Annotated in this window: 46 protein-coding genes and 1 riboswitch; of the genes, 34 read left to right on the forward strand and 12 right to left on the reverse strand. The window is 71.5% G+C overall.

What is annotated here, in order from left to right; genetic code table 11:
* Nucleotides 1-107: 107 nt before the first annotated feature.
* Together C7C45_RS24545 and C7C45_RS24550 are read right to left on the reverse strand one after the other, a co-directional pair.
* Nucleotides 108-998 carry a septum formation family protein gene (locus tag C7C45_RS24545; RefSeq protein ID WP_110566067.1) on the reverse strand — a complete coding sequence of 297 codons (891 nt, stop codon included), beginning with the start codon at nt 996-998 and terminating at the stop codon, nt 108-110.
* An 81-nt stretch (nt 999-1,079) separates the two neighbouring features.
* On the reverse strand, nt 1,080-1,970 hold the full coding sequence (locus C7C45_RS24550) for a septum formation family protein (protein WP_110566068.1): 891 nt from the start codon (nt 1,968-1,970) through the stop codon (nt 1,080-1,082).
* Between the two features lie 254 nt (nt 1,971-2,224).
* On the opposite strand from C7C45_RS24550, the gene rpe reads away from it, so the two are divergent.
* From rpe to ribH, 7 genes are all read left to right on the forward strand, one after another.
* A complete protein-coding gene (rpe, locus tag C7C45_RS24555) occupies nt 2,225-2,905 on the forward strand; it encodes a ribulose-phosphate 3-epimerase (protein WP_110566069.1) in 681 nt (226 codons plus the stop codon).
* Between the two features lies 1 nt (nt 2,906).
* On the forward strand, nt 2,907-3,863 hold the full coding sequence (locus C7C45_RS24560) for a response regulator (RefSeq protein WP_110566070.1): 957 nt from the start codon (nt 2,907-2,909) through the stop codon (nt 3,861-3,863).
* A gap of 77 nt (nt 3,864-3,940) precedes the next feature.
* Nucleotides 3,941-4,111, forward strand: a riboswitch (FMN riboswitch).
* 166 nt (nt 4,112-4,277) lie between these two features.
* A complete protein-coding gene (ribD, locus tag C7C45_RS24565; protein ID WP_110566071.1) occupies nt 4,278-5,339 on the forward strand; it encodes a bifunctional diaminohydroxyphosphoribosylaminopyrimidine deaminase/5-amino-6-(5-phosphoribosylamino)uracil reductase RibD in 1,062 nt (353 codons plus the stop codon).
* A gap of 1 nt (nt 5,340) precedes the next feature.
* Nucleotides 5,341-5,979: a riboflavin synthase gene (locus C7C45_RS24570; protein WP_110566072.1), complete on the forward strand. Its 639-nt coding sequence runs from the start codon at nt 5,341-5,343 to the stop codon at nt 5,977-5,979.
* On the forward strand, nt 5,979-6,665 hold the full coding sequence (gene pnuC / locus C7C45_RS24575; protein WP_110566073.1) for a nicotinamide riboside transporter PnuC: 687 nt from the start codon (nt 5,979-5,981) through the stop codon (nt 6,663-6,665). The genes C7C45_RS24570 and pnuC overlap by 1 nt, the downstream gene beginning before the upstream one ends.
* Nucleotides 6,662-7,945, forward strand: coding sequence for a bifunctional 3,4-dihydroxy-2-butanone-4-phosphate synthase/GTP cyclohydrolase II (locus C7C45_RS24580; protein ID WP_110566074.1), 1,284 nt, complete (start codon nt 6,662-6,664; stop codon nt 7,943-7,945). The genes pnuC and C7C45_RS24580 overlap by 4 nt, the downstream gene beginning before the upstream one ends.
* A gap of 2 nt (nt 7,946-7,947) precedes the next feature.
* Entirely contained in the window at nt 7,948-8,448 is a 501-nt protein-coding gene (gene ribH / locus C7C45_RS24585) for a 6,7-dimethyl-8-ribityllumazine synthase (RefSeq protein ID WP_110566075.1), read from the forward strand.
* A gap of 60 nt (nt 8,449-8,508) precedes the next feature.
* On the opposite strand, the gene C7C45_RS24590 is transcribed toward ribH, so the two are convergent.
* The 3 genes from C7C45_RS24590 to C7C45_RS24600 are packed head-to-tail and all read right to left on the reverse strand — an operon-like array spanning nt 8,509 to nt 10,960.
* On the reverse strand, nt 8,509-9,252 hold the full coding sequence (locus tag C7C45_RS24590; RefSeq protein ID WP_110566076.1) for an amino acid ABC transporter ATP-binding protein: 744 nt from the start codon (nt 9,250-9,252) through the stop codon (nt 8,509-8,511).
* A gap of 2 nt (nt 9,253-9,254) precedes the next feature.
* Nucleotides 9,255-10,100, reverse strand: coding sequence for an amino acid ABC transporter permease (locus C7C45_RS24595; protein ID WP_110566110.1), 846 nt, complete (start codon nt 10,098-10,100; stop codon nt 9,255-9,257).
* A complete protein-coding gene (locus C7C45_RS24600) occupies nt 10,097-10,960 on the reverse strand; it encodes an ABC transporter substrate-binding protein (RefSeq protein ID WP_110566077.1) in 864 nt (287 codons plus the stop codon). Before C7C45_RS24600 ends, C7C45_RS24595 begins: the two co-directional genes overlap by 4 nt.
* 135 nt (nt 10,961-11,095) lie before the next feature.
* Here C7C45_RS24600 and C7C45_RS24605 point away from each other — a divergent pair, with 135 nt between their 5' ends.
* From C7C45_RS24605 to argH, 17 genes are all read left to right on the forward strand, one after another.
* On the forward strand, nt 11,096-11,359 hold the full coding sequence (locus tag C7C45_RS24605) for a phosphoribosyl-ATP diphosphatase (RefSeq protein ID WP_110566078.1): 264 nt from the start codon (nt 11,096-11,098) through the stop codon (nt 11,357-11,359).
* A 50-nt stretch (nt 11,360-11,409) separates the two neighbouring features.
* Complete coding sequence (gene hisG, locus C7C45_RS24610; protein WP_110566079.1) at nt 11,410-12,255, forward strand: ATP phosphoribosyltransferase; 846 nt, start codon at nt 11,410-11,412, stop codon at nt 12,253-12,255.
* Nucleotides 12,256-12,909: 654 nt separating this feature from the next.
* Nucleotides 12,910-13,383, forward strand: a complete 474-nt coding sequence (locus C7C45_RS24615) for a PH domain-containing protein (protein WP_110566080.1) — start codon at nt 12,910-12,912, stop codon at nt 13,381-13,383.
* A gap of 803 nt (nt 13,384-14,186) precedes the next feature.
* Entirely contained in the window at nt 14,187-14,837 is a 651-nt protein-coding gene (gene infC / locus C7C45_RS24620; protein WP_110566081.1) for a translation initiation factor IF-3, read from the forward strand.
* Nucleotides 14,838-14,857: 20 nt separating this feature from the next.
* Complete coding sequence (rpmI, locus tag C7C45_RS24625; RefSeq protein ID WP_110566082.1) at nt 14,858-15,052, forward strand: 50S ribosomal protein L35; 195 nt, start codon at nt 14,858-14,860, stop codon at nt 15,050-15,052.
* Between the two features lie 32 nt (nt 15,053-15,084).
* Nucleotides 15,085-15,477 carry a 50S ribosomal protein L20 gene (rplT, locus tag C7C45_RS24630; RefSeq protein ID WP_007458417.1) on the forward strand — a complete coding sequence of 131 codons (393 nt, stop codon included), beginning with the start codon at nt 15,085-15,087 and terminating at the stop codon, nt 15,475-15,477.
* Nucleotides 15,478-15,560: 83 nt separating this feature from the next.
* Entirely contained in the window at nt 15,561-16,358 is a 798-nt protein-coding gene (locus C7C45_RS24635; RefSeq protein WP_110566083.1) for a TrmH family RNA methyltransferase, read from the forward strand.
* Nucleotides 16,359-16,576: 218 nt separating this feature from the next.
* Nucleotides 16,577-17,644, forward strand: coding sequence for a phenylalanine--tRNA ligase subunit alpha (gene pheS, locus C7C45_RS24640; protein WP_110566084.1), 1,068 nt, complete (start codon nt 16,577-16,579; stop codon nt 17,642-17,644).
* A 40-nt stretch (nt 17,645-17,684) separates the two neighbouring features.
* Entirely contained in the window at nt 17,685-20,252 is a 2,568-nt protein-coding gene (gene pheT / locus C7C45_RS24645) for a phenylalanine--tRNA ligase subunit beta (RefSeq protein ID WP_110566085.1), read from the forward strand.
* Between the two features lie 192 nt (nt 20,253-20,444).
* Nucleotides 20,445-21,446, forward strand: coding sequence for an N-acetyl-gamma-glutamyl-phosphate reductase (gene argC, locus C7C45_RS24650; protein WP_110566086.1), 1,002 nt, complete (start codon nt 20,445-20,447; stop codon nt 21,444-21,446).
* Nucleotides 21,443-22,615 (forward strand): bifunctional glutamate N-acetyltransferase/amino-acid acetyltransferase ArgJ, encoded by a 1,173-nt coding sequence (gene argJ, locus C7C45_RS24655; protein ID WP_110566087.1) that lies wholly within the window; start codon nt 21,443-21,445, stop codon nt 22,613-22,615. The genes argC and argJ overlap by 4 nt, the downstream gene beginning before the upstream one ends.
* 55 nt (nt 22,616-22,670) lie before the next feature.
* A complete protein-coding gene (gene argB / locus C7C45_RS24660) occupies nt 22,671-23,576 on the forward strand; it encodes an acetylglutamate kinase (protein ID WP_110566088.1) in 906 nt (301 codons plus the stop codon).
* The gene (locus C7C45_RS24665; protein WP_110566089.1) at nt 23,573-24,808 is read left to right on the forward strand and encodes an acetylornithine transaminase; all 1,236 of its coding nucleotides are present in this window, start codon (nt 23,573-23,575) and stop codon (nt 24,806-24,808) included. Before argB ends, C7C45_RS24665 begins: the two co-directional genes overlap by 4 nt.
* Nucleotides 24,805-25,788: an ornithine carbamoyltransferase gene (gene argF / locus C7C45_RS24670; RefSeq protein ID WP_110566090.1), complete on the forward strand. Its 984-nt coding sequence runs from the start codon at nt 24,805-24,807 to the stop codon at nt 25,786-25,788. Before C7C45_RS24665 ends, argF begins: the two co-directional genes overlap by 4 nt.
* On the forward strand, nt 25,785-26,297 hold the full coding sequence (locus C7C45_RS24675) for an arginine repressor (protein ID WP_110566091.1): 513 nt from the start codon (nt 25,785-25,787) through the stop codon (nt 26,295-26,297). The genes argF and C7C45_RS24675 overlap by 4 nt, the downstream gene beginning before the upstream one ends.
* Nucleotides 26,294-27,499: an argininosuccinate synthase gene (locus C7C45_RS24680; RefSeq protein ID WP_110566092.1), complete on the forward strand. Its 1,206-nt coding sequence runs from the start codon at nt 26,294-26,296 to the stop codon at nt 27,497-27,499. Before C7C45_RS24675 ends, C7C45_RS24680 begins: the two co-directional genes overlap by 4 nt.
* 14 nt (nt 27,500-27,513) lie before the next feature.
* Entirely contained in the window at nt 27,514-28,977 is a 1,464-nt protein-coding gene (gene argH / locus C7C45_RS24685; protein ID WP_110566093.1) for an argininosuccinate lyase, read from the forward strand.
* A 43-nt stretch (nt 28,978-29,020) separates the two neighbouring features.
* On the opposite strand, the gene C7C45_RS24690 is transcribed toward argH, so the two are convergent.
* Entirely contained in the window at nt 29,021-29,374 is a 354-nt protein-coding gene (locus C7C45_RS24690; RefSeq protein ID WP_110566094.1) for an MmcQ/YjbR family DNA-binding protein, read from the reverse strand.
* A gap of 421 nt (nt 29,375-29,795) precedes the next feature.
* Entirely contained in the window at nt 29,796-30,221 is a 426-nt protein-coding gene (locus C7C45_RS24695) for a DNA-binding protein (RefSeq protein WP_110566095.1), read from the reverse strand.
* A gap of 108 nt (nt 30,222-30,329) precedes the next feature.
* Between C7C45_RS24695 and C7C45_RS24700 the strand changes: the two genes are divergently transcribed.
* Entirely contained in the window at nt 30,330-30,953 is a 624-nt protein-coding gene (locus tag C7C45_RS24700; RefSeq protein WP_110566096.1) for a DNA-3-methyladenine glycosylase, read from the forward strand.
* 57 nt (nt 30,954-31,010) lie between these two features.
* Here C7C45_RS24700 and C7C45_RS24705 read toward each other — a convergent pair whose 3' ends face one another.
* Together C7C45_RS24705 and C7C45_RS24710 are read right to left on the reverse strand one after the other, a co-directional pair.
* Complete coding sequence (locus C7C45_RS24705) at nt 31,011-31,616, reverse strand: short chain dehydrogenase (RefSeq protein WP_110566097.1); 606 nt, start codon at nt 31,614-31,616, stop codon at nt 31,011-31,013.
* A gap of 79 nt (nt 31,617-31,695) precedes the next feature.
* On the reverse strand, nt 31,696-32,124 hold the full coding sequence (locus C7C45_RS24710) for a nuclear transport factor 2 family protein (protein ID WP_167454821.1): 429 nt from the start codon (nt 32,122-32,124) through the stop codon (nt 31,696-31,698).
* A gap of 94 nt (nt 32,125-32,218) precedes the next feature.
* Between C7C45_RS24710 and C7C45_RS24715 the strand changes: the two genes are divergently transcribed.
* A complete protein-coding gene (locus C7C45_RS24715; protein WP_110566099.1) occupies nt 32,219-33,130 on the forward strand; it encodes a LysR family transcriptional regulator in 912 nt (303 codons plus the stop codon).
* A gap of 42 nt (nt 33,131-33,172) precedes the next feature.
* On the opposite strand, the gene C7C45_RS24720 is transcribed toward C7C45_RS24715, so the two are convergent.
* Nucleotides 33,173-34,054: a fructosamine kinase family protein gene (locus C7C45_RS24720; protein WP_110566100.1), complete on the reverse strand. Its 882-nt coding sequence runs from the start codon at nt 34,052-34,054 to the stop codon at nt 33,173-33,175.
* 126 nt (nt 34,055-34,180) lie between these two features.
* On the opposite strand from C7C45_RS24720, the gene C7C45_RS24725 reads away from it, so the two are divergent.
* The 4 genes from C7C45_RS24725 to C7C45_RS24740 all read left to right on the forward strand — a co-directional run bounded on the left by C7C45_RS24725 (nt 34,181) and on the right by C7C45_RS24740 (nt 37,694).
* Nucleotides 34,181-35,266, forward strand: a complete 1,086-nt coding sequence (locus C7C45_RS24725) for a WD40/YVTN/BNR-like repeat-containing protein (RefSeq protein ID WP_110566101.1) — start codon at nt 34,181-34,183, stop codon at nt 35,264-35,266.
* A gap of 2 nt (nt 35,267-35,268) precedes the next feature.
* A complete protein-coding gene (locus C7C45_RS24730; RefSeq protein ID WP_110566102.1) occupies nt 35,269-35,544 on the forward strand; it encodes a ubiquitin-like small modifier protein 1 in 276 nt (91 codons plus the stop codon).
* A gap of 378 nt (nt 35,545-35,922) precedes the next feature.
* Complete coding sequence (locus C7C45_RS24735) at nt 35,923-37,062, forward strand: LLM class flavin-dependent oxidoreductase (RefSeq protein ID WP_110566103.1); 1,140 nt, start codon at nt 35,923-35,925, stop codon at nt 37,060-37,062.
* Nucleotides 37,059-37,694 carry an FMN reductase gene (locus C7C45_RS24740; RefSeq protein WP_110566104.1) on the forward strand — a complete coding sequence of 212 codons (636 nt, stop codon included), beginning with the start codon at nt 37,059-37,061 and terminating at the stop codon, nt 37,692-37,694. Before C7C45_RS24735 ends, C7C45_RS24740 begins: the two co-directional genes overlap by 4 nt.
* On the opposite strand, the gene C7C45_RS24745 is transcribed toward C7C45_RS24740, so the two are convergent.
* Complete coding sequence (locus tag C7C45_RS24745) at nt 37,687-38,571, reverse strand: universal stress protein (RefSeq protein ID WP_208641310.1); 885 nt, start codon at nt 38,569-38,571, stop codon at nt 37,687-37,689. The genes C7C45_RS24740 and C7C45_RS24745 overlap by 8 nt on opposite strands.
* Nucleotides 38,572-38,701: 130 nt before the next feature.
* On the opposite strand from C7C45_RS24745, the gene C7C45_RS24750 reads away from it, so the two are divergent.
* The 3 genes from C7C45_RS24750 to C7C45_RS24760 all read left to right on the forward strand — a co-directional run bounded on the left by C7C45_RS24750 (nt 38,702) and on the right by C7C45_RS24760 (nt 41,487).
* The gene (locus tag C7C45_RS24750) at nt 38,702-39,202 is read left to right on the forward strand and encodes a GNAT family N-acetyltransferase (protein ID WP_110566105.1); all 501 of its coding nucleotides are present in this window, start codon (nt 38,702-38,704) and stop codon (nt 39,200-39,202) included.
* Between the two features lie 9 nt (nt 39,203-39,211).
* A complete protein-coding gene (locus tag C7C45_RS24755; protein WP_110566106.1) occupies nt 39,212-39,853 on the forward strand; it encodes a hypothetical protein in 642 nt (213 codons plus the stop codon).
* A gap of 308 nt (nt 39,854-40,161) precedes the next feature.
* Entirely contained in the window at nt 40,162-41,487 is a 1,326-nt protein-coding gene (locus C7C45_RS24760) for a hemolysin family protein (protein WP_110566107.1), read from the forward strand.
* A 22-nt stretch (nt 41,488-41,509) separates the two neighbouring features.
* Here the strand turns inward: C7C45_RS24760 and C7C45_RS24765 are convergent, their stop codons facing one another.
* Nucleotides 41,510-41,917 (reverse strand): PaaI family thioesterase, encoded by a 408-nt coding sequence (locus tag C7C45_RS24765; RefSeq protein ID WP_110566112.1) that lies wholly within the window; start codon nt 41,915-41,917, stop codon nt 41,510-41,512.
* An 82-nt stretch (nt 41,918-41,999) separates the two neighbouring features.
* Between C7C45_RS24765 and tyrS the strand changes: the two genes are divergently transcribed.
* Nucleotides 42,000-43,292, forward strand: coding sequence for a tyrosine--tRNA ligase (tyrS, locus tag C7C45_RS24770; RefSeq protein WP_110566113.1), 1,293 nt, complete (start codon nt 42,000-42,002; stop codon nt 43,290-43,292).
* Nucleotides 43,293-43,759: the final 467 nt, after the last annotated feature.

Raw genomic sequence — 43,759 nt, forward strand, 5'->3', positions numbered from 1 at the left:
GGGTGGAAGCAGAGCAAAGGACGTCGAGACATGGTGTTCCCATCCGTCATCCGTCAGGCGTTAGCCCCGCCCGGTCAGCCGATGGCGCGGCTCTTTGTTCAGCTCGGTCAGGTGACCGGGAGCCCCTTGGTGCCGGCGTTCCTCATCGAACGGGTCAGGTCCCGGTCGGAGATCCAGAGGAAGCACTGCACGCCACGGTTGCCGTTCTTCCACTCGTCCTCGTACGGCTGGTAGTAGATCGTGCCGGCGCGAAAGTCGAGCTGCGAGTTGTCCGGAACCTTGGCGAACTTGGCGATCATCGACTGGCAGGCCCGATGGGTCCGCTTGACGGTGCGGGTGAACTCGGCGTAGCTGACCTCCGGCGCCTGCCAGACCCCGACGAACTCGGCGTGGTGCTTGGCGGTGCAGGAGACCGGCACCATCTCGTCGATGTCGTCCTTGACCAGCTTCGGGTTGAAGCAGCGGTACGCCAGCGGCGCCGCGCCGGACAGCGCACCTCGGAGGCTGCCGGTGCGTGCGCCGACGGTGGTGTCGTCGATGCTGGCGATCTCGGTGACGTCGCAGCGGTACCAGCGGGCCCCGCCCGCCCAGGCCTGCGGCGATGGCAGGACGACGGTCAGGCCGAGTCGCCCGGAACGCCAGTCGGCGCCCACCGCCTTGTTGACCTCCGTGTCGCACGCGGTCTGTGCGGCCCGCAGGCCCACCGACCCGGGCTGCGGGGGTGTGCCGGACTGGGCGCTCGGCCCGGTGAGCGTGCCGACGTGCATGGTCTCCACCAGGTGCGACTCGGTGCACGCCGTCGGGTTGTAACCGGTCAGGAAGCCGACCTGCTGGGGGGTTTGGTGGCAGACGTCGGCGGCGGGAACGAACTGCTGCGCCGCGACGGGCGCCGGCCAGTCGTCGGTGAGGTCACGGTCGATCCCGGCCGGTGCGCCGCACCCGCTCAGCACCAGGGCCAGAGCCGCACCGCCGGCGAACGCCGCCAACCACCGTCGCATTCCTGACCTCCCGCTGCGGTGGCCTCCAGCCGGACCCCGCCGGTAGGAGCGCCACGGCGCAGCAGCATACGGCACCGATGCTCAGATCGCGGGCAGTCCCTTGGGGCCGGCGCCGCGCATCGAACGGGTGAGTTTGCGGTCGTCGCTCCACAGGAAACAGCGCACCCCCCGGTCACCGTCCTCCCACTCCCGTTGCGACGGTGGGTAGTAGATGGACCCGGCCCGGTACGGCAGGTCGACGTCGTTCGGCACCGCCGCGTACGTGGCGATCAACTCCATGCAGCGTTTGTGTGCCTGCTCGGCGGAGCGGGAGAACTCCGCCCAGCTCACGTCCCGTTCCTCGTAGACGCCCACGAACTCGGCGCGGTGCGGCTCGGTGCAGAGCACCGGCTGCATGTAGTTGAGGTTGTCGCCGATCAGCTTGGGGTCGAAGCAACGGTGGGTCAGCGGGGCGTCGCCGATCAACGCGCCGCGCAGGCTGCCGGTGCGGTTCACCGGGCGGGTGTTGTCGATGCTGCCGGTCTCGCTGAGGTCGCAACGGAACCAGCGCGCCCCGCCGGACCAGGCGGGTCCCGAGGGCAGCGCGAGGGACAGGGCGAGGCGGGCCGCGTGCCAGTCGCCACCGAGCATCTCCCGGGCCCGCTGGTCGCACTCGGCGCGGGCCCTGCGCAGCGCCGACGAGCCCGGTTCGGGCCGGGTCTCGGCCAACGCGTCGGGCCCGACGAAGGTGCCGACGTGGATGGCCTCGGCCACGTGGTTGCGCGCGCAGTCCACCGTCTCGTACGTGCTGGCCTGCACGATGGCGGTGACCCGGGGCAGGCAGGTGTCGGTGGCGGGGGCGAACGGCGTCGGGTCCCGCAGCGCCGGCCAGTCGTCGGTGAGATCACCGTCCGCGCCGCGAGTCGGCGCGCAGCCGGCCAGCAGTATCGTCGTGACGCCGGCCAGCACCAGCGCTGGAAGCCACCGTCGCATCGTCCGCCCTTCCGGGAGCTGGCGGCCGGTCACCGCGCCCCGCGGCGAAACCCCGGCGGGCGTGCAGCCTACGGCACCGTCCCGCATGGAGTGTCGCCGTGTTTCCGTCGATCGGCCAGCCACTCGTGTCTGTTCGTCCGGATTCGGCGGTCCGGACCGACTAATTCTGCACCACTGGTCACTGTCGGGTCACAGCGCGTCGGAGTTGGTGCCGCCATGCGGGATGGGGGTGACCGCGTTCGTACACTGGCCCCGTGACCGTACCGCCGCCGATCGTCGCGCCGAGCATCCTGGCCGCCGATTTCGCCCGCCTCGCCGAAGAGGTCCGTGCCGTCGAGGACGCCGCGGACTGGTTGCACGTCGACGTGATGGACAACCATTTCGTACCGAACCTGACCATTGGGCTGCCCGTGGTGCAGAGTCTGCGGGCTGTCACCGCCATGCCGTTCGACGTGCACCTGATGATCGAGGATCCGCGCCGCTGGGCCCCCGGTTACGCCGACGCCGGGGCGTACAACGTCACCTTCCACGCGGAGGCGTCCGACGATCCGGTGGCGCTGGCCAAGGATCTGCGGTCGGCCGGCGCGAAGGCCGGCCTGGCCATCGACCGGGACACCCCGATCGAGCCGTACCTGGACCTGCTGCCCAGCTTCGACACCTTGCTGATCATGACGATCAAGGCCGGCTTCGGCGGGCAGCGGTTCATCCCGCAACTGCTGGACAAGGTGCGTACCGCCCGCCGGCACGTCTCGGCCGGGCACCTGGAGCTCCGCATCGAGGTGGACGGCGGGATCGCCGCCGACACCATCGAGCAGGCGTCCGCCGCCGGCGCCGACGCGTTCGTGGCGGGCACCGCCGTGTACGGCGCCGCCGACCCGGCGGAGGCGGTACGGCACCTGCGGGCACTGGCGGAACGCGCGGCTCCCGAGGCCTGAGATGGACCCCGACGGCGACCGCAAGGACATCATTCTCGTCGTCGACGACGACGAGGACATCGCTCGTTTCGTCGAGTTCAACCTGCGGCTGCACGGCTTCGAGGTGATCCACGCCAGCGACGGTCAGGAGGCCCTCGAGGTCATCGAGCGGCAGCGGCCGGACCTGGCGGTGGTCGACCTCATGATGCCCCGCATCGACGGGCTGGAGCTGACCCGGCGGCTACGCGCCGACCCGATGACCTCCGCCCTGCCGGTGATCATGCTGACGGCGAAGGGGATGACCGTCGACAAGGTGCACGGGCTCAGCGCCGGCGCCGACGACTACCTGGTCAAGCCGTTCGACACCGCCGAGTTGGTGGCCCGGGTCTCGTCGACCCTGCGCCGCAACAAGGAGTTCCGGGAGGTGTCCCCGCTGACCGGGCTGCCCGGCAACAGCCGGATCCGTCGGGAGATCAGTGACCGGGTCCGGCAGGGCGTGGACTACGCGGTCGGCTACATCGACATCGACCGGTTCAAGAGCGTCAACGACCGGTACGGCTTCGTCCGTGGCGACGACTTCATCTCCGCGCTGGCCCGCAGTTTGCACCGGGCGGTGGTGGCGGTGGGGTTGCCGCCGGCCTTCCTCGGCCACGTCGGCGGCGACGACTTCGTCATCGTCTGCGCCCCCGACCAGGTCCGGCCCCTGACGTCCCGCGCGGTGGTCGACTTCGAGAAGTCCGCCGACACGCTCTACGACGCGACCGACCGTGAGCGCGGCTTCGTCGAGTTGAAGGACCGGCGTGGCAACATCCGTCGCGCCGCCCTGGTCACGCTCTCCATCGGGGTGTCCCTCTCCGACGCCGGCAAGCGGTTCACCGACCCGCTCGAGGCGATCGCGGTGGCCTCGGAGATGAAGACGGTGGCCAAGAGCCAACCGGGTTCGTACGTGGCCGTGGACCGGCGTCGCGGCGTCACCTGAGCGTGATTCCGCTGTGAAGTAGCTCGCCTAGGTGGCGACGCGGCCGGATCGGCGTGTAAGACTTCGGGGTACCCACCACGCGCTGGCGGGACTCGGTGAAATTCCGAACCGGCGGTGATCCACGGTCCAACCGTGGTCAGCCCGCGACCCGGACGGCTCTGCTGTCCGGTGGACCTGGTGAAAATCCGGGGCCGACGGTTGGGAGCGGTTCGTCCGCCCCCAGACAGTCCGGATGGGAGACAGCGCGCGGGACGGACGGGTCCGAGCCGGCCGCTGGCTTCAGCGTGCCGTGCCGACCCCTCCGGGGCGGCTGTGCCGTTCCCGGAATCCGCCACCGCCTGCCCGTGGCCCCATGGCCGCAGCCTCCCTGACCGCCCGCGCGCGGACCGGCGAGTGAGAGGGCAGGGCAGGGCGATGGTCAGCGTCTCCGTCGATGAGGCGATGCGGCGTGCGATCGAACTGGCGGCACGGGGGCTCGGCACCACCAGTCCCAACCCGGTCGTCGGTTGCGTGCTGCTCGACGAGGACGGCCAGGTCGTGGGTGAGGGTTTCCACGCGTACGCCGGCGGACCGCACGCCGAGATCGTCGCCCTGGCGCAGGCCGGGCGACGCGCCAAGGGCGGCACCGCGGTCGTCACTCTGGAGCCCTGCGACCACACCGGTCGCACGGGCCCCTGCAGTTCCGCGCTCGTCCAGGCCGGGGTGGGTCGGGTGGTCATCGCCGTGCCCGACCCCAACCCGGTCGCGTCCGGCGGCGCCGCCACCCTGCGCGCCGCCGGGGTCCGGGTCGACCTGGGGGTACGCGGCGAGGAGGCCGAGGCCGGCAACGTCGCGTGGCTGACCTCGATGCGCCGGGGCTGGCCGTACGTGATCTGGAAGTACGCCGCCACGCTCGACGGGCGCTCCGCCGCGGACGACGGCACCAGCATGTGGATCACCTCGGAGGCTGCCCGGATCGACGTGCACGCACTGCGCGGCACGGTCGACGCGGTGCTCGCCGGGGTGGGCACCGTGCTCGCCGACGACCCCCGGCTGACCGCCCGTAACCTGCGCGACGGCAGCCTGGCGATCCGGCAGCCGCTGCGGGTGGTGGTGGACAGCTCGGGGCGTACCCCGGCTGATGCCCGGGTCCGCGACGGCGCCGCGCGCACCTGGATCGCGACCGCCGACGAGGTCGGCGCCGGCCCGGACGGCCGGGTCGACCTGCCGGCGCTGCTCGCGGCGCTGCACCAGCGCGGGGTCCGCGCGGTGCTGCTGGAGGGCGGCCCCCGACTGGCCGGCGCGTTCCTGGCCGCCGGCCTGGTCGACAAGATCGTCGGGTACGTCGCGCCGCGGTTGCTCGGCGCCGGCCCGACCGCCCTGGTCGACGCCGGAGTGACCACCATCGCCGAGGCCATCGATCTGGAGTTCGTCGACGTTACGCAGATCGGTCCGGATCTTCGGATCACCGCTTTGCCCCGAAAAAGGGAGGGCTGACATGTTCACCGGCATTATCGAGGAGTTGGGCGAGATCGTCCGGGTGACGCCGACAGCGGGCGATTCGGCGCTGGTCGCCGTACGCGGTCCGCTTGTCACGTCCGACGCCCGGCACGGCGACTCCATCGCGGTCAACGGCGTCTGCCTGACCGTCGTGGAGGTGGCCGACGGGACCTTCACCGCCGACGTGATGGGGGAGACGCTGCGCCGCTCCGCGCTGGGCGCGCTGCGCCCCGGCGACCCGGTCAACCTGGAGCGGGCCGCCGCCCTCGGCAGCCGGCTCGGCGGGCACCTGGTGCAGGGCCACGTGGACGGGGTCGGTGAACTGATCTCCCGAGAGCCGGCCGAGCAGTGGGAGACCGTCCGGTTCCGGCTGCCGACCGCCCTGTCCCGGTACGTGGTGGAGAAGGGCTCCATCACCATCGACGGCGTCTCGCTGACCGTGGCCGAGGTGGGCGCGGACCAGTTCGCCGTCGGGTTGATCCCGACCACGCTCAAGCTGACCACGCTCGGTGCGAAGGCCGCCGGCGACCCGGTCAACCTGGAGGTCGACGTGTTGGCCAAGTACGTCGAGCGGCTGCTCGGCAGCCGGGCCACCGACGCGCACCCGCTGGCATCGAGCACGGGCGAGGTGGCCTGATGGGTCCGCTCAGTTGGCTGCTCGACGCCCAGGTGCAGGTGGCCGGTTCGCCGGTGCTGGTCCGGGAGATCGTCGGCAACGGGTTCGGGCTGGTCTCCGCGCTGCTCGGGCTGCGCCGGCTGGTCTGGGCGTGGCCGGTCGGGATGATCGGTAACGCGCTGCTGCTCACCGTGTTCCTCGGCGGGGTGTTCGCCACCCCACAGGAGCACGACCTGTACGGCCAGGCCGGCCGGCAGGTCTTCTTCTTCACGGTCAGCGTCTACGGCTGGTGGCGCTGGCGGCGAAACCGTCGCGCCGACGCCACGCAGGCGGCGGTCGTCCCGCGCTGGGCCACCGGGCGGGAACGTCTGGTGCTGCTGCTGGCCGCCGTGGTCGGCACCGCCGCCGCGTACCCGGTGCTCAAGGCGCTGGGCTCGTGGGGTCCGCTGCCCGACGCCTGGATCCTCACCGGCAGCCTGCTGGCCACGTACGGGATGGCCCGCGGCTGGGTGGAGTTCTGGCTGCTCTGGATCGCGGTCGACGCGGTCGGTGTGCCGCTGCTGCTGCGCGGCGGGTTCTACCCGTCGGCGGTCATGTACCTGATCTACGGCGGCATCTGCGCCTGGGGCTTCGCCGCCTGGTGGCGCACCTCGCGGGCCACCCGGCCGGCACCCGTCCGTCCCATTTACACGGAGGCCGTCGCATGAGCGAGCGCAGCGAGCGAACCAGCTTCGGGGATATCGAGCAGGCGATCGCGGACATCGCGGCCGGTCGGCCGGTCGTCGTGGTCGACGACGCGGACCGGGAGAACGAGGGCGATCTGATCTTCGCGGCCGAGCTGGCGACGCCGGAGCTGATGGCGTTCATGGTGCGCTACACCTCCGGGTACGTCTGCGTGGCGTTGACCGAGAGCGAGGCCGACCGGCTCGACCTGCCGCCGATGCACCACACCAACCAGGATCGGCGCGGCACCGCGTACACGGTGACCGTGGACGCCCGGGAGGGGATCAGCACCGGCATCTCGGCGGCCGACCGCGCGCACACCAGCCGGCTGCTCGCCGCCGCCACCACCGACCCGACCGACCTGGCCCGGCCCGGGCACGTCGTGCCGCTGCGCGCCCGCGAGGGCGGGGTGCTGCGCCGGCCGGGGCACACCGAGGCGGGGATCGACCTGACCCGGCTGGCCGGGCTGCGTCCGGCCGGCGTGCTCTGCGAGCTGATCAACGACGACGGCACCATGATGCGGGTGCCGGACCTGGAGAAGTTCTGCGCCGAGCACGGCCTCACGCTGATCACCATCGCCGACCTGATCGCCTACCGGCGGCGTACCGAGAAGCAGGTCGAGCTGGTCGCGGACGCCCGGATGCCGACGCGGCACGGGGTGTTCCGGGCGCTGGGCTACCGCGCCGAGCACGATCCCGCCGAACACATCGCGATGGTGCTGGGCGACCTCGGTGACGGCCAGGACGTGCTGGTCCGAGTGCACTCGGAGTGCCTGACCGGGGACGTCTTCGGGTCGCTGCGCTGCGACTGCGGACCGCAGTTGGACGCCGCGCTGGCCCGGGTCGCGCGGGAGGGCCGGGGCGTCGTGCTCTACGTACGCGGACACGAGGGGCGCGGCATCGGGCTGCTGCACAAGCTGCAGGCGTACCAGTTGCAGGACCTGGGCCGCGACACCGTCGACGCCAACCTCGACCTGGGTCTGCCGGCCGACGCGCGGGACTACGGCACCGGCGCGCAGATCCTCTACGACCTGGGCGTGCGCTCGATGCGCCTGTTGACCAACAACCCGGCCAAGCGGGCCGGGCTGGAGGGGTACGGGTTGACCATCACCGGCCGGGAGGGGTTGCCGGCCGGCGCGCACCCGGAGAACCTGCGCTACCTGCGCACCAAGCGGGACCGGATGGGTCACCTGCTGGACGAGTTGGACGAGGTGTCCGAGGCGCCGCTGGGGCGTCCGGTCGCCAACGACGAGATCGGAGCATGACGATGGCGGGTTTCGGTGAGCCGGGAGTCGACGCGGTGGACGCCGCAGGGCTGACCGTCGGGGTCGTCGCCGCCCGGTGGCACGGCGAGCTGACCGACCACATGCTGGAGCGTGCGGTGGCTGCCGCCGAGGCGTGCGGGGCTCGTGCCGTCGTCGCCCGGGTCGCCGGCTCGGTCGAGCTGCCGGTGGTCGCCCAGGCCCTCGCGCGGCGCTGCGACGTGGTGGTCGCTCTCGGCGTGGTGGTCCGCGGCAGCACCGCCCACTTCGACTACGTCTGCCGTTCGGTCACCGACGGGCTGACCCGGGTGGCGTTGGACGAGGGCAAGCCGGTGGCGCACGGGGTGCTCACCGTGGAGAACATCGAGCAGGCCCGGGACCGGGCCGGTCTGCCCGGCTCGGCGGAGGACAAGGGTTGGGCGGCCACCGTGGCGGCGCTCGACGCGGCGCTGGCCGTTCGGACCGTCGCGGCGGGCAACGCCCAGCGGGTCGGCTTCGGCGGCTGACCCGTCCTTGACGGCGGCCGGCTTCGGTGTGCGGCGGCTTCGGTGCGCGGCGGGCCGGCTTCAGAGGCGGCCGGCCTGGATGATGCGGTGCAGGAACTGTTGGGTGCGGGGTTGGGTCGGCTCGCGGAGCACCTGCTCCGGTGGGCCGCTCTCGATGACCCGCCCCGCGTCGAGGAAGCAGACCTCGTCGGCGACCTCGCGGGCGAAGCCCATCTCGTGGGTGGCCAGCACCATGGTCATGCCGTCGGCCTTGAGGTCCCGGATCATCGCCAGCACCTCACCGACGAGTTCCGGGTCCAGCGCCGAGGTGACCTCGTCGAGCAGCATCAGTCGAGGTGAGTTCGCCAGCGCCCGGACGATCGCCACCCGCTGCTGCTGACCGCCGGAGAGCCGGTCCGGGTAGGCGTCCGCCTTGGCGCCGAGCCCGACCCGGTCGAGCAGCTCCCGCGCCTGCGCCTCCGCCTCCACCCGGGCCCGCCGGTGTACGCGGCGCGGCGCGAGGGTGATGTTCTCCAACACGCTCAGGTGCGGGAAGAGGTTGTACGCCTGAAACACCATGCCGATCCGACGGCGGACCCGGTCCGGGTCCACGCGCGGATCGGAGATGTCCTCCCCGTCCAGCTCGATGGTGCCGTCGTCGAGTTCCTCCAGCAGGTTCACACACCGCAGCAGGGTCGACTTGCCGGACCCGGAGGCGCCGATCAGGGCCACCACCCGGTGCTCGGCGACGGTCAGATCGAGTTGGTCGAGCACGACGTGGCCGGCGAACTCCTTGCGCAGGCCCCGACAGTGCAGCAGTGCCATGGTCAGCCTCCCGACTGTCGGCGGGCGGCGCGCAGCGTCACCCAGTCGGTGACCGCGATCAGCGGGATCGCGAGCAGCACGAAGAGCACCCCCGCCACGACGTACGGCGTGTAGTTGAACGTCTGGGCGGTGGCGATCTGGGCGGCGCGGACCGCGTCGATCGGCCCCGCGAGGGAGACCAGCCCGACGTCCTTCTGCAACGCCACCACGTCGTTGAGCAGAGGTGGTGCCACCCGGCGGACGGCCTGCGGCAGGACGACGTGCCGCATCGTCTGCCGGTACGTCAGGCCCAACGAGCGGGCCGCCGCGAGCTGGCTGGGATGCACCGACTCGATGCCGGCCCGGAACACCTCGGCGAGGTAGCCGCCGTAGGTGAGGATCAACGCGATCCCACCGAGCACCAGCACCGGCGGCATGCCCTGCAGGCGTAGTCCCGGCACGCCGAGGGTGAGCAGGTAGAGCACGATGATCAGCGGCAGGCCGCGGAAGGTGTACGTGTAGCCGGTGGCCAGCGCCCGGACCGGGAAGAAGATCGGGCCGCGCAGCGTCCGCAGCACGGCGATCACCAGCCCGAGCACCAGCGCGCCGGCCGCACAGCAGACCAGCAGTCGTACGTTCAGCCAGAGCCCGCTCAACACCGCCGGCAGCGCGTCCCGGGCGATCGCCGGATCCAGGAACGACTGCCGGACCCGGTCCCAGCCGGGCGCACCGGTCACCGCGATGACCAACAGCGTGCCGAGCGCCGCCGTCGAGGAGGCCGCGACCAGCACGCTGTAGACGGTCTGCCGACGCCGGTACGCCGAACGCCGCACCTGCGCCTCGGAGGGGACGTGCTCCAGGAGCGTCACCGCAGCTCGGCCGCCCCCGCCACCTGCGCGAGCCACTTCTGCTCCAACTGCTTCAGCGTGCCCGCCTCGGTGAGCTGACCGACCGCCCCGGTCACACAGGAGGTCAGCGGCGAATTCTTGTCCAGCAGCAACCCGAACGCCTCGGGAGTGCCGACCTGCGGCACCTGCCCGACGATTGTCGCATCGGTGATCTCCGCCCCGGTGATGTAGAAAGCCGTCGGCAGGTCCACCACCAGGCCGTCGATCTGCCCGTTCTGCAGGGCCTTCTTGGCGTCGTCATTGCTGTTGTAGACCTGCGGCTTCGCGGCCGGCTTGAGCACCTCGGTGATCGCCTGGTAGCTGGTCGTGCCGACCTGGGCGCCGAGCCGGGCGTCGCGGAAGTCGGCCAACGACTTCTTTCCGGCGATCTTCGAGGACTTCAAGGCGATGACGGTCTGCCGGACCAGGTAGTACGGCGCGGAGAAGTCGACCGCCTGCTTACGTTCCTCGGTGATGGAGAACTGGTTGATGTCGAAGTCGAAGTTCTTCGGCCCCGGGGCGATCGCGGTGTCGAACTTGACCCGGGTCCAGGTCACGTCGGCACGGGCGTAGCCGAGCTTCTCGGCTACCGCGTACGCGACAGCGGACTCGAAGCCCTCGCCGCTGTCCGGCTTGTCCTTGGAGAACCACGGCTCGTACGCGGGCTGGTCGGTGGCGATGGTGAGCTTGCCCGGCGTACGGGTGGGCAGGCTGTCCTTGGCGCAGGACGGCGACGCGATGACAGTGGGCATAGGTTTCTCGACCTGTGGCGCGCACCCGGCGGTGGCTACGACGACGGCACCGGCGAGGGTGAGCGTGAAAAGACGTGAGCTGCTGGCCATGGCCGACAGCGTAGAGGTATCGACCAGTCTGCTTGGGGCTTTGTCCCACCATGTTGATAGGGAATTGTCCGCTTGCTGGATTCCGGCGGACCCGGACGCGGGGCGCCGCCCCGGCGGCTGGAAGAATCGTTCCCCGTGAAGACGTTCGAGGAGTTGTTCGCCGAGCTGCAGGCCAAGGCCGCCGCCGGCACCCCGGGCTCGGGCACCGTCGCCGCCCTGGACAAGGGCGTGCACTTCATCGGCAAGAAGGTCGTCGAGGAGGCCGCCGAGTCGTGGATGGCCGCCGAGCACGAGGGGCCGGAGCGCACCGCCGAGGAGATCTCCCAGCTGCTCTACCAGGTTCAGGTGCTGATGCTCGCCAGCGGTCTCGACCTCAAGGACGTCTACCGACATCTGTGAGTGCCCCCAACCCCGTTGATCGCCATCCGGATCGAAGGAGCACTCCCGTCATGCTGCGTGTCGCCATCCCCAACAAAGGCACCCTGGCCGAGCCGGCCGCCCAGATGCTGCGCGAGGCGGGCTACCGCCAGCGCACCGACCCCAAGGACCTCGTCTGCCGCGACGAGGCCAACGACGTCGAATTCTTCTACCTGCGCCCCAAGGACATCGCCACCTACGTCGGATCCGGTGACCTCGACCTCGGGATCACCGGCCGGGACCTGCTGATCGACTCGGCCGCGCCGGCCGAAGAGGTCGTCGACCTCGCCTTCGGTCAGGCCACCTTCCGCTTCGCCGGTCGCCCCGACGACATCGCCTCCGTGCAGGACCTCGGCGGGCACCGCATCGCCACCGCGTACCCGGGCCTGGTCGAGCGGCACCTCAGCGAGGCGGGCGTCAAGGCCGACGTGATCCGCCTCGACGGTGCGGTGGAGAACGCCGTACGCCTCGGCGTCGCCGACGTGATCGCGGACGTCGTGGAGACCGGCGCGACCCTGCGCCAGGCGGGCCTGGTGGTCTTCGGTGAGCCGTTGCTGCGCTCGTCGGCGGTCCTGGTCCGGCGTGCCGACGCCCCGGCCCAACCGCAGGCCGAGCAGTTGCTGCGCCGGCTGCACGGTGTGCTGGTGGCCCGCCGCTACGTGATGCTCGCCTACGACGTGCCGGCCGGTCTGCTGGACCGGGCCAGCGGGCTCACCCCGGGCATCGAGTCGCCCACCGTGTCGCCGCTGCACCGCGAGGGCTGGGTGGCGGTGCAGGCGATGGTGCTCCGCGACGACGTCCACCGCATCATGGACGAGCTGTACGAGCTGGGCGCCCGCGCCATCCTGGTCACCAACATCCACGCCTGCCGGCTCTGACCACCAATCAACCGGTACGTCCCGTAGTCGCCTCGTCGCGTTGTCGCGTCGTCGGCTCGTCGGCTCGTCGGCGTTCGAGGCGGTTGTTCGAGGTGGCCGTTCGAGGCGGTTGTTCGAGGCGGTTGTTCGAGGCGGTTGTTCGAGGTGGCCGTTCGAGGTGGCCGTTTCTTGATCGACTCCGGGTCGCCGATGTGGCGGTGTCCGCCCGCAGCGACACCCCCACATCGCCGATCTTGAGTTGATCTACCAACCGGCGGGGCCTGCGATGGGGTGACGCGCCCGACGATCGCGCTCGCAGCGGGAAGATCGTGCTCGTTCCTGGATGTAGTGGCCTCACGCGCGGCGGACACCACTACATCCAGGATCGAGCGCGATCTTGCAGGGTCGGACCCCGTGCGCCCCGAGCGCCCTACGCGCTGTGTGCCCGGCCTCGCCCCGTGCGCTGTGTGCCCGGCCTCGCCCCGCGCGCTGTGTGCCCGGCCTCGCCCCGCGCGCTGTGTGCCCGGCCTCGCCCCGCGCGGGTTTCGTCCCGTCCCGGCGCGGCTGCAGTGGGGCCGAGGGGCGCGTTGGTGCGACGGGTCAGGTCGTGTCGGATGGGTGGTGGCTCGGCGGGTGGTGCGTTCGACGGGCGGGTGGGGGTGGCAGACTGGTGGGGTGAGTGAAACCGAGCTGATCCGCCTGAAGCCCCGCCGTATCCGGCTGGTCTGCTGGTCTGCGGCGATCGCGCTGGTAGTGGTGTTCGGCTTGGTCGCGACCTCGTTGAGTGGGCCGACCGGCGACGGTTACGGCAGCTTCCAGCGCGGTGATCAGCTCGCCATGATCGGCTTGGGCATCTTCGGTGCCCTGGGTTTCCTGCTGTTCACCCGGCCGCGGGTCGAGGCTGACACGCGCGGCGTCCGGGTGCGTAACGTCATCAGCTCGTACGAGCTGCCGTGGGAGGTCGTCCGGGCTGTCCGCTTCGACCGGAGCGCGCCCTGGGCAAGCCTGGAGTTGCACGATGACGACCTGCTGCCGATGATCGCCCTGCAGGCCGCCGACAAGGAGTTGGCCGTCGAGGGGGTCCGCGCGCTGCGCCGACTGCACGAGGCACACCAGGCCCGCCTCGCCGAGCGCGCCAGCGGCCGCTAAGCCGAGCTACCCCACCTTGCCCCGGTCGAGCGGCCGGGCGCGACCACCGCACCTCCCAGCGGTCCAAGATCCGAGCAACATCACCGAAACTGCTGCTTCGGCCCGCCCGGAGGCAGCACTTTCGGTGTAACTGCGCGGATCTTGATTCGCTGTCGTCCGTCACGCCGTTGTCCGTCACCGCCCGCAAGCCCGCCACGGCGCCGCCCGCCGCCCCAGCGGCAACCGCGGCGGCAGGCTCCGCGCTCGCGGCAGCGGCAACCGCGGCGGCAGGCTCCCGCGCTCGCGGCAGCGGCAACTGCGGCGGCAGGCTCCCGCGCTCGCGGCAGCGGCAACCGCGGCGGCAGGCTCCCGCGCTCGCGGCAGCGGCAACCGCGGCGGCAGACCCCGCACTCGCGGCAACGGCAACCACGGCGGCAGACCCCGCACTCGCGGCAACGGCAACCACGGCGGGTGACTGGACCCAGCGTGGCGCGGGTGGTCTGGTGTGCCCGGTTTGGGGGTGGCCGGGGCGCGGGTGTAGTGTTGTCGAGTCGACCAGGCTGTCTCCGCGTGCGAGCAGGCAGCCTTTGAAAGTGGAGCGCCTGCTCCCACCCGAGTCGCCTCTTCGGTGGCCGGGTCCGGTCACCGGTTCCGGGCACGTCCCGGCGTCGGATGCGCGATCCTGTGATCGTGCTGACCGGTCGAGCGGGCCCTGGCATGCGCCGGGGCCTTCTGCTTTCCAGGTCGGTTCCCACCTGGGGGCCGCGGGGGTCGGCACCTGAGCAGAAACGACTCGAGGAGGCCCCATCAGCGTCGAACCACGCGTGAACGAGCAGATCCGGGCACGTGAGGTCCGACTGGTCGGCCCCGAGGGTGAGCAGGTGGGCATCGTCCCGCTGGAGCGCGCCCTTCAGCTGGCCGCGGACGTCGATCTGGACCTGGTCGAGGTTGCGCCGATGGCGCGCCCGCCGGTGTGCAAGCTCATGGACTTCGGCAAGTTCAAGTATGAGAGCGCACTGAAGGCGCGCGAAGCGCGGCGTAACCAGCAGCAGACCGTCATCAAGGAAATGAAGCTTCGGCCGAAGATCGACCCGCACGACTACGAGACCAAGAAGGGTCACGTGGTGCGGTTCCTCAAGGCGGGCGACAAGGTCAAGGTGACGATCATGTTCCGCGGTCGCGAGCAGAGTCGCCCGGAGCTGGGTTACCGGCTTCTGCGCCGGCTCGAATCCGAGATCACGGACTTGGGATACGTCGAGGCCGCCCCCAAGCAGGACGGCCGAAACATGATCATGGTTCTCGCCCCGCATCGGGCCGTGAAGGCCTCCGCGGTCGCCGCTACGGCGTCCCGCGGTGCACCTCGGGACCGGGCAGCGGACGAGTCCGCCGAGCCGGCAGCCGATGAGACCGCGGCGGTCGGCGAGACCGCAGCAGCCGGCAACACCGGCCTCGCCGCCGACACCAGCGGCGAGTAACAGGGGAGAAGACGTTCCACATGCCGAAGATGAAGAGCCACACGGGTATGGGCAAGCGGGTCAAGGTGACCGGCCGTGGCAAGATCGTGGCCGAGCAGGCCGGCAAGCGCCACCTGTTGGAAGGCAAGTCTTCCACCCGTACCCGCCGGTTGACCGGCACGGTCGAGGTGGCCAAGGCTGACGTCAAGCGCATCAAGAAGTTGCTCGGCCGCTGACGCGCGCCACCTTTACCTAATAAGGAGTTGAGATGGCACGCGTCAAGCGGGCTGTAAACGCCCAGAAGAAGCGTCGTACCCTGCTGGAGACCGCGAGTGGTTACCGCGGTCAGCGCTCCCGCCTGTACCGCAAGGCCAAGGAGCAGGTGCTGCACTCGATGCAGTACGCCTACCGGGACCGTCGCGACCGCAAGGGCGACTTCCGGCAGCTGTGGATCCAGCGGATCAACGCGGGCGCCCGGGCGAACGGGATGACCTACAACCGCCTGATCCAGGGCCTGCGTCTGGCCGGTATCGAGGTCGACCGCAAGATCCTGGCCGACATGGCTGTCAACGACGCCGCCTCTTTCGCGGCGATCGTCGAGCTGGCCCGGGCTGCGGTCACGGCCGAGGGCACCGGCGGCGCGGCGGCTCAGGCCGCCTGATCCCCACGCACCAGAGCGAGGCGTCTCCCGGGTCGGCACCGCCGTCCGGGGGGCGCCTCAATCGTGCCGGAGGAGCGCACACCATGGCTTTCACCCCGCGTACCCCCAGGGTTGTCGCCGCCCGCCGGTTGCAGCGCCGCCGGGACCGCGACGCCACCGGCCGTTTCCTGGCCGAGGGCCCACAGGCGGTCCGCGAGGCCCTCGCGCGGCCGGGGGTGGTCACCGAGCTTTTCGGTACGCCCACAGCCCTCGACCGGCACCCGGAGTTGGCCGCCGCGGCGGCCCACGCCGACGTGCCGGTCTCCGAGGTGACCGACGACGGCCTCGCGGCGCTGGCCGAGACCGTCGCCCCGCAGGGGCTGGTCGCGGTCTGCCGGCACCTCGACGTGTCGCTGGAGCAGGCCCTCTCGGGTGCGCCCCGGCTGGTGGCGGTCCTCGCCGAGATTCGCGACCCCGGTAACGCCGGCACGGTGCTGCGCACCGCCGACGCGGCCGGGGCCGGTGCGGTGATCTTCGCCGGTGACGCCGTCGACCCGTACAACGGCAAGTGTGTGCGGGCCTCGGCCGGCAGCCTCTTCCACGTCGACGTGGTCCGCGCGCCGGACCCGGTCACGGTGGTCGACGCGCTGCGCGCCGCCGGGCTGTCGATCTTCGCCACCACCGGGTACGGCGACAGCGACCTGGACGATATGACCGACTACGGTCGGCTCGTCGGGCCCACCGCCTGGTTGTTCGGCTCGGAGGCGCACGGGCTGCCCGAGGAGTTGACCGCCGCCGCCGACGCCCGGGTGCGGGTGCCGTTGTACGGGCGCGCGGAGAGCCTCAACCTGGCTGCCGCAGCGGCGGTCTGCCTGTACGCTTCAGCGAGAGCACAGCGCTGACGGCGACCGAGCCCGGCGCGACTGACAGCAGGGGAGAGCGTCCGCCCATGAACGCGTCACGGCGTTCGTTTAGCCAGCCCGCCGGTGTCGGCGGGCGGCGGGCCTGACCTGCTCCCTGCACAACTCCTACCGGCGGGCTGCGGCGAAGCCGCGCGTCCGTAGACTCGCCTAGCCGCCCGTGGAGGGCTGGCGCCGCCGTGAGGGAGTGCCCGTACGCCATGAGCTACCGCAACGATCCGTACGACCCGAAGCAGGTCGCCCTGCTCGACCCCGCCGCCCTGGACGAGGCTGTCGCGGACGCCACGAAGGCGTTCACGGAGGCCACCGACCCGGACGCGCTGACCGCGCTGCGCTCGGTGCACCTTGGTGACCGTTCGCCGGTGTCGCTGGCCCGCCGGGAGATCGGCGCGTTGCCGCCGGCCGCCAAGTCCGACGCCGGCAAGCGGGTCAACGAGGCCCGCCGGGCGATCGAGACCGCGTACGCCGACCGCGCCGAGGTGCTGGAGCGCGAGCAGGCCGAGCGGGTGCTGGTCGAGGAGCGGGTGGACGTCACCCTGCCCTACGACCGGCGTCCGCGGGGTGCCCGGCACCCGTTGAGCACCCTGATGGAGTCGATCAGTGATCTCTTCGTCGGGATGGGCTACGAGGTGGCCGAGGGGCCCGAGGTCGACCTGGAGTGGGTCAACTTCGACGCGCTGAACATTCCCGCCGACCACCCGGCGCGGGGGTTGATGGACACCTTCCACATCGCACCGGAGGGTTCCGGCCTGGTGCTGCGCACGCACACCTCCACGGTGCAGACCCGCACGATGCTCAGTCGTAAGCCGCCGATCTACGTGATCGTGCCTGGCCGCGTCTACCGCACCGACGAGATCGACGCCACCCACAGCCCGGTGTTCCACCAGGCCGAGGGCCTGGTGGTCGACAAGGGCATCACGATGGCGCACCTGCGGGGCACGCTCGACCACTTCGCCCGGGCGATGTTCGGCCCGGAGGCGAAGACCCGGTGGCGGCCGCACTACTTCCCGTTCACCGAGCCGTCGGCGGAGTTCGACGTGTGGTTCCCGGAGCACCGCGACGGCCCGCAGTGGGTCGAGTGGGGCGGCTGCGGGATGGTCAACCCGCGGGTGCTGCGCGCCTGCGGCGTCGACCCGGAGGTCTACTCCGGCTTCGCGTTCGGGATGGGCATCGACCGGACCCTGATGGTCCGGCACGGGGTCAGCGACATCCGCCATCTCTTCGAGGGCGACGTGCGGTTCAGCCGCGCGCTCGGGACCGGGGCATAGGCGATGCGGGTACGAGACACGGGAACGGTGGTCTGAAGTCATGCGAGTTTCTGTCAGTTGGCTGCGGGAGTACGTCGACCTCCCCGCCGACCTGCCCGTCGGTGACCTGGAGCAGGCGCTGGTCGACCTCGGTATCGAGGTCGAGTCCGCCGTGGACCTCGCCGAGACCGTCACCGGCCGACTCGTCGTCGGTGAGGTGCGCGAGATCGAGGAGCTGACCGGCTTCAAGAAGCCGATCCGGTTCTGCCGGGTCGACGTGGGTGACGCGAACGGCACCGGCGAGCCGCAGGAGATCGTCTGCGGGGCCCGGAACTTCGCCGTGGGTGACCGGGTGGTGGTGATCCTGCCCGGCGGTGTGCTGCCCGGGGGCTTCGCGATCGGGGCCCGTAAGACGTACGGGCACAACTCCGCGGGCATGATCTGCTCGGCGAAGGAGTTGGGTCTGGGCGACGACCACTCCGGCATCATCGTGCTGGGGCCGGACGTGACGGCCAAGCCGGGCGACGACGCGCGGCCGGTGGTCGGCCTCGACGACGTCGTGCTCGATCTGGAGATCACCCCCGACCGGGGGTACGCGCTGAGCCTGCGCGGCCTGGCCCGGGAGCTGTCGCACGCGTTCGAGGTGCCGCTGCGCGACCCGGCCCTGGTGCCCGCACCGAGTGGCACCGAGGCGCCGGCGTACCCGGTCGAGGTCCGCGACACGGTCGGCTGCGACCGGTTCACCGCCCGCCTGGTCCGCGGCGTCGACCCGAACGCGCCCACGCCCGCGTGGATGCAGCAGCGGCTCGTCACCGCCGGTATCCGCAGCATCTCGCTGCCGGTCGACATCACCAACTACGTGATGCTGGAGCTGGGCCAGCCGATGCACGCCTTCGACGCCGACCGGATCGCCGGGACGCTGGTGGTCCGTCGCGCCGAGGCGGGGGAGAAGCTGACCACTCTCGACGGCGTCAACCGGGTGCTCACCGCCGACGACATGGTCATCTGCGACGCTGGGCTGCCCAACGCCCTCGCAGGCGAGGGCGCCGGCGTCCCGATCTCGCTCGCGGCGGTGATGGGCGGCGAGACCAGCGAGGTCGTCGCCGACACCACAAATGTGCTCTTCGAGGCGGCGCACTGGGACCCGGCGATGGTCGGGCGCACCGCCCGCCGGCACAAGCTGTTCAGCGAGGCCGCGAAGCGCTGGGAGCGGGGCGTCGACCCGGCCGTCGCGCTCGTCGCGTTGGAACGTGCCGTGCGGCTGCTCACCGAGCACGGCGGTGGCTCCGCGAGCGCGGAGATCCTGGACATCGACCACGTCCGACCGCGTAGCCCGATCATCCTGCCGGTGGACCTGCCGACCCGGCGGATCGGGGTCGAGTACCCGCCGGCGCGGGTGGTCGCCCTCCTGGAGCAGGTCGGCTGCACGGTCGCGCAGGGCGCGGACCGGTTGTCCGAGGACCTGGGCACCGTCGGCGCCGGGGCGACGCTGAGCGTCACCCCGCCGACCTGGCGGCCCGACCTGACCGACCCGGCCGACCTGGTCGAGGAGGTGGTCCGCCTCGACGGGTACGACCGGGTGCCGTCGGTGTTGCCGACCGCGCCCCCGGGCCGCGGTCTGACCCCGCGGCAGCGTCGGCGCCGGGCGGTCGCCGGGTCGCTGGCGGAGCGGGGGTACGTGGAGGTGCTCGCGCACCCGTTCGTGTCGCCGGGGTTGGCCGACCTGCTCGGCCTGCCGGCCGACGACCCGCGCCGACCGGCGGTGCGGCTGGCCAACCCGTTGTCCGAGGAGGAGCCGCTGCTGCGCACCACGCTGCTCGGCCCGCTGCTCGGCATCCTCAAGCGCAACCTCGGCCGGGGTCACCGCGACCTCGCCCTCTACGAGATCGGGGCGGTCTTCCACCCGCGCGTCGGTGCCGGCAGCCCGCCGGCGATGGGCGTGGACCGGCGCCCCACCGACGTGGAGTTCGCGGCCGCCGACGCGGTGGTGCCGGCGCAGCCGGTGCACGTCGCGGCGGTGCTGTCCGGCGACCTCGACCCGGCCGGGTGGTGGGGTGCGGGCCGACCGGCCGGCTGGGCGGACGCCATCGAGGCGGCCCGTGACGTGCTGGACGCCGCCGGTGTCCTGGGCGACCGGGTGGAGGTGCGGGCGGCCGAGTACGCGCCGTGGCACCCGGGCCGCTGTGCCGAACTGCTGGTCGACGGTTCGGTCGTCGGGCACGCCGGTGAGCTGCACCCGCTGGTCGTCGCGGCGTTGGAGCTGCCGCGGCGTACCTGCGCGATGGAGCTGGACCTGGACGCGCTGCCCGCGGCCGGGGTGACGCCTGCCCCGGCGGTCTCCGGTTTCCCGCCGGCGCTGATCGACGTGGCCCTGGTGGTGGACGACTCGGTGCCGGCGGAGCAGGTGCGCCGGGCGCTGGAGGCGGGCGCCGGTGAGCTGCTGGAGGACGTGCGGCTGTTCGACGTGTATTCCGGCGCGCAGCTCGGCGCCAGCCGCCGGTCGCTGGCGTACAAGCTGACCTTCCGTGCACCGGACCGGACGCTCACCGTCGAGGAGGCGGTCGCGGCAAGGGACGCGGCGGTCGCCGTTGCGGCGGAACGTCTCGGCGCAACCCTGCGCGGCGCCTAAACCCCACCCCACCCCCGCGATCTTGCAGTTTGTGTTGCCGATGTGCGTTTTTTGTCGGCTATGCGAGGACAGTAAGTGCAAGATCGCGGGGGGCGGGGGCGGCCCGCTCATCACCATGCAGCGCACTGTATGAACTTGCAGTGATCCGTTCACCACTGCTAACCTTCGCTGCATAGTCATGCGGAGGTGGGTATGGGGATTCGAGTCGCGGTCGCCGGTGCGAGCGGCTACGCCGGGGGCGAGCTGCTGCGACTGATCGCCGGGCACCCGGAGTTCGATCTGGTCGCGGCCACCGCGCACAGTCAGGCCGGACACCGTGTCGACGTGGTGCACCCGCAGCTCACCGGGCTCGACCTGGTGCTCGGCGTGACCGACCCGGCGACCCTGGCCGACGCGGACCTGGTCTTCCTGGCCCTGCCGCACGGTGAGTCGGCGGCCCTCGCGGCCCAGCTCCCGACCGAGGTGCGGATCGTCGACCTGGGCGCCGACCACCGGCTGGCCGACCCGTACGCCTGGGCGCAGTACTACGGCGGCACGCACGCCGGGCAGTGGACCTACGGCCTGCCCGAGCTGCCCGGCCAGCGGGAGCTGATCGCCGGCTCCACCCGGGTGGCGAACACCGGCTGCTACGCCGCCGCGATCACGCTGGCCCTCGCGCCGCTGATCGCCGACGGCGCGGCCAGCCCCGCCGACGTGGTGGTGGTCGCCGCCTCCGGCACCTCCGGCGCTGGGCGGGCGGCGAAGCCGCACCTGCTGGCCAGTGAGGTGCAGGGGGACCTGTCGCCGTACCGGGTGGGCACCCACCAGCACGTACCGGAGATCAAGCAGGCCAGCGGCGCGACCGGGCTGTCGCTCACCCCGGTCCTGGCGCCGATGCCGCGTGGCATCCTGGCCACGGTCACGGCGGTGCCGGCACGCGGCGTCGACCCGCAGCAGGTGCTGACACAGGCGTACGCGGACGCGCCGTTCGTGCACGTGCTGCCGGAGGGTCGCTGGCCGCACACGGCGGCGACCCTGGGCTCGAACTCCTGTCACCTGCAGGCCACCGTCGACATCGACTCGGGCCGTCTGATCGTGCTCAGCGCGCTGGACAACCTGGGTAAGGGCGCAGCCGGTCAGGCCGTCCAGAACGCCAATCTGATGCTGGGCCTGCCGGAGACGACGGGCCTGTCGATCTGGGGAGTTGCGCCGTGAGTGTCACCACCCCACGGGGTTTCCGGGCGGCCGGAGTGGCCGCCGGTCTCAAGGCCAGCGGTGGCGCGGACGTCGCCGTGGTGGTCAACGACGGTCCGGACGCCGGTGTCGCCGGTGTCTTCACCACCAACCGGGTCAAGGCGGCTCCGGTGCGTTGGAGCCAGCAGGTCGTGCAGGGTGGTGTGGTCCGCGCGGTGGTGCTCAACTCCGGTGGCGCCAACGCCTGCACCGGGCCGGGCGGTTTCCAGGACACACACGCGACCGCCGAGCACACCGCCGCCACGCTGACCTCGGTCAGTCCACGGTTGATCCTCGGCGCCGGTGAGGTCGCGGTCTGCTCCACCGGGCTGATCGGTGAGCGGTTGCCGATGCCGAAGCTGCTGCCGGGCGTCCGCTCGGCGATCAAGAAGCTGTCCCGGGACGGTGGTCCCGCGGCCGCCGAGGCGATCATGACCACGGACACCCGCCCGAAGACCACGGTGGCCCGGGGCAGCGGCTGGACGGTCGGCGGCATGGCCAAGGGCGCTGGGATGCTCGCGCCGGGCATGGCCACCATGCTCTGCGTGCTGACCACCGACGCGGTGGCCGGGCCGGCGACGCTGGACGAGGCGCTGCGCGCGGCCACCCGGGTCACCTTCGACCGGGTCGACTCCGACGGCTGCATGTCCACGAACGACACCGTGTTGCTGCTGGCCAGCGGTGCGAGCGGCATCGAGCCGACTCCGACCGAACTGGCCGCTGCGGTCACCGCGGCGTGTCACGACCTGGCCCAGCAGTTGGTGGCCGACGCCGAGGGCGCCACCAAGCAGGTCGCCATCGACGTGGTCGGCGCCGCCGACGAGGACGACGCGGTCGAGGTGGGCCGCACGGTGGCCCGCAACAACCTGGTGAAGACCGCGCTGTTCGGCAACGACCCGAACTGGGGCCGGATCCTCGCGGCCGTCGGCACCACCGCCGCCGCGTTCGAGCCCGACGAGGTGGACGTGGCGGTCAACGGGGTGTGGGTGTGCCGGGGCGGCGCGGCCGCCGAGGACCGCTCGAAGGTCGACCTGACCGGGCGGGACGTGACCATCCGGATCGACCTGCACGCTGGCACGTCCGCGGCGACGATCTGGACCAACGACCTGTCCCACGCGTACGTGCACGAGAACTCGGCGTATTCCACATGAGCGCGAGGAACGCAGCGCAGCGGAGTCCCGCAGTCGCGAACGGAAGGCGGGCACGGTGAGTCTCAGCAAGGACCTCAGCCGCGCTCAGGTCAAGGCGGAGACGCTGATCGAGGCGCTGCCGTGGTTGGCGCGTTTCTCCGGCTCCACGGTCGTGGTCAAGTACGGCGGCAACGCCATGACCGATCCGGAGTTGCAGCGGACGTTCGCCGCGGACATGGTCTTCCTGCGCTACGCCGGTCTCAGGCCCGTGGTGGTGCACGGCGGTGGTCCGCAGATCTCCGCCATGCTGGGCCGGCTCGGGATCGCCAGCGAGTTCCGGGGTGGTCTGCGGGTGACCACCGCCGAGGCGATGGACGTGGTCCGGATGGTGCTGGTCGGGCAGGTCGGCCGCGAGTTGGTCGGTCTGATCAATTCGCACGGTCCGTACGCGGTGGGCCTGTCCGGCGAGGACGCCCGGCTGTTCACCGCGGTGCGCCGCCCGGCGTACGTGGACGGGCTGCCGGTCGACGTCGGCCAGGTCGGCGACGTCGAGTCGGTCGACGTGTCCGCGGTGACCGACCTGATCGAGGCTGGCCGGATCCCGGTGATCTCCACGGTGGCGCCGGACGTGGACGGGGTGCTGCACAACCTCAACGCGGACACCGCTGCCGCCGCGCTGGCCATCGCGTTGCAGGCCCGCAAGCTCGTCGTGCTCACCGATGTGGCCGGCCTGTACGCGGACTGGCCGGACACCTCGAGCCTGGTCTCCGAGATCGCCGCGGACGACCTGGCCAAGCTGCTGCCCCGCCTGGAGTCGGGCATGGTGCCGAAGATGGAGGCCTGCCTGCGGGCGGTGCGTGGGGGAGTGCCCGCCGCGCACGTCGTCGACGGTCGGGTGGCGCACTCCACGTTGTTAGAGGTGTTCACCTCGGAAGGGTTCGGGACGATGGTGGTGCCAGGAGACGGGACGGTCGTGTCATGAGCACGTTGGTGCAGCGCTGGACGCAGTCCATGATGGGCAACTACTCCACGCCGCAGTTGGCGCTGGTCTCCGGTTCCGGTGCCGTCGTGGTCGACGACGCCGGCCGCGAATACCTTGACCTGCTCGGTGGCATCGCGGTGAACGCCCTCGGCCACGCCCACCCGGCCGTGGTGGCCGCGGTGTCGAAGCAGGTCGCGACCCTCGGGCACGTCTCCAACATCTACGCCGCGGAGCCGCCGGTCGCCCTGGCAGAGCTGCTGCTGGCGTTGGCCGGCCGGCCCGGCCGGGTCTTCCTGTCCAACTCGGGCGCGGAGGCGAACGAGGCGGCGTTCAAGCTGTCACGGCAGACCGGGCGCACCCACGTGGTCGCCACCCGGGGCGGCTTCCACGGCCGCACCATGGGTGCTCTCGCGCTGACCGGCCAGCCGGCCAAGGCCGACCCGTTCCGGCCGCTGCCGGGCGAGGTGACCCACATCGACTTCGGCGACGTGGCTGCCCTCGAGGCGGCCGTCAGTGACGCCACCGCCATGGTGATCCTGGAGCCGATCCAGGGCGAGAACGGCGTGATCGTGCCGCCGGCCGGCTACCTCGCCGCGGCACGCCAGATCACCGCCCGGCACGGGGCACTGCTGGTCCTCGACGAGGTGCAGACCGGCATCGGTCGTACCGGGCACTGGTTCGCGCACCAGGCCGACGGCGTGGAGCCGGACGTGGTCACCCTGGCCAAGGGGCTGGGTGGCGGGCTGCCCATCGGGGCCACGCTGGCCTTCGGCCGGGCCGCGGACCTGCTCACCCCGGGCTCGCACGGCACCACCTTCGGCGGCAACCCGGTCAGCTGCGCGGCTGCGCTCGCTGTGGTGGCGACGATCGCCAACGAGGGCCTGCTCGACCACGTCAAGCGGGTCGGGGAGCGGTTGCGGCGCGGCATCGAGGCGCTGGGTCACCCGCTGATCGACGGCGTACGCGGCGCCGGGCTGCTCCTCGGTGTGACGCTCACCGCGCCGGTGGCGCCGGTGCTCGCCGAGGCGTTGCGGGAGGCCGGCTTCCTGGTCAACCCGGTGCAGCCGGGTGTGCTCCGGCTGGCCCCGCCGCTGATCCTCACCGCCGCCCAGGCGGACGCCTTCGTCGCCGCGCTGCCCGCCGCCCTGGACGCGACCTCCCCGGCAGCAGCCGGTGCGGGGTTCACGCAAGCCACGACCACCACCACCATCACCACGGGGACGACCGCATGACCCGGCACTTCCTGCGCGACGACGACCTCTCGCCCGCCGAGCAGTCCACGGTCCTCGACCTGGCGGCCCGGATGAAGGCGGACCGGTTCGGCCACCGGCCGCTGGCGGGCCCCCGCTCGGTGGCGGTGCTCTTCGACAAGCAGAGCCTGCGGACCAGAATCTCGTTCGACGCCGGGATCGCCGAACTGGGCGGGCACCCCCTGGTCGTGGACACGCAGGTCACCCACTTCGGCCGGGGTGAGTCCCTCGCGGACGCGGGGCGCGTGCTGTCCCGCTACGTCGCGGCCATCGTGCTGCGGACCCACGGCGACGACCGGATCGCCGAGGTGGCGAGCGGCGCCACCGTGCCCGTGATCAACGCGCTGACCGACGGTTTCCACCCGTGCCAGTTGCTGGCCGACCTGCTCACCGTCCGCGAGCGGTGCGGCGGCACGGCCGGCCGCACCCTGACGTACGTGGGGGACGGGGCGAACAACATGGCGCAGTCGTACCTGCTGGCCGGGGCGATGGCCGGGATGCACGTGCGGATCGCCGGGCCGGTCGGGTTCGCGCCCGACCCGGCCGTGGTGGAGCGGGCGGCGCAGATCGCCGCCGGCACCGGCGGGTCGGTGCGGGTGTTGACCGACCCGGTCCAGGCGGTACGCGACGCGGACGTGCTGGCCACCGACACCTGGACGTCGATGGGCCAGGAGGCCGACGGGCTGGACCGGATCACCCCGTTCCTGCCGTACCAGGTCAACAAGGAACTGCTCGGCCAGGCCGCGCCGGACGCGATCGTGCTGCACTGCCTGCCCGCACACCGCGGCGAGGAGATCACCGCCGAGGTGCTTGACGGCCCGCAGAGCGCGGTCTTCGACCAGGCGGAGAACCGGCTGCACGCCCAGAAGGCACTGCTGACCTTCCTGCTCGCGACCGCGACCGGTGGCACCGCGATCGGTGGCACCGCGATCGGTGGCACCGCGACCGGGGAGCTCCGGTGACCGCGCCACTGACCCGCGCGGCCCGGCACGCCCGGATCGTGGAACTGATCCGCGACGGGGCGATCCGGTCCCAGACCGAGCTGGCCGACCGGCTCGCCGCCGACGGTGTCGGCGTCACCCAGGCCACCCTCTCGCGGGACCTGGAGGAGTTGGGTGCGGTCAAGGTGCGCGGCGGCGACGGCCCGGCCGTCTACCTGATCCCCGAGGACGGCCAACGGCCGCTGCGCGACGCCGAGGCCGCACCGGCCCGGCTGGTGCGGTTGCTGCGCGAACTGCTCAACGGCGTCGACTCCAGCGGCAACATCGCCGTACTGCGTACCCCGCCGGGCGCAGCCCAGTACCTCGCCAGCGCGTTGGACCGAGCGGGCCTCCCCGAGATCGTCGGCACCATCGCCGGCGACGACACCATCCTCGTCGTGGCCCGCGAGGCCGTCGGCGGGGCCGCACTCGGTGACAAGCTCGCCGGCTGGGCCCGCCGGGAAGACACCGTTGAAGGGAACACACCATGACCGAGCGGGTCGTGCTTGCGTACTCCGGAGGGTTGGACACCTCCGTCGCCATTCCCTACCTGGCCGAGCAGACCGGCGCCGAGGTGATCGCGGTCGCGGTCGACGTCGGCCAGGGCGGCGAGGACCTCGACGCCATCCGGCAGCGCGCCCTGGACTGTGGCGCCGCGGAGTCCGAGGTCATCGACGCGCGTGACGAGTTCGCCGCCGACTACTGCCTGCCGGCCATCCGGGCCAACGCCCTCTACATGGACCGCTACCCGCTGGTGTCGGCGCTGTCCCGGCCGCTGATCGTGAAGCACCTGGTGGCCGCGGCGCGCCGGCACGGCGGCACGATCGTGTCGCACGGCTGCACCGGCAAGGGCAACGACCAGGTCCGGTTCGAGGTGGGCCTGAACGCGCTCGCCCCCGACCTGAAGATCATCGCGCCGGCCCGGGACTTCGCCTGGTCGCGGGACAAGGCGATCGCCTTCGCCGAGGAGAAGGGCCTGCCGATCGAGGTGTCGGCCAAGTCCCCGTACTCGATCGACCAGAACCTGTGGGGCCGCGCGGTGGAGACCGGCTTCCTGGAGGACATCTGGAACGCCCCCATCGAGGACCTCTACTCGTACACTGCCGACCCGGCGCAGGACCGCGACGCCGACGAAATCGTGATCACCTTCGACGGCGGCGTGCCGGTGGCGATCGACGGTGAGACGGTCACCCCGTACCAGGCGATCCTGGAGCTGAACCGGCGTGCCGGCGCGCAGGGCGTGGGCCGGCTCGACATGGTCGAAGATCGCCTCGTAGGCATCAAGAGCCGCGAGGTGTACGAGGCTCCCGGCGCGATCGCGCTGATCACCGCCCACCAGGAGTTGGAGGCGGTGACCGTGGAACGGGATCTGGCCCGGTTCAAGAAGAGCGTCGACCAGCGCTGGGGCGAGCTCGTCTACGACGGCCTGTGGTTCTCGCCGTTGAAGGAGTCGTTGGACGCGTTCATCGACGACGCGCAGCGGCACGTGAGCGGCGAGGTACGGATGATCCTGCACGGCGGCCGGGCCACCGTCACCGGTCGGCGCTCCGAGGCGAGCCTCTACGACTTCGGGATGGCCACCTACGACACCGGCGACACCTTCGACCAGTCTCTGGCGAAGGGTTTCGTGCAGTTGTGGGGCCTTCCGAGCCGGATGGCGTCCGCGCGGGACGCCCGGGTCGGCGGTGCCTGATCGTGGGAACCACAATGGGTAGCGTGGACGACAAGAGCCTGACCGAGAACAGCGCAGCCACCAACCGGACGAGCCTGTGGGGTGGTCGCTTCGCTGGCGGCCCCGCCGAGGCACTCGCGCGACTGTCGGTGAGCGTGCAGTTCGACTGGCGCCTGGCCCCGTACGACATCGCCGGCTCCCGGGCGCATGCCCGGGTCCTCGCCGGTGCCGGCCTGCTCGACCCCGAGGAGTTGGGTCGGATCCTGGCCGCCCTGGACGACCTGGAGGCCGCGTGTGCCTCCGGCGCGTTCCGTCCCACCATCGACGACGAGGACGTGCACACCGCGCTGGAGCGCGGACTGCTGGAACGCCTCGGCAGCCTCGGTGGCAAGCTGCGTGCCGGCCGGTCCCGCAACGACCAGGTCGCCACGGACCTGCGGCTCTACCTGCGTGACCACGCCCGGGGCGTGGCCAGCCGCGTCGTCGAGCTGGCCGAGGCGTTGGTCGAGCAGGCCGAGCGGCACGTCGACACGGCCGCGCCCGGCATGACGCATCTCCAGCACGCCCAGCCGGTGACCTTCGGGCACTGGCTGCTCGCCCACGTCCAGCCGCTGCTGCGGGATTTGGAGCGGCTGCGCGACTGGGACCACCGGGCGGCGATCAGCCCACTCGGCGCGGGCGCCCTCGCTGGTTCCGGGCTCCCCCTGGATCCGGTGGCCGTGGCCAAGGAGCTGGGCTTCCGGACGTCGTTCGCCAACTCGATGGACGCCGTCGCCGACCGGGACTTCGTCGCCGAGTTCCTCTTCACCACCGCCATGATCGGGGTGCACCTCTCCCGGCTCGGCGAGGAGGTCGTGCTCTGGACCTCGCACGAGTTCGGCTGGGTGGAGCTGGACGACTCGTTCGCCACCGGGTCGTCGATCATGCCGCAGAAGAAGAACGCGGACATCGCCGAGCTGGCCCGCGGTAAGTCCGGCCGGTTGATCGGCGGTCTGGTGACCGTGCTCACCATGCTCAAGGGCCTGCCGATGACCTACGACCGGGACATGCAGGAGGACAAGGAGCCGGCCTTCGACGCGGTCGACACCCTGGAGCTGCTGCTCCCCGCCCTGGCGGGAATGATCTCCACGATGACGGTCCGGGTGGACCGGCTCGTCGCCGCCGCGCCGGTCGGCTTCTCCCTCGCCACCGAGGTCGCCGACTGGCTGGTCCGGCGCAACGTGCCGTTCCGTGACGCGCACGAGATCACCGGCCGGCTGGTGGCGCTCTGCGCCGCCCGGGAATGCGAGCTGGAGGACGTCTCCGACGACGACCTGGCCGCCGTCAGCGAGCACCTCGACCCGTCGGTTCGCGACGTGCTCTCGGTCCGCTCGGCCCTCGCGGCCCGGACCACCCCCGGCTCGACCGGCCCTGGCCCGGTCGCCGACCAGCTCGCCGCCGCGGCGGACCGGCTGGCCGGCTGGCGGGAGTGGGCCACCGAACGGGTCGTCCCGCGCTGAGACCACCGTGGCGTCGGCGCATGCCGCCGACGCCACGGCCGGTTCAGGCCGTCGGGCGCTCCCGCTTCGGGAGCTTCGCCACCACCATGTCGTACGACGCGTCGACCGCCTCGGTCAACTCCTCGTCGTCGATGCCGCCGTCCAGTCGTAGCGTGTTCCACCCGGACCGACCGATGTAGGCCATCACCCGGGCGTCGTCGGGGTGCCGGTGCAGCCACTCGTCGGCCACCTCGCGGGTCGGCCCGCACTTGATGCCGACGGTCGGCTTGCCCTCGCCGCTGCCGAGGAACGCGAAGATCCGGCTGCCCACCTTCACCACCTCGTCGCCCTCCCACGGCCGGTCCAGCCACGCTCCCGGCTTGGCCAGGCAGTACGCCAGCATCTCCGCGCGCTCCATGGGTGCCTCCTCGTCGTGGGCACAGTCTGCCCGCCCGGCGACCGGGAGGCACGCGCCGTGCCGATCCACCCCCGCGCTGCCTGCGCTGCCTGCGCTGGGCGCGCTGTGCGCGTTGCTCGCGCTGTGCGCGTTGCTCGCGCTGTGCGCGTTGCTCGCGCTGGGCGCGTTGCTCGCGCTGGGCGCGCCGCAAGATCGTGCTCGAACCAGGATCTAGTGGCTTCGGCTGCGTTGGAGGCCACTGCTTCCATGTTCGAGCACGATCTTGGAGGTGCGAGCGCGGTCGTCAGCGGGTAGACGTCCGGCTTCCGGGCGTGTGCACGGTCGTCAGCGGCTGGACGCGGACGAGCCCGGACACGGGAGCGGGTGGGAGCCGGCGGTGCCCGGTGCGAGCGCGATCCCGCCGCGGAGTCGCGGGTGCCGGTCAGCCGGTCTGGTCGGCCGAGCGGGCGGCGACCCGCTCGTAGCGCTGCCGGGCCGCCTGCGCGCTGCCCAGGCCCAGCCCGTACGCGATGGCCTGCCAGGTCAGCCCCCGGTCACGGGCCAGCGTCAACAGCCCGGCCTCCAGGGCGTCCAGCTCGGCGCGGACGTGTGGCAGCAGGGTCAGGGCGGCGGTGAGGTCGGCGGCGTCGACCGGCTCCTCCGTGGGCTCCCGCTCGGCTCCGCCGGCGGCCAGCGCGGTGACCAGGGCGACCGCCTCCCACGGGTCGAGCACGTACGGGTGGGCCCAGCGCCCGCGCTGAGTGTCGGTGCCGGCGTGCCGCTCGCTGATGCGTTGCAAGGCCTCGTAGGTGCGGTGGGCGCGGGCACGGGCCGGGTGGGGCGCGGTGAACGGATCGTCCGTCGTCATGCCCCGAGCACACACCATCAACACATGCTTGTCAACATAGTGTTGAAGTCTTGCGGGTCAAAGCGGGTCGAACTTGCCGATCCTCGTCGCCCGACGTTTCCTGGACCCGTGGACTACTCGTGGCTGCACGCCCCCGCCGCCCAGGTGCCCGAGACGGCACAGACGCTGCTCGGCTGGGAGATCACCGCCGGAGGCGTCCGGGTCAGGCTGACCGAGGTCGAGGCGTACGCGGGCACGGGGGAGGACCCCGCGTCACACGCTCATCGCGGGTCCACCCCCCGCACCGCGGTCATGTTCGGCCCGGCCGGGTACGCCTACACGTACTTCGTGTTCGGCGTGCACTGGTGCCTGAACATCGTGTCCGGTGCCGAGGGGGAGGCGGCGGCCGTCCTGCTGCGAGCGGGTGAGGTCGTCGACGGCCTGGACATCGCCCGCGAGCGCCGAGGGGACGTACCCGATCGAGACCTCGCTCGTGGGCCCGCTCGGTTGGTGGTCGCCCTCGGGATCACCGCCGCGGCCAATGGCACCTCCATGATCGACGGCAACGGTCCGCTCCTGTTGACGTCGCCGACACGCCCGGTCAGTCGGTCGACCATCTCTGCCGGCCCCCGGGTCGGGGTGGCCGCGGCGCATGACATCCCGTGGCGCTTCTGGATCACCGACGATCCCACCGTCAGTAGTTACCGCCGGCACGTGCCCCGTCGGCGGCCCGCGAGGAAGCCGGCACAGTAGTCCGACTCACCGATCAGGTGCGGAGACCCCGCCGACGAGGCAGTGTGGGTGGGTCGCTCAGCCGTACGCGCGGATGACGCGGCCGGTGTCGTTGCCTTCGACGCAGCGCAGGTAGTGGTCGACGAGTTGATCCATCGGCACTGGACGCAGGCCGGGGAAGTGTTCGCCGTGGGTGTCGACGGAGTCGTCGATCATCGTGGGGCTGACGACATTGATCCGCATACCCCGTGGCAGCTCGATCGCGGCGGACAGAGCAAAGCTGTGCAGGGCGCCGCTGATGACGCCGCCGCCGGTCACGTGCGGCCATGCCTGGTCGGCGAAGATGCCGGACGTCAGCGTGAAGGAGGCACGATCGGCGCAGTGGTGCTGGCCGGTGAGGACCAGGTCGACCTGCCCGAAGAACTTGGCTCGCATGTTCTCGTACAGCGCGTCCGGTGTCAGTGTCGTGAACTCGTCGAGCGCACCGTGCGCGGCGATGCTGACGACGCTGTCGACCGTCCCGACCTCGTGGTACATGGCCTCGATGGTGGCGTGTGCGGTGAGGTCGACGTGCACGCTGCCCGAGGTACGGCCGGCCACGACGACGTCGTGACCGTTGGATCGCAGCGCGGGCACCAGTCGTCGTCCGATGGTGCCCGCGCCGCCGACGACGATGATCCTCATCGTGGTTCTCCTCCCGAGGTCGGCTCGACTGAGCGGAGTCCCGCCCGCAGTGCCGGCATCGACTCCACGGCTGACCGGCTCACGCCAGCCGATCGGGCAACGGGGCGAGCGCGTAGTTGTTCCACACGTAGTTGTCCATCTGATGCTGGTCGGCGGAGAGGTTGACCACCCGGTCGATCTTGCCTTCGGCGGTGAAGTGCCACACCAGTGCCCACAGGGTGTCGACCTTGCCGATGCCCTCGGTGGTCCAGCCGCGGTGGATGTCGACCACGTACCCCTCGTTGGCTTCCAGGAACAATGGTTCGGCCTGGAATCCGGCCCTGCCCAACTCGGTGAAGAAGGCCGCGACCTCCTCCACGCCCCGCTTGGTGCCGGACAGCGGGTGGTGGCCGGGGATGGTCCACTCGACGTCATCGGTCAGCACGGCCCGCATGGCCGGGATGTCGTAGCTCGCGTAGGCGGTGAAGAACCTGTTGATCGTGTCGATCTTCGACGTCTTGTCGCTCATGGGGTTCCGCTCCAGCCGCTGTTTCTGTTGACGTGGTGAATCCTGGGTCCCCCCGGTCGCGACCGTCCAATACCTGCATCCATAACCTGGCGGCATGGATGTCGACACACGGCTGCTGCGCTACTTCGCTGTGGTCGCGGAGGAAGGCCATCTCACCCGGGCGGCAGGGCGGCTGTTCGTGTCCCAGCCGGCGTTGACCAAGCAGGTCAAGCAGTTGGAGACCCAACTCGGGGTCGAGTTGTTCACCCGGTCCCGGGCTGGCATGGCCCTCACCGAGGCGGGGCGCAGCCTGGCCGAACGGGCACCGGCCGTGCTGCAGGCGTGGGACCTGGCGCTGCGCGAGACACGCCGCGCGTCCAGCCGGGCCGCTCACGTGCTGCGTGTCGGGTTCGTGGCCAGCGCCGCCAACGAGAGCACGCAGACGATCGTGGCGGCGTTCACACGCCGCCGTCCCAGCTGGCGAGTGGACATGCGCCAGACCGACTGGTCCGATCCGACCGCCGGGTTGGCCGACGGGCTGGTGGACGTCGCGCTGCTGCGACTGCCGCTTCCGGGACAGGACCAGCTGCGGGTGGAGGTCGTACTCACCGAGCCGCGTTGGGTCGCCCTGCCCAGCTCTCACCCACTCGCCGAACTCGCCGAGATCCCGTTCCAGCGGTTGTGGGACGAGCCCTTCATCGCCACACCGCCAGAGTCGGGCTGGTGGCGTGACTACTGGCTGGCCACCGACGAACGCGATGGTCACGAGGTCCGCATCGGTGCGGTCGCCCGCAACCCGGATGAGTGGCTCTCGGCCATCGCCAACGGTTACGGCGTCAGCCTCACCCCGGAAGCCACCGCCCGCTTCTACCAGCGTCCCGGGGTCATCTACCGGCCCGTCACGGGTGTCAGCCCCAGCCAGGTCGGGGTCGCCTGGGCCCCCGCCGATGACGACAACCAGGTGGTCGGCGACTTCGTCCGTGCCTGCCTCCAACACCGTGCCTCCCCGGACATGCCTGGCGGATGAGACCACCTGTGCGGTAGCGGCGGTCGGCCGTCGGGGCTCTGGTCAGGTGCGCGGCCGGAACGGGGCGAGGGTGGCACGGATCTGGTCCGCCGCGCCCCAGTCGTCGTCGAACTGGGCCAGCACGGCGAGGTGTTGTCGCAGCTGGATGATCGGCATGCGGGTCCGCCAGTCGCTGTCGAGCGAGGTCAGCTCCGCATAGACCGCGAAGAACCGTTGCGCCTCGGGCGGGGGCGAGGTGGACCACACATGGGCGAGGTCGACCTCGGCCCACAGGTAGGACACGGCCGGGTCGATCAGCGCGGGCTGCCCGTCCGGGGTGGCCAGGATGTTCTGTGCCCACAGGTCGCCGTGCGTCAGGCAGGCCGGCCGGTCCGGCAGCAGGTCGGGCAGGCGGCGGCACAGCCGCTCCAGCGCCGCCCGGTCCGCGGAATCGAGTGCCGCCTCGACGCGGGGCTGCCCGAGCCACCGAAGCAGCCGGTGCTGTGCGAAGAACGCGAAGCCGTCGTCGTCGAACGTATTGATCTGGCGGCGGCGACCCAGCCAGTTGTCGCGGTGCCAGCCGAAGCGGGGATGCGTCGTGCTCAGGTGCATGTGGGCGAGCGCGTGTGCGAACTGTTCCCAGAAGGTCTCGCTGTGCGGCCTCGGGCGAAGCACCGACAGGACAAGCAGCTCCCGCCCGGCCATGATCACCTCGGGTGTCGCCACGCCGCCGAACTCGCGCAGGGCGGTCAGTCCTTCGGCCTCCGCCACGAAGACGTCGTCGGCCGGCGCGTCGGCGAAGGCCTTGACGAACACCGGCGGCGCGTCCCGGCGGGTCGCTATCCCGGCGAGCGCCGCGACCCCGCCCGTCGCCGGCTCCACTGTGACGACGTCGCGTATTCCGGCCCGGAGCAGGCGCTCCACCAGGAATGTCGCCGAACGCATCCGGTGATCTTAGGAGTTCGACGGTTCGAGGGGGAGGGCTGGCGGCCCCGAGGTGTGATCGTACGAATGTGTCGGTGGGTGTGTCCATAATCACTGGATCTGCTCACGGACGGTTCGGAGGACGTTATGGCAACGCTGCTCGCGATCGGCACGGCCAAGGGGTTGTTTCTCGCCACCAGCGGCGACGACCGGCGTACCTGGGAGATCACCGGCCCCCACTTCCCGATGACCGGCGTCTACGCGGTCGCGGTCGACACCCGTCGTTCCACCCCGCGGCTGCTCGCCGGGATGACCAGCTCACACTTCGGGCCCAGCGTCGCCACCAGCGACGACCTCGGCGCCTCCTGGGACGAGCCCGACCAGGCGCCGGTCGCGTTCCCGGCCGACACCGGCGTATCCCTCGGGCGGGTCTGGCAGCTGATGCCGGCCGGTCCCGACCAGCCCGACGTGGTCTGGGCCGGCACCGAGCCGTCCGCGCTGTTCAAGTCCACCGATGGTGGCCGCAGCTTCGAGCTGGTCCGCTCCCTCTGGGACCACCCGCACCGCCCGCAGTGGGAGGCCGGCTTCGGCGGCCAGGCCATCCACACCGTGCTGCCCCACCCGCGTGACCCGGCCCGGCTGCTGGTCGCCATGTCCACCGGCGGCGTCTACCGCTCGGAGGACGCCGGCGCGAGCTGGGCGCCGGGCAACACGGGCATCCGCGCCTACTTCATGCCCAACGAGTGGCCGGAGTTCGGCCAGTGCGTGCACAAGGTCGCCCGGGACGCCGGCAACCCCGAGCGGCTGTACGCGCAGAACCACCACGGCGTCTACCGCTCCGACGACGACGGCCGCACCTGGTCCTCGATCGCCGACGGGCTGCCCAGCGACTTCGGCTTCCCGATGGTGGCCCACCCGAGGCGGGGCGGCATGGTGTGGACCTTCCCGTTGGTGGCCGACAGCGAGCGGTTCCCGGCCGACCACCGCTGCCGGGTGTTCCGCTCCGCCGACGCCGGCGGCAAGTGGGAGCCGCTGTCGGTGGGGCTGCCCGAGGGACCGTTCTATCCGGCGGTGTTGCGCGACGCGATGTGCGCCGACGAGGCCACCCCCGGTGGGGTCTACTTCGGCACCCGCTCCGGCTCGGTTTACGCCAGTCGCGACGAGGGCGACTCCTGGTCCCTTGTGGCGGCACACCTGCCGGACGTGCTCTGCGTTCGTGCCGCGGAGGTCTGAGCGTGGTCACCGTGCTGCTGCCCGGCCCGCTGCGCGGCGAGGCCGGCGGTGCGAGTCGGCTGAGCATCACCGCCGCCGGAACGCTGCGGGCGGTCCTCGACGAGGTGGCCACCGAGCATCCGCGGCTGGCCCGACGGATCCGCGACGAGCGAGGCGAACTGCGCCGTTACGTCAACATCTTCGTCGACGGTGAGGACTGCCGGCACTCGGGCGGTCTGGCCACCCCGGTCGCCGACGACGCCGAGGTGCAGGTGTTGCCGTCGGTCGCCGGCGGTTGAGCCGATTACGGGTCACCCGCGTCCGCCCTGGCATGGCGGGCGGCGCCGTGCCTGATCCACTCCGTGTCGGCGAGGTGGCGGTGTCCCGGGCTCCGGATACCGCAAGGTCGCGGACCTGGAGTTGATCTCGACAATGGTGGTCGTGGTCGACGCGCGGCAGCCGGTTCGTCGGGCAGGTGGATCTGCGGCGGGCCGGGTGGCCTCTTTGTCCGACCTGCCCCTCGGGCCGAGCTCGGTTGCCGGCCGATCGTCCGTGTCCGGGAGTGACCGGCGCCACTGCGAGCCATGCCCCGTACGGAATAGTTGCGGCGTCAAATAAGTTGTGAGCTGCGTCCGGGTGACCACGAAGGTCCCGGTTCGACAAGCGAGGAGCTGGTCATGCAGTTCGGAGTCTTTACCGTCGGCGACGTCACGGTTGACCCGACCACCGGGCGGGAGCCGACCGAGCATGAGCGGATCAAGGCGATGGTCGCCATCGCGCTCAAGGCCGAAGAGGTCGGTCTGGACGTCTTCGCCGCCGGCGAGCACCACAACCCGCCGTTCGTGCCCTCGTCACCGACCACCATGCTCGGCCACATCGCGGCGCGTACCGAGCGGCTGCTGCTGTCCACCGCGACCACGCTGATCACCACCAACGACCCGGTGAAGATCGCCGAGGACTACGCGATGCTGCAGCACCTGTCCGACGGTCGGGTGGACCTGATGATGGGCCGCGGCAACACCGGCCCGGTCTACCCGTGGTTCGGTAAGGACATCCGCGCCGGGATCCCCCTCGCGATCGAGAACTACGACCTGCTGCACCGGCTGTGGCGCGAGGACGTGGTCGACTGGAAGGGCAAGTACCGCACCCCGTTGCAGTCGTTCACCTCGACGCCGCGCCCGCTCGACGGCGTGCCCCCGTTCGTCTGGCACGGCTCGATCCGCAGCCCGGAGATCGCCGAGCAGGCCGCCTACTACGGCGACGGCTTCTTCGCCAACCACATCTTCTGGCCCAAGGAGCACACCCAGCGGATGGTGGAGCTCTACCGCCAGCGGTACGCGCACTACGGCCACGGCACCGCCGACCAGGCCATCGTCGGTCTCGGCGGGCAGGTGTTCATGCGACGCAACTCGCAGGACGCGGTCCGCGAGTTCCGGCCGTACTTCGACAACGCCCCGGTCTACGGGCACGGGCCGTCGCTGGAGGAGTTCACCCGGGAGACGCCGCTGACCGTGGGCAGCCCGCAGCAGGTCATCGACCGTACGCTGGGCTTCCGCGAGTACGTCGGCGACTACCAGCGGCAGCTGTTCCTGATGGACCACGCGGGCCTGCCCCTGAAGACCGTGCTGGAGCAGCTCGATCTGCTCGGCGAGGAGGTCGTGCCGGTGCTGCGCAAGGAGTTCGCCGCGCTGCGTCCCGCGCACGTGCCGGAGGCGCCGACCCACGCCTCGATGGTCGCCGCGGCCGGTGGCGCCAAGGACAGCACCGTCCACGCCGTCGACGACGTGACGGGCAAGGCGCCGGAGGTGACCCGATGACGCACCGCACCCTGGCTGTGGTCTCGGCGGGGCTGAGTCAGCCCTCGTCGACCCGGCTGCTCGCCGACCAACTCGCCGCGGCCACCCGCGACGAGCTGGTCCGGCGCGGCTCCGAGGTGGAGCTGCACGTCGTCGACCTGCGGGAGTACGCCCACGACGTGGTGAACAACATGCTCACCGGGTTTCCGCCGACGGCGCTGCGCGAGGCCATCGACGCGGTGACCGGGGCGGACGGGATCATCGCCGTCACCCCGATCTTCAGCGCCTCCTACAACGGCCTGTTCAAGTCCTTCTTCGACGTGTTGGATGCCGAGTCGTTGGTCGACCGGCCGGTGCTGATCGGGGCCACCGGCGGCACCGCACGACACTCCCTGGCCCTGGAGCACGCGGTCCGACCGATGTTCGCCTACCTGCGTTCGGTGGTGGTCCCGACCGCGGTCTTCGCCGCCCCGGAAGACTGGGCGGACGGCACCGCCGACGGCGCGTTGCGTGCTCGGATCCTGCGCGGCGCCGGCGAGCTGGCCGACCAGATCGAGCGTCGGCCACCGGCCAGTGGCCCCGCCGACCCGTTCGCCCTCACCACCGACTTCCTCCAGATGCTCGGCGGAGGGCCAGACGCCCCGGTCAGCTGACCGGGTGCGGGTGGGCGACCAGCACCGGGCAGTGCGCGTGCCCGATCGCCGCCTGGCTGACCGAGCCGAGCAGCAGACCGGTGAAGCCGGCCCGGCCCCGGGTGCCCACGACCAGCAGCGACGCCGTGCCGCTGGCCTCGATGAGCCCCTGGGCCGCGCCGGCCGCCCGGACCGGATGCTCCCGCACCACCAGACCGGGGTGCGCGGCGCGAACCGCCGCGGAGGCGTCGGCCAGCAGCCGTACCGCCTCGGCCTGGTACGCGGCCTGTGACTCCTCTGCCTCCTCCGGCACCGCACGGTCCCCCTCCGACGGGCCCACGTGCACCAGCACCAGCGGCACATCCCGCAGCGCCGCCTCGTCGGCGCCGTAGCCCACGGCGAGCCGGGACGACTCGGACCCGTCGACGCCCACCAGCACCGGGCCGCCCATCGGAATCGGCTGCGCATCCGGTCGGACCACCAGCACCGGGCAGTGCGCGTGGGCGGCCACCTGCGCGCCGACCGAGCCGAGCAGCAGCCCGGCGAACCCGCCCAGCCCTCGACTGCCCACCACGACCAACTCCGCCCGGCGGGACTCCTCGACCATCGTGATGCCGGGACCGCCGGCGACCTGGCGCACCTCGACGACCAGGCCGGGCCACCGCTCAGCCAGGTCGGCCGCCGTGCGTTCCAACATTCGCTGTGCCTCCTCGGAGGGCACCGGCACCCCGACGTCGTACGGGTTGATCGGCACGCCGTAGCCGAGTGGGTGCAGGTAGCCGTGCACCAGGAGCAGCGGGCGGGACCGGAGCAGGGCGGCCCTGGCCGCGTGCTCCGCGGCGACGAGGCTGGACGGCGATCCGTCCACGCCCACCACGACGGGTCGATTCATCGGCACTCCCTGGGTCGGTCCGGTCATTGTCGACCGTTTACCTTCCGCCGGGACGCCGGACGCGCCGCCGCGCCAGCACCCGAGCCCGGCCGGCCGGCGGTCCCCACCTGCCACCGGCACTGCGTACCCTCGTCGGATGACTCCTGATCTGCGGCTGCGCCCGGTCCGCGAGGACGACCTCGTCGAGTTCTTCCTGCACCAGCAGGACCCGGAGGCCAACCGGATGGCGGCCTTCGTCGCCGAGGACCCGTCCGACCGTCGGGAGTTCGCCAAGCACTGGGCTCGGGTGCTCACCAACCCGGCGAACCGGGTCCGCACCATCGAGGTCGACGGCGAGGTGGTCGGCTACGTGAGCGCCTTCCCCGTCGGCGAGCAGACCGAGGTCAGCTACTGGATCGACCCGGCCCGTTGGGGCCGCGGTCACGCCACCGCCGCCCTGGATGCCCTGCTGCGCGAGCTGCCCCGGCCGGTGCACGCCCGCGCCGCCAAGGACAACGCCGCCTCCCTGGCGGTGCTCCGCAAGTGCGGCTTCGTCGTGATCGGTGAAGACTCGGGGTACGCCAACGGCCGCGGAGAGGACGTCGAAGAATGGCTGCTGGAGCTGCCCGCCGACGGCCCTGAGCTGGGCGGGCACTAGTCTCGCGGAGTGAACTGGTTGGATCTCGTCGGCTGGGCCGGCTCCGCGGTGCTGGTCTGGTCGCTGCTGCAGTCGCGCGTCCTGCGCCTGCGGGCGCTCAACCTCGTCGGCAGCGCCGTGCTGATCGGCTACAACGCCGCGATCGAGGTCTGGCCCATGGTCGGGCTCAACGTCGTACTCGCGGCGATCAACATCTGGTACCTGCGCGGGATGCTCGCCACCCGCCACGACGAGAAGACCTACCAGGTGGTGGAGGTCGGTGTCGGCGACCAGTTCCTCGCGCACACGCTGCGGGTGCACGCCGCCGACATCATCCGGTTCAACCCTGACTTCCACTGGGATCCGGAGGTCGCGGGACGCTCCGCGTTCCTGGTGGTCACGGCCGACGAGGTGGTCGGGGTGGTGCTGTCGCACGCCGAGGCGCGCGGAGTCGCCCAGATCGACCTGGACTACGTGACCCCGAAGTTCCGTGACTTCACCCCGGGCGAGTTCGTCTACCGGCGCAGCCACCTGTTCACCGAACGGGGCTTCCACCGGGTGGTCAGCCCACCCCGGATGGTCGCCCCGTACTACCACCGGCTCGGCTTCCGCCCGGAGGGCGACTCGTACGTCCTCGATCTGCCCGCAGCACCGGCCGCCGATCCGGCATAGCCTCGCCGGCCGCCGTTGCGGCATAGCGTCGCCGGCCGCCGTTGCGGCATAGCGTCGCCGGCCGCCGTTGCGGCATAGCGTCGCCGGCCGCCGTTGCGGCATAGCGTCGTCAGACGCCATTGCGGCGTGGCGTCGTGAGATGCCGATCCGGCGTGGCGTCGTGAGACGCCGATCCGGCGTGGCGTCGCCGGGGCAGGATTCGGCCGGCGCCGGACGGGGCAAAGACACGCCTACGCCGGGCGGGTTCGCCGAACGGCGGGCGCCGCCGTACCGGCCGGTGCCACCACCGCAGAGGGAGCGAACCGGGCGTGCAGAGCTACGGGAGCCAACTGGCCCTGGTCGGGATCCTGGTCGTGATCAACGCGCTCTTCGCCGGCAGCGAGATGGCGCTGGTGTCACTGCGGGACAGCCAGATCCAGCGGTTGGAACGCGCCAGCCGGGCCGGACGGGTGCTGGCTCGCCTCGCCAAGGACCCGAACCGCTTCCTGGCCACCATCCAGATCGGCATCACCCTGGCCGGTTTCCTGGCCTCGGCCGCCGCGGCGGTCTCGCTGGCCAAGCCCCTCGTGCCGCTGCTCGGAGTGTTCGGCGGCGCCGCCGAGACCGTGGCGATCGTGGTGGTGACTCTCGCGCTGACCTTCGTCACCCTGGTCTTCGGTGAGCTGGCACCCAAGCGGATCGCCATGCAGTCCGCCGAGCGGTGGGCGCTGCTGGTGGCGCGCCCACTCGACCTGCTCGCCAGCCTCACCCGCCCGGCCGTCTGGGCGCTCGGCGCCACCAGCGATCTGGTGGTCCGCCTGTTCGGGCTCAACCCGAAGCACCAGCCGGAGGAGATCGGCCCGGACGAGCTGCGGGACATCGTCGCTGGGAACCACGGCTTCACCAAGGAGCAGCGCACGATCATCGCCGGCGCCGTGGAGATCGCCGACCGGCGGTTGCGGGCTGTCCTCGTACCCCGGTTGCAGGTCTTCACGCTCGACAGCGGGACCACCGCGGAGGCCGCGCGGCTCGTGCTGGCCGCGACCGGGCACTCCCGGGCGCCGGTGGTGCGCCACGGCGGCCTGGACGACACGGCCGGCGTGATCCACCTGCGTGACCTCGTGGGGGTGCCCGACGATCGCCCGGTCGACGAGATCGCCCGGCCTCCGATGCTGCTGCCCGACTCGCTGCCGGTGGTGGACGCGCTGCGTCAGTTCAAGGCCGAGCGCCAGCACATCGCGCTCGTCGTGGACGAACGCGGCGCCGTCGACGGCATCGTGACGCTGGAGGACATCCTGGAGGAGATCGTCGGAGAGATCTACGACGAGACCGACCGGGACGTGAACTCGGTTCGCCGCGACCCCGACGGTGCGCTGCTGCTCCCCGGCATCTTCCCGGTGCACGACCTTCCCGACATCGGCGTGGAGCTGCCGTCGCGCCCGGCCGGTGACTACACCACCGTCGCCGGGCTGGTGCTGGCCCGACTCGGGCACATCCCCACCGTCGTCGGAGAGGACGTCACGCTGGACGGCTGGGTGCTGGTGGTGGCCGGCATCGACCACCGGGCGATCACCGAGGTACGACTCAGCCGCGTACCCGATGACACCGACACCGATCAGGCGGCGGAGCCGGTCCTGGACGAGGCCCGCAGCTGACCCGTCCCGACGAGGCCGCCGCTCAGTCGCGCGAGAGGTTCTGCAGGCGGACCTGACCCCGGGCGACCAGGCGCTCGTCGGCGTCGGTGATCTCCACCTGCCAGAGCTGCTGGCTGCGACCCCGGTGCACGGGGGTGCCGACCGCGGTCAGCTCGCCCTCGCGGACGGGCCGCAGGAAGTCGGTCTGGTTCGACACCCCGACGACCGTGCCCCGGTCGGCCAGCCAGAGCGCCCCACCGACGCTGGCCGCGGTCTCCACGACCGAGCAGTACACCCCGCCGTGCTGGATGCCGAACGGTTGGTGCAGCTCCGGACGGACCTGCCAGCTGATGACCACGTGGTCGGCGGTCGCCTCCTCGAACTTCAAGCCGAGCAGGGCGACGAAACCACCCGTCAGGTCCGGTATCTCCACGGCAAACCCCTCCTTGATCAATGGGGCGCAAGCCTAGCCTCGGCGGGTTGCGCGAAACCCGGTACGGGTCGATGCCGGCGATGGGGGAGAATCGGTGACCGTGACCGACAGTAGCCTTCCGCCGCCCGGGCGGGACTCCCTGACCGATGACCTGCTCTGGCGTGGCCTGATCCAGGACTCGACCGGCCTCGACGAGCTGCGCGAGCTGCTCGACGGCGGGAGCGCCGCCACCTACTACGTGGGCTTCGACCCGACCGCGCCGAGCCTGCACGTCGGCCACCTCATGCAGGTCACCATGGCCCGCCGGCTGCAACTCGCCGGCCACCGCCCGCTGCTGCTCGTGGGCGGGGCGACCGGGCAGATCGGCGACCCGAAGGAGACGGCCGAGCGGACGCTCAACCCGCCCGAGGTGATCGCCGGCTGGGTCGAGGTGATCCGCGACCAGCTCGCGCCCTTCGTGTCGTACACCGGTGAGAACGCGGCGCAGCTGGTCAACAACCTGGACTGGACCGGCGAGATGTCGGTGGTCGAGTTCCTGCGCGACGTGGGCAAGCACTTCCCGGTCAACAAGATGCTGGCGCGGGAGGTGGTGCGGGCGCGGTTGGAGACGGGCATCAGCTTCACCGAGTTCAGCTACCAGCTGTTGCAGGCCAACGACTTCTTCGAGCTGCACCGCCGCCACGGGTGCCAGCTCCAGTTCGGCGGGTCCGACCAGTGGGGCAACATCACCGCCGGCGTCGACTACGTGCGGCGACGGGGCGCGGGGCCGGTGCAGGCGTTCACCACGCCGTTGGTCACCAAGTCCGACGGCACGAAGTTCGGCAAGACCGAGGGCGGTGCCGTCTGGCTCGACCCGACGATGACCAGTCCGTACGCGTTCTACCAGTTCTGGCTCAACGTCGAAGACCGGGAGGTCGACCGCTACCTGCGCTACTTCAGCTTCCGCACGCGCGACGAGTTGGAGGAGTTGGCGAAGGCGACCGCCGAGCGGCCGGCGGCTCGCCTGGCGCAGCGGGCGCTCGCCGAGGAACTCACCACCTTGGTGCACGGCCCCGATGAGACCCGGCAGGCGGTCGCCGCCAGTCAGGCGCTCTTCGGGCGCGGGTCGCTGGACGACCTCGCCCCGGAGACACTGCGGGCGGCGCTTGCCGAAGCCGGGCTGGTGCGCCTTACCGGCGAATTGCCGGATGTCGCGGGCCTGCTGCGGGATTCCGGGCTCGTGAGTGGCCTCAAGGAGGCCCGTCGGGTGATCGCCGAGGGCGGCGCCTACGTCAACAACAACAGGGTTACCGAGGTGGACGCCGAGGTCTCGCCGGCCGATCTGCTGCATGGGCGATACCTGGTGCTGCGCCGTGGCAAACGCTCGTTCGCGGGCGTTGAGCTGGGTGAATAGCCGTCCGTCGACGATGTGACCGGGGACGCGTCCGGCGGATTTGACGATCATCCCGCCGGACGCGTAACTTTCTCTCTGCCAGCGCGGAACGGACGAAACAGGCGAAAGCCTGAAACGGCCGGAGCGCAGGCCAACGGCCTCGGGGCCGGGCGGGCATGCCCACCGGATCCCGGACCGGGAGGTGCCCCCAGAAACGCCGCGAGGCGGATTTGGTGCGGCGAAACCGACCGGGTAAGGTTACCAACCGGCAGGGCACCGGGCGGGTCGCGGGAAATCGCGACGGCCGGCCTGCCGAATCCATGACGAGCGCGGCGCAAGCCGGTCGAGACATGGTGCCCGCATTATCGGGTGAAGCACGACGAACCGGGAAACACCGGTTTGACACGGCGGAAACGAGCGGGTAACGTAGTAAAAGTGCCTGGCGCTGGAAAGCGCTAGGGATGCGGTACGAAAAGCCCCGAAGCGGG

The sequence above is a fragment of the Micromonospora arborensis genome (genome assembly GCF_003205615.1).
GTDB classification, from domain to species: Bacteria; Actinomycetota; Actinomycetes; order Mycobacteriales; family Micromonosporaceae; genus Micromonospora; species Micromonospora arborensis.

What these genes read in the sequence shown, in the direction of transcription:
- C7C45_RS24545 (WP_110566067.1), bottom strand. Translation starts at nt 998, where the DNA reads ATGCGACGGTGGTTGGCGGCGTTCGCCGGCGGTGCGGCTCTGGCCCTG.
- C7C45_RS24550 (WP_110566068.1), bottom strand. Translation starts at nt 1,970, where the DNA reads ATGCGACGGTGGCTTCCAGCGCTGGTGCTGGCCGGCGTCACGACGATA.
- C7C45_RS24560 (WP_110566070.1), top strand. Translation starts at nt 2,907, where the DNA reads ATGGACCCCGACGGCGACCGCAAGGACATCATTCTCGTCGTCGACGAC.
- ribD (WP_110566071.1), top strand. Translation starts at nt 4,278, where the DNA reads ATGGTCAGCGTCTCCGTCGATGAGGCGATGCGGCGTGCGATCGAACTG.
- C7C45_RS24570 (WP_110566072.1), top strand. Translation starts at nt 5,341, where the DNA reads ATGTTCACCGGCATTATCGAGGAGTTGGGCGAGATCGTCCGGGTGACG.
- pnuC (WP_110566073.1), top strand. Translation starts at nt 5,979, where the DNA reads ATGGGTCCGCTCAGTTGGCTGCTCGACGCCCAGGTGCAGGTGGCCGGT.
- C7C45_RS24580 (WP_110566074.1), top strand. Translation starts at nt 6,662, where the DNA reads ATGAGCGAGCGCAGCGAGCGAACCAGCTTCGGGGATATCGAGCAGGCG.
- ribH (WP_110566075.1), top strand. Translation starts at nt 7,948, where the DNA reads ATGGCGGGTTTCGGTGAGCCGGGAGTCGACGCGGTGGACGCCGCAGGG.
- C7C45_RS24590 (WP_110566076.1), bottom strand. Translation starts at nt 9,252, where the DNA reads ATGGCACTGCTGCACTGTCGGGGCCTGCGCAAGGAGTTCGCCGGCCAC.
- C7C45_RS24600 (WP_110566077.1), bottom strand. Translation starts at nt 10,960, where the DNA reads ATGGCCAGCAGCTCACGTCTTTTCACGCTCACCCTCGCCGGTGCCGTC.
- hisG (WP_110566079.1), top strand. Translation starts at nt 11,410, where the DNA reads ATGCTGCGTGTCGCCATCCCCAACAAAGGCACCCTGGCCGAGCCGGCC.
- rpmI (WP_110566082.1), top strand. Translation starts at nt 14,858, where the DNA reads ATGCCGAAGATGAAGAGCCACACGGGTATGGGCAAGCGGGTCAAGGTG.
- rplT (WP_007458417.1), top strand. Translation starts at nt 15,085, where the DNA reads ATGGCACGCGTCAAGCGGGCTGTAAACGCCCAGAAGAAGCGTCGTACC.
- C7C45_RS24635 (WP_110566083.1), top strand. Translation starts at nt 15,561, where the DNA reads ATGGCTTTCACCCCGCGTACCCCCAGGGTTGTCGCCGCCCGCCGGTTG.
- pheS (WP_110566084.1), top strand. Translation starts at nt 16,577, where the DNA reads ATGAGCTACCGCAACGATCCGTACGACCCGAAGCAGGTCGCCCTGCTC.
- pheT (WP_110566085.1), top strand. Translation starts at nt 17,685, where the DNA reads ATGCGAGTTTCTGTCAGTTGGCTGCGGGAGTACGTCGACCTCCCCGCC.
- argC (WP_110566086.1), top strand. Translation starts at nt 20,445, where the DNA reads ATGGGGATTCGAGTCGCGGTCGCCGGTGCGAGCGGCTACGCCGGGGGC.
- C7C45_RS24665 (WP_110566089.1), top strand. Translation starts at nt 23,573, where the DNA reads ATGAGCACGTTGGTGCAGCGCTGGACGCAGTCCATGATGGGCAACTAC.
- argF (WP_110566090.1), top strand. Translation starts at nt 24,805, where the DNA reads ATGACCCGGCACTTCCTGCGCGACGACGACCTCTCGCCCGCCGAGCAG.
- C7C45_RS24680 (WP_110566092.1), top strand. Translation starts at nt 26,294, where the DNA reads ATGACCGAGCGGGTCGTGCTTGCGTACTCCGGAGGGTTGGACACCTCC.
- argH (WP_110566093.1), top strand. Translation starts at nt 27,514, where the DNA reads ATGGGTAGCGTGGACGACAAGAGCCTGACCGAGAACAGCGCAGCCACC.
- C7C45_RS24690 (WP_110566094.1), bottom strand. Translation starts at nt 29,374, where the DNA reads ATGGAGCGCGCGGAGATGCTGGCGTACTGCCTGGCCAAGCCGGGAGCG.
- C7C45_RS24695 (WP_110566095.1), bottom strand. Translation starts at nt 30,221, where the DNA reads ATGACGACGGACGATCCGTTCACCGCGCCCCACCCGGCCCGTGCCCGC.
- C7C45_RS24705 (WP_110566097.1), bottom strand. Translation starts at nt 31,616, where the DNA reads ATGAGGATCATCGTCGTCGGCGGCGCGGGCACCATCGGACGACGACTG.
- C7C45_RS24710 (WP_167454821.1), bottom strand. Translation starts at nt 32,124, where the DNA reads ATGAGCGACAAGACGTCGAAGATCGACACGATCAACAGGTTCTTCACC.
- C7C45_RS24715 (WP_110566099.1), top strand. Translation starts at nt 32,219, where the DNA reads ATGGATGTCGACACACGGCTGCTGCGCTACTTCGCTGTGGTCGCGGAG.
- C7C45_RS24720 (WP_110566100.1), bottom strand. Translation starts at nt 34,054, where the DNA reads ATGCGTTCGGCGACATTCCTGGTGGAGCGCCTGCTCCGGGCCGGAATA.
- C7C45_RS24725 (WP_110566101.1), top strand. Translation starts at nt 34,181, where the DNA reads ATGGCAACGCTGCTCGCGATCGGCACGGCCAAGGGGTTGTTTCTCGCC.
- C7C45_RS24735 (WP_110566103.1), top strand. Translation starts at nt 35,923, where the DNA reads ATGCAGTTCGGAGTCTTTACCGTCGGCGACGTCACGGTTGACCCGACC.
- C7C45_RS24740 (WP_110566104.1), top strand. Translation starts at nt 37,059, where the DNA reads ATGACGCACCGCACCCTGGCTGTGGTCTCGGCGGGGCTGAGTCAGCCC.
- C7C45_RS24750 (WP_110566105.1), top strand. Translation starts at nt 38,702, where the DNA reads ATGACTCCTGATCTGCGGCTGCGCCCGGTCCGCGAGGACGACCTCGTC.